Annotated in this window: 39 protein-coding genes and 1 rRNA gene; 27 read left to right on the top strand and 13 right to left on the bottom strand. The window is 69.1% G+C overall.

From position 1 onward, the window contains the following. Positions 1-116: 116 nt before the first annotated feature. The 3 genes from ACXAID_RS09715 to ACXAID_RS09725 all read left to right on the top strand — a co-directional run bounded on the left by ACXAID_RS09715 (position 117) and on the right by ACXAID_RS09725 (position 1,620). Entirely contained in the window at positions 117-470 is a 354-nt protein-coding gene (locus tag ACXAID_RS09715; protein ID WP_475021994.1) for a DMT family transporter, read from the top strand. 3 nt (positions 471-473) lie between these two features. Further along, on the top strand, positions 474-794 hold the full coding sequence (locus ACXAID_RS09720) for a DMT family transporter (protein ID WP_475021995.1): 321 nt from the start codon (positions 474-476) through the stop codon (positions 792-794). A gap of 382 nt (positions 795-1,176) precedes the next feature. Beyond that, the gene (locus tag ACXAID_RS09725; RefSeq protein WP_475021996.1) at positions 1,177-1,620 is read left to right on the top strand and encodes a universal stress protein; all 444 of its coding nucleotides are present in this window, start codon (positions 1,177-1,179) and stop codon (positions 1,618-1,620) included. Between the two features lie 48 nt (positions 1,621-1,668). Here ACXAID_RS09725 and ACXAID_RS09730 read toward each other — a convergent pair whose 3' ends face one another. After that, on the bottom strand, positions 1,669-2,553 hold the full coding sequence (locus ACXAID_RS09730; RefSeq protein ID WP_475021997.1) for a fructose bisphosphate aldolase: 885 nt from the start codon (positions 2,551-2,553) through the stop codon (positions 1,669-1,671). Positions 2,554-2,594: 41 nt separating this feature from the next. Next, positions 2,595-3,287: an MBL fold metallo-hydrolase gene (locus ACXAID_RS09735; RefSeq protein WP_475021998.1), complete on the bottom strand. Its 693-nt coding sequence runs from the start codon at positions 3,285-3,287 to the stop codon at positions 2,595-2,597. Positions 3,288-3,445: 158 nt separating this feature from the next. On the opposite strand from ACXAID_RS09735, the gene uvrA reads away from it, so the two are divergent. Continuing rightward, positions 3,446-6,352, top strand: a complete 2,907-nt coding sequence (gene uvrA, locus ACXAID_RS09740) for an excinuclease ABC subunit UvrA (RefSeq protein ID WP_475021999.1) — start codon at positions 3,446-3,448, stop codon at positions 6,350-6,352. Here uvrA and ACXAID_RS09745 read toward each other — a convergent pair. Together ACXAID_RS09745 and ACXAID_RS09750 are read right to left on the bottom strand one after the other, a co-directional pair. Further along, on the bottom strand, positions 6,342-7,217 hold the full coding sequence (locus tag ACXAID_RS09745) for an SDR family NAD(P)-dependent oxidoreductase (protein WP_475022000.1): 876 nt from the start codon (positions 7,215-7,217) through the stop codon (positions 6,342-6,344). The two genes, uvrA and ACXAID_RS09745, sit on opposite strands and share 11 nt — an antisense overlap. Before the next feature lie 48 nt (positions 7,218-7,265). Then, positions 7,266-7,535, bottom strand: a complete 270-nt coding sequence (locus tag ACXAID_RS09750) for a hypothetical protein (RefSeq protein ID WP_475022001.1) — start codon at positions 7,533-7,535, stop codon at positions 7,266-7,268. Between the two features lie 99 nt (positions 7,536-7,634). Between ACXAID_RS09750 and ACXAID_RS09755 the strand changes: the two genes are divergently transcribed. After that, entirely contained in the window at positions 7,635-8,321 is a 687-nt protein-coding gene (locus tag ACXAID_RS09755; RefSeq protein ID WP_475022002.1) for a maleylpyruvate isomerase family mycothiol-dependent enzyme, read from the top strand. Positions 8,322-8,333: 12 nt separating this feature from the next. On the opposite strand, the gene lysX is transcribed toward ACXAID_RS09755, so the two are convergent. Then, positions 8,334-11,633: a bifunctional lysylphosphatidylglycerol synthetase/lysine--tRNA ligase LysX gene (lysX, locus tag ACXAID_RS09760; protein ID WP_475022003.1), complete on the bottom strand. Its 3,300-nt coding sequence runs from the start codon at positions 11,631-11,633 to the stop codon at positions 8,334-8,336. 18 nt (positions 11,634-11,651) lie between these two features. After that, positions 11,652-12,014 carry a DUF1844 domain-containing protein gene (locus tag ACXAID_RS09765; protein ID WP_475022004.1) on the bottom strand — a complete coding sequence of 121 codons (363 nt, stop codon included), beginning with the start codon at positions 12,012-12,014 and terminating at the stop codon, positions 11,652-11,654. Between the two features lie 240 nt (positions 12,015-12,254). Between ACXAID_RS09765 and infC the strand changes: the two genes are divergently transcribed. From infC to ACXAID_RS09790, 5 genes are all read left to right on the top strand, one after another. Beyond that, positions 12,255-12,869, top strand: a complete 615-nt coding sequence (gene infC, locus ACXAID_RS09770; RefSeq protein WP_475022029.1) for a translation initiation factor IF-3 — start codon at positions 12,255-12,257, stop codon at positions 12,867-12,869. A 6-nt stretch (positions 12,870-12,875) separates the two neighbouring features. Then, positions 12,876-13,070, top strand: coding sequence for a 50S ribosomal protein L35 (gene rpmI / locus ACXAID_RS09775; RefSeq protein WP_475022005.1), 195 nt, complete (start codon positions 12,876-12,878; stop codon positions 13,068-13,070). A 97-nt stretch (positions 13,071-13,167) separates the two neighbouring features. Next, positions 13,168-13,557, top strand: coding sequence for a 50S ribosomal protein L20 (gene rplT, locus ACXAID_RS09780; protein ID WP_475022006.1), 390 nt, complete (start codon positions 13,168-13,170; stop codon positions 13,555-13,557). A 23-nt stretch (positions 13,558-13,580) separates the two neighbouring features. Beyond that, positions 13,581-14,336 (top strand): TrmH family RNA methyltransferase, encoded by a 756-nt coding sequence (locus tag ACXAID_RS09785; RefSeq protein WP_475022007.1) that lies wholly within the window; start codon positions 13,581-13,583, stop codon positions 14,334-14,336. An 82-nt stretch (positions 14,337-14,418) separates the two neighbouring features. Continuing rightward, on the top strand, positions 14,419-16,023 hold the full coding sequence (locus ACXAID_RS09790) for a GMC family oxidoreductase (RefSeq protein WP_475022008.1): 1,605 nt from the start codon (positions 14,419-14,421) through the stop codon (positions 16,021-16,023). 7 nt (positions 16,024-16,030) lie between these two features. Here the strand turns inward: ACXAID_RS09790 and ACXAID_RS09795 are convergent, their stop codons facing one another. Beyond that, a complete protein-coding gene (locus ACXAID_RS09795) occupies positions 16,031-17,275 on the bottom strand; it encodes an acyl-CoA dehydrogenase family protein (RefSeq protein WP_475022009.1) in 1,245 nt (414 codons plus the stop codon). Positions 17,276-17,279: 4 nt separating this feature from the next. Continuing rightward, positions 17,280-18,308: an oxygenase MpaB family protein gene (locus tag ACXAID_RS09800; RefSeq protein WP_475022030.1), complete on the bottom strand. Its 1,029-nt coding sequence runs from the start codon at positions 18,306-18,308 to the stop codon at positions 17,280-17,282. A gap of 159 nt (positions 18,309-18,467) precedes the next feature. On the opposite strand from ACXAID_RS09800, the gene ACXAID_RS09805 reads away from it, so the two are divergent. Beyond that, entirely contained in the window at positions 18,468-19,334 is an 867-nt protein-coding gene (locus tag ACXAID_RS09805; protein ID WP_475022010.1) for an adenylate/guanylate cyclase domain-containing protein, read from the top strand. 73 nt (positions 19,335-19,407) lie between these two features. On the opposite strand, the gene ACXAID_RS09810 is transcribed toward ACXAID_RS09805, so the two are convergent. Continuing rightward, a complete protein-coding gene (locus ACXAID_RS09810; protein ID WP_475022031.1) occupies positions 19,408-20,985 on the bottom strand; it encodes an FMN-binding glutamate synthase family protein in 1,578 nt (525 codons plus the stop codon). A gap of 72 nt (positions 20,986-21,057) precedes the next feature. Here ACXAID_RS09810 and pheS point away from each other — a divergent pair, with 72 nt between their 5' ends. From pheS to argH, 10 genes are all read left to right on the top strand, one after another. Continuing rightward, a complete protein-coding gene (pheS, locus tag ACXAID_RS09815; RefSeq protein WP_475022011.1) occupies positions 21,058-22,101 on the top strand; it encodes a phenylalanine--tRNA ligase subunit alpha in 1,044 nt (347 codons plus the stop codon). Then, the gene (gene pheT, locus ACXAID_RS09820) at positions 22,101-24,599 is read left to right on the top strand and encodes a phenylalanine--tRNA ligase subunit beta (RefSeq protein ID WP_475022012.1); all 2,499 of its coding nucleotides are present in this window, start codon (positions 22,101-22,103) and stop codon (positions 24,597-24,599) included. The genes pheS and pheT overlap by 1 nt, the downstream gene beginning before the upstream one ends. Before the next feature lie 87 nt (positions 24,600-24,686). Beyond that, a complete protein-coding gene (gene argC, locus ACXAID_RS09825) occupies positions 24,687-25,730 on the top strand; it encodes an N-acetyl-gamma-glutamyl-phosphate reductase (RefSeq protein ID WP_475022013.1) in 1,044 nt (347 codons plus the stop codon). Next, the gene (gene argJ, locus ACXAID_RS09830; protein WP_475022014.1) at positions 25,727-26,920 is read left to right on the top strand and encodes a bifunctional glutamate N-acetyltransferase/amino-acid acetyltransferase ArgJ; all 1,194 of its coding nucleotides are present in this window, start codon (positions 25,727-25,729) and stop codon (positions 26,918-26,920) included. Before argC ends, argJ begins: the two co-directional genes overlap by 4 nt. Beyond that, entirely contained in the window at positions 26,917-27,792 is an 876-nt protein-coding gene (gene argB, locus ACXAID_RS09835; protein ID WP_475022015.1) for an acetylglutamate kinase, read from the top strand. The genes argJ and argB overlap by 4 nt, the downstream gene beginning before the upstream one ends. Continuing rightward, on the top strand, positions 27,789-28,961 hold the full coding sequence (locus ACXAID_RS09840; RefSeq protein WP_475022016.1) for an acetylornithine transaminase: 1,173 nt from the start codon (positions 27,789-27,791) through the stop codon (positions 28,959-28,961). Before argB ends, ACXAID_RS09840 begins: the two co-directional genes overlap by 4 nt. Beyond that, positions 28,958-29,890: an ornithine carbamoyltransferase gene (argF, locus tag ACXAID_RS09845; RefSeq protein ID WP_475022032.1), complete on the top strand. Its 933-nt coding sequence runs from the start codon at positions 28,958-28,960 to the stop codon at positions 29,888-29,890. Before ACXAID_RS09840 ends, argF begins: the two co-directional genes overlap by 4 nt. Continuing rightward, positions 29,887-30,384, top strand: a complete 498-nt coding sequence (locus ACXAID_RS09850) for an arginine repressor (protein WP_475022017.1) — start codon at positions 29,887-29,889, stop codon at positions 30,382-30,384. The genes argF and ACXAID_RS09850 overlap by 4 nt, the downstream gene beginning before the upstream one ends. A 26-nt stretch (positions 30,385-30,410) precedes the next feature. Next, a complete protein-coding gene (locus tag ACXAID_RS09855; protein WP_475022018.1) occupies positions 30,411-31,613 on the top strand; it encodes an argininosuccinate synthase in 1,203 nt (400 codons plus the stop codon). Further along, positions 31,610-33,037, top strand: a complete 1,428-nt coding sequence (argH, locus tag ACXAID_RS09860) for an argininosuccinate lyase (protein WP_475022019.1) — start codon at positions 31,610-31,612, stop codon at positions 33,035-33,037. The genes ACXAID_RS09855 and argH overlap by 4 nt, the downstream gene beginning before the upstream one ends. A gap of 71 nt (positions 33,038-33,108) precedes the next feature. On the opposite strand, the gene ACXAID_RS09865 is transcribed toward argH, so the two are convergent. Further along, positions 33,109-34,875 carry an ABC-F family ATP-binding cassette domain-containing protein gene (locus ACXAID_RS09865; RefSeq protein WP_475022020.1) on the bottom strand — a complete coding sequence of 589 codons (1,767 nt, stop codon included), beginning with the start codon at positions 34,873-34,875 and terminating at the stop codon, positions 33,109-33,111. Between the two features lie 92 nt (positions 34,876-34,967). Between ACXAID_RS09865 and ACXAID_RS09870 the strand changes: the two genes are divergently transcribed. The 3 genes from ACXAID_RS09870 (at position 34,968) to ACXAID_RS09880 (ending at position 38,764) form a co-directional block, all read left to right on the top strand. Then, positions 34,968-37,955 (top strand): acyl-CoA synthetase, encoded by a 2,988-nt coding sequence (locus ACXAID_RS09870; protein ID WP_475022021.1) that lies wholly within the window; start codon positions 34,968-34,970, stop codon positions 37,953-37,955. 82 nt (positions 37,956-38,037) lie between these two features. Beyond that, entirely contained in the window at positions 38,038-38,556 is a 519-nt protein-coding gene (locus ACXAID_RS09875) for a hypothetical protein (protein WP_475022022.1), read from the top strand. Positions 38,557-38,560: 4 nt separating this feature from the next. After that, entirely contained in the window at positions 38,561-38,764 is a 204-nt protein-coding gene (locus ACXAID_RS09880) for a Trm112 family protein (protein WP_475022023.1), read from the top strand. Here ACXAID_RS09880 and ACXAID_RS09885 read toward each other — a convergent pair. From ACXAID_RS09885 to ACXAID_RS09895, 3 genes are read right to left on the bottom strand one after another with little or no spacing between them, the layout of a single operon-like run. Continuing rightward, positions 38,761-39,378 carry a TetR/AcrR family transcriptional regulator gene (locus ACXAID_RS09885; protein ID WP_475022024.1) on the bottom strand — a complete coding sequence of 206 codons (618 nt, stop codon included), beginning with the start codon at positions 39,376-39,378 and terminating at the stop codon, positions 38,761-38,763. The two genes, ACXAID_RS09880 and ACXAID_RS09885, sit on opposite strands and share 4 nt — an antisense overlap. A 4-nt stretch (positions 39,379-39,382) precedes the next feature. Continuing rightward, complete coding sequence (locus ACXAID_RS09890; protein ID WP_475022025.1) at positions 39,383-40,201, bottom strand: ABC transporter permease; 819 nt, start codon at positions 40,199-40,201, stop codon at positions 39,383-39,385. After that, complete coding sequence (locus tag ACXAID_RS09895; protein WP_475022026.1) at positions 40,135-40,899, bottom strand: ABC transporter ATP-binding protein; 765 nt, start codon at positions 40,897-40,899, stop codon at positions 40,135-40,137. The genes ACXAID_RS09890 and ACXAID_RS09895 overlap by 67 nt, the downstream gene beginning before the upstream one ends. 59 nt (positions 40,900-40,958) lie before the next feature. On the opposite strand from ACXAID_RS09895, the gene ACXAID_RS09900 reads away from it, so the two are divergent. From ACXAID_RS09900 to ACXAID_RS09910, 3 genes are all read left to right on the top strand, one after another. Further along, entirely contained in the window at positions 40,959-41,570 is a 612-nt protein-coding gene (locus tag ACXAID_RS09900) for a DNA-3-methyladenine glycosylase (protein ID WP_475022027.1), read from the top strand. Positions 41,571-41,588: 18 nt separating this feature from the next. Further along, positions 41,589-42,872, top strand: a complete 1,284-nt coding sequence (tyrS, locus tag ACXAID_RS09905) for a tyrosine--tRNA ligase (RefSeq protein ID WP_475022028.1) — start codon at positions 41,589-41,591, stop codon at positions 42,870-42,872. A gap of 471 nt (positions 42,873-43,343) precedes the next feature. Then, positions 43,344-43,423: ribosomal RNA gene (locus tag ACXAID_RS09910) — 16S ribosomal RNA — on the top strand; the annotation flags it as partial.

Raw genomic sequence — 43,423 nt, forward strand, 5'->3', positions numbered from 1 at the left:
GCCGTGCGCAGCGGGCGCCCGGCCGCGCGCCGGGGCGCGTAGTTGACAGACTGGGATGCCCCGGCCGCGCTGATGGCTGATGATGTCCGGGCGACGACGAGGAGGAGGACGGTCAGATGATCTGGCTCTATCTGGTGTTGGCCATTGTCACCGAGGTGGCGGCCACGCTGTCTCTGAAAGGGTCGGCGACGGTGCCGGCGCTCTACGTGGTCGTGGTCGCCGGCTACCTGGCTTCCTTCGTGTTCCTCACCCTGGTGCTCAAGCGCGGCATGGCACTCGGGGTCGCCTACGGCATCTGGGGCGCCGCCGGGGTCGCGCTCACCGCGACGCTCTCGGCGGTGCTGTTCGGAGAGGCGTTCACCGTCGCGATGGGTATCGGTCTGGTTTGCGTGATCGTCGGCGTGCTTCTGGTCGAAACAGGTTCTCCTGCGCATCAATTGCCGTCCGACACGGCGACCGGAGGTCAGTGAGCGATGCAGTACCTACTCCTGATCGGCGCCATCGCCACCGAGGTCGCCGCCACGCTGTCGCTGCGGGTCGCCGCGCGGGGCCGCACCCCGTTCTACGCCGTGGTGGCCGTCGGGTACGTGCTGGCGTTCACGATGCTGACCGGGTCGCTGCGCCTGGGCATGCCGCTCGGCGCCGCCTACGGCATCTGGGCGGCGGCCGGCGTCGCGCTCACCGCAGCGGCCTCGTGGCTGCTGTTCAACGAGGCGCTGACGCGCAGGATGCTCGGCGGGATCGGGCTGATCGTGGTGGGCGTGCTGTTGATCGAACTCGGCGCCGGGCACTGACCTGTTCGGCCGCCCGGCTCGGCTGAGACGTCGGGGAAAGATCATGTCGCGCACCGTTGATCGAATCGGCCACCGCAACGAGGCCAGTGCCGGCGATGGCGCGTCGGTGCCCGGATGGTGACCTCGGCCACAGCCGGGGCCGCGCGCCGGGGCGCCGGGCGCCGAAGACATTCCTTGCCGCAGTGCGTGATTGCGCTGATCACGGTGCACAGGGTGCCCCCCGGCGTGTCCGCCGTCACGGTGCATCAGGCATGGTGATGTTGCCATCGTCGGAGAGCGCGGATCCAGGGCGAATGCGGCGTGGGTGTGGTGATTCGCACCCATGTTCGCCTGATGCCGGGTTACTGTCTGTGGCGTTGCAGCTGACACTGGGAGGATATGGATGAGCGCCTATCAAACCGTGGTGGTTGGTACGGACGGATCGGATTCGTCGTTGCGTGCCGTGGACCGCGCGGGTCAGATCGCCGCCGGGTCGAACGCGAAGCTCGTCATCGCCACGGCCTACTTCCCGCAGAGCGAGGATCAGCGCGCCGCCGACGTCCTCAAGGACGAGGGCTACAAGATGTCGGGCAACGCACCGATCTACGCCATCCTGCGCGAGGCGCGGGATCGTGCCAAGGCGGCCGGAGCCCCGGACGTCGAGGAGAAGGCTGTGGTGGGAGCGCCCGTCGACGCGCTGGTCGACCTGGCCCAGGAAGTTGGGGCCGACCTGTTGGTGGTCGGCAACGTGGGCCTGAGCACCATCGCCGGGCGGCTGCTCGGATCGGTGCCCGCCAACGTCGCTCGCCGGTCCCAGACCGACGTGCTTATCGTCCACACGTCCTGAACCGCCAGGCCCTGAGCCGACCTGATGGCCGGCTCAGGGCGCCGGGGCTCAGGTATTGGACGCCTTGGCGATGCTCATGATCGCGGCATCGAGTGTGGCGTTGAACTCCTCGTCGCTCTGCTGGGCGGTGAGCCCCTCGGTCAGCGCGCGCGAGAAGCTGGCGATGACGCCGTGGTTGGCGGCCAGCTTGTCGCAGGCCTCGTCGCGGTTGTAGCCACCGGACAACGCCACCACCCGCAGCACCTTGGGGTGCTCGATGAGCTCGCGGTACAGGTCGTCCACGTCGGGCAGGGTGAGCTTCAGCATCACCGTCTGGCCCTCGTCGAGACCGTCGAGGCCACGCAGCAGCGAGGCCTTGAGCTGCTCCTCGGCCGCACCCTTCTCGGGGCTGTGGATGTCGACCTCGGGTTCGATGATCGGGACCAGGCCGGCGGCCAGGATCTGGCGGGCCACCTCGAACTGCTGGTCGACGACGGCGTCGAGGCCGGCGCCGGGCAGCTTGATGACCGAGCGCATCTTCGTCCCGAACACGCCGTGCTCGCGGGCGCGGGCCAGCAGTCCGTCGAGGTTGGGGATCGGCTTCATCACCTGGGCGCCGTCGTTCTCCTCGGCCAGCCCCTTGTCGACCTTGAGGAACGGCACGACCTGCTTGACGTTCCAGAGGTAGTCGGCGCTCGGGCGGCCCTCGATCTGGCGGTCCATGGTGTCCTCGAACAGGATCGCGCCCACGATGCGGTCGCCGCCGAAGGCCGGGCTGGTGATGATGCGGGTCCGCATCTGGTGTACGAGGTCGAACATCTCGGCGTCGCTCGAGTAGGCGTCCTCGCCGATGCCGTAGAGCTTCAGCGCCTTGGGTGTGCTGCCGCCGCTCTGGTCCAGTGCTGCGATGAACCCGGCGCCGCGCTGCGCCTTGTTGAACTGATCGGTGTTCATGTTCCCTTCCTGGTTTTCCTGATTTCCGCCGCCGGCCGCTCTCACCAGCCGCGTTCGCGCCATTCGGTCAGATGGGGCCGTTCCGCCCCGAGGGTCGTGTCGTCGCCGTGGCCCGGGTAGACGACGGTGTCGTCCGGATAGACCTCGAACACCCGCGTGGTCACGTCGTCCAGCAGTTGTTCGAAATCCCCGTCCTTCCAGGTCTTGCCGACACCGCCGGGGAACAGGCAGTCGCCGGTGAACAGGTGGACCCTGCCGTCGGTGGTCGGCCCGCGCTGGTGTTCGGGATCGAGTGCCAGGGCCACCGAACCGGGGGTGTGGCCGCGCAGGTGGATGACGTCGAAGATCAGGTCGCCCACCTCGACGGTGTCTCCGGCGGACAGCACCGTGTCCGGGGTGACCGGGAGCGGCTCGGCGTCCAGCGAGTGGGCGGCGGTCGGGGCGGCGGTCGAGTCGACGATGTCCTTGAGCGCCAACCAGTGGTCCTGGTGCTGGTGGCTGGTGACGATCAGCGACAGCGTGGGGGCGTATCGGTCGATCAGGTCGAGCAGGGTCGCGGCGTCGTTGGCCGCGTCGATGAGTAGTGTCTGGCCGGTGCGGGAACAGGTGACCAGGTAAGCGTTGTTGTCCATCGGGCCCACCGACACCTTGACGATCGAGGCGCCGGGAAGGGTGCGTCGTGCTGCCGTCTGGGGCTCCACATGCCCGGTGTAGTTGTCGTTGACCACTGTCATGATGGTCACGTTACTTCCCGGGGCCCGGCGGTCTGACGGCCTCGTCGCCGTGTCCTGGTTCCGGAGTCGGGTCGATCGCCGGATCGGACTTGTCGGTGGGCACACTTAGCATGGGTCTGTACTGCGTCTGCGACCCGTAACGCGTGGAAGGGACATCGTTGGCTGACCGCCTCATTGTCAAGGGTGCCCGGGAGCACAACCTGCGTAGCGTCGATCTGGACCTGCCGCGCGACGCGATGATCGTGTTCACCGGGTTGTCGGGATCCGGGAAGTCGTCGCTGGCATTCGACACGATCTTCGCCGAAGGGCAGCGTCGCTACGTCGAATCGCTGAGCGCCTATGCCCGGCAGTTCCTCGGCCAGATGGACAAGCCGGACGTCGACTTCATCGAGGGGCTGTCCCCGGCGGTGTCGATCGATCAGAAATCCACCAACCGCAACCCGCGGTCGACGGTGGGCACCATCACCGAGGTCTACGACTACCTGCGCCTGCTCTACGCCAGGGCCGGTACTCCGCACTGCCCGGTCTGTGGGGAGCGCATCGCACGCCAGACCCCGCAGCAGATCGTCGACCAGGTGCTGGCGATGGACGAAGGCCTGCGTTTCCAGGTGCTCGCGCCGGTTGTGCGGACCCGAAAAGGTGAATTCGTCGACCTGTTCGACAAGCTGAACTCCCAGGGCTACAGCCGGGTGCGGGTCGACGGGGTGGTGCACCCGCTGACCGATCCGCCGAAGCTCAAGAAGCAGGAAAAGCACGACATCGAAGTGGTCGTGGACCGTCTCACGGTGAAGGCCAGCGCCAAGCAGCGGCTGACCGATTCGGTGGAGACCGCGCTGAACCTGGCCGACGGCATCGTCGTGCTGGAGTTCGTCGACCGGGAGGACGACCATCCGCATCGGGAGCAGCGCTTCTCCGAGAAGCTGGCCTGCCCCAACGGCCACCCGCTGGCCGTCGACGATCTCGAGCCCCGCTCGTTCTCCTTCAACTCGCCCTACGGCGCCTGCCCCGAATGCGTCGGGCTGGGTATCAAGAAGGAGGTCGATCCCGACCTCGTGGTGCCCGACCCGGACATGACGCTGGCCGAGGGGGCCATCGCGCCGTGGTCGATGGGCCACACCGCCGAGTACTTCACCCGGATGCTGTCCGGGCTGGGGGACCAGCTGGGCTTCGACGTCGACACCCCGTGGCGGAAGCTGCCCGCCAAGGCGCGCAGAGCCATTCTCGAAGGGTGCGACGAGCAGGTCCACGTGCGGTACAAGAACCGCTACGGCCGTACCAGGTCCTACTACGCCGACTTCGAAGGCGTGATGGCGTTCCTGCACCGGCGGATGGAGCAGACCGACTCCGAGCAGACCAAGGAGCGGCTCGAGGGCTTCATGCGGGACGTGCCCTGCCCGGAATGCCAGGGCACCCGGCTCAAGCCCGAGATCCTGGCCGTCACGATGGCCGCCGGCGACTTCGGGGACAAGTCGATCGCCGAGGTCGCCGAACTGTCGATCGCCGACTGTGCCCGCTTCCTCAACGCGCTGACGCTGGGAAGCCGGGAGCAGGCGATCGCCGGCCAGGTGCTCAAGGAGATCCAGTCCCGGCTGGGGTTCCTGCTCGACGTCGGTCTCGACTATCTGTCGTTGTCGCGGGCGGCCGGGACGCTGTCCGGCGGTGAGGCCCAGCGCATCCGGCTGGCCACCCAGATCGGATCGGGCCTGGTCGGCGTTCTCTACGTGCTCGACGAGCCGTCGATCGGGCTGCACCAGCGCGACAACCGCCGGCTGATCGACACCCTGGTTCGGCTGCGCGACCTGGGCAACACGCTGATCGTCGTCGAACACGACCTGGACACCATCGCCCACGCCGACTGGGTCGTCGACATCGGCCCGGCCGCCGGTGAGCACGGCGGGCGGATCGTGCACAGCGGCCCGTACCAGGATCTGCTCACCAACACCGACTCGCTGACCGGGGCCTACCTGGCCGGCAAAGAGGAGATCGAGGTCCCGGGTCTGCGCCGGCCGGTGGACAAGAAGCGTCAGCTCACCGTGGTCGGCGCCCGCGAACACAACCTGCGCGAAATCGACGTCACGTTCCCGCTCGGGGTGCTGACCTCGGTGACGGGGGTGTCGGGCTCGGGCAAGTCCACCCTGGTCAACGACATCCTGGCCAGTGTGCTGGCCAACAAGCTCAACGGAGCACGACTGGTGCCCGGCCGCCACACCCGGGTGACCGGGCTGGACAAGGTCGACAAGCTCGTCCGGGTGGACCAGTCACCGATCGGGCGCACGCCGCGCTCCAATCCGGCGACCTACACCGGTGTGTTCGACAAGATCCGCACGCTGTTCGCCGCGACCACCGAAGCCAAGGTGCGCGGATACCAGCCGGGACGGTTCTCGTTCAACGTCAAGGGCGGGCGCTGCGAAGCCTGTTCCGGCGACGGCACCATCAAGATCGAGATGAACTTCCTGCCCGATGTCTACGTGCCGTGCGAAGTGTGCCAGGGCGCCCGGTACAACCGGGAGACCCTGGAGGTGCACTACAAGGGCAAGACCATCGCCGAGGTGCTCGACATGTCGATCGAGGAGGCGGCGGAGTTCTTCGCCCCGATCACCTCGATCCACCGCTATCTCAAGACGCTGGTGGATGTGGGGCTGGGCTACGTGCGTCTCGGCCAGCCCGCCCCGACCCTGTCCGGCGGTGAGGCCCAGCGCGTCAAACTGGCTTCCGAGCTGCAGAAACGCTCCACCGGGCGCACCGTCTACATTCTCGACGAGCCGACCACCGGCCTGCATTTCGAAGACATCCGCAAGCTGCTCGCAGTGATCAACGGGCTTGTCGACAAAGGCAATTCGGTGGTCGTCATCGAACACAACCTGGACGTGATCAAGACCTCGGACTGGATCATCGACATGGGCCCCGAAGGAGGGGCGGGCGGCGGGACCGTCGTCGCCACCGGCACCCCGGAAGACGTCGCAACCAACCCGGACAGCTACACCGGGCACTTCCTGGCCGAGACGCTGGGAGTGGCCCGGCCGGCCCGCAAGACACGCAACGGCAGGCGCAAGGTCAGCGCCTAGCGGTCTGCCGACGCGCCGTGGGAGGCGGCGGCAGCTTCTGCAGGATCTTCCCTGCCGCAGTGAGCACGTCGAAATAGTGTGTGGGCGCCAACCGGGCCAGGGCGTCGAAGAAATAGGCGTCCGGTCCGACCAGGATACGGGCTTGGCCGCGCTCGACACCGCGCTGAATTGTCTGGGCCGCCTTGTCGGGCTGCGTCATCGCCATCTTCGCAAATTGCTCCGCCATCTGGGTCTTGGTAAGCCCGTTGCCGGTGGGGTCGGTGTGAAGGCGCGAGTTGACAACGATATTGGTGTTGACGCCCCCCGGATGGACGTTGATCGCCCGTACCCCGGTGCCCCGTAGCTCTTGGCGCAGCGAATCAGTGAAACCGCGTACCGCGAACTTCGACGAGCAGTACGCGCTGGCATGGGGCATGCCGACAAGACCGAAGACACTCGAAGTGTTGACGATGGCGCCCGAATCCTGTTCTACGAGCGCGGGTAGAAACGCGCGTGTGCCGTTGACCACCCCGTGGAAGTTGATGTCCCACAACCACTGGTCATCTTCGGGCACGGTGTCGAGCACACTGCAGGACACGGATACTCCGGCATTGTTGAACACCGCACCGATGGGTGCGGGCGCCCACGATGTGACTTCGGCAGCGAATGCGCGATGGAGTTCGGGGTCCTTGACGTCCAGTACCCGGGCCAGGGCAGCCCCGGACAGCGCGGCTTCGGTCTCTCGTAGTCCGGCTTCGTCGATGTCGGTGAGGGCGACGGGACACCCCCGCGCGGACAACCGCAGGGCCAAGGCGCGCCCGATACCGGAGCCGGCTCCGCTGACGACGACCGTGCGACCGTCGAGAGATTGTCTGTGCTGAGACACCTTGGGTCCTTTCTTTCCGGCTGGTGTGCGAAAGCGGGCACTGTCGCTTCAGGATTCGTCGGAGGACTTCATCGATTCCCGGATCTGGGCCAGCCGCTCGGCGGCGGCCTTCTGGCGGGCGTCGTACTGCTCTTCGGCCGCGCGGCCCTCCGGGGTCTCCGAGGCGAGCTCGGTGGCCCCGATGGCGGTGCCGTAGCGGGTCTCGATCTTCTCGCGCACCGACTCGAAGGTGGGGACCCCGTCCGGGGTGTAGCCGGGTTCGGCCGGGTCGGGGGTGGCGCCGGCGGGGCCCGGGGGAGTCGACGGTTCGTCCGACATAACGCCACGCTACCGCGACACCGGGCACCCACAATGGTCTTAGACTTCTCTTATTTTTCTGGTAGCGTCCGATCCACCTGCAAACCAAGGGGATCGTCGATGCTCGACACGGCCTATCGCAACGCCCACGGACGTCTCACCGAACTGGTCGCCGGTCTCGCTGACCAGCAGCTCCGGACGCCGGTGCCGGCCACGCCGGGCTGGTCCGTCCACGATCTGCTGGCCCACCTGGTCGGAGGTGCCGCCGACGTGGCCAGTGGGCGGTTGGACGGCGCACCCGGTGAGCAATGGACGGCCCGTCATGTGGCCGAACGCCGGGAGCACCCGATCGCCGATCTGCTCGCCGAATGGAATCACGTTGCGCCACAGGCTGAGTCCAGCCTGGCTGGGCAGAAGTTCTCCGGACCCAACCTGGCCATCGACGTGATCTGTCACGAAGCCGACCTGCGCGAGGCGCTGGGGCTGGCCCCGGTCGGCCGCGAACACTGGCAGCAGCCCTTCCTGGAGGTGCTCATGCGCGTGCTGGACCGTCGGCTCCGGGACACCGCTACCCTGCTGATCCACGACGAGCGCGGACAACAGTGGCGGTGCGGATCGTCGGCGTCGGCCACATCCACCTGGGCGCTGCACACCGAGGCCTATGAGGTGTTGCGCGCCATGATGAGCCGTCGATCGCGGCATCAGATCGCGGCGTGGGCCTGGGACCCGGCGCCCTCGGCGCACATCGTCGAGCAGTTCGGCGTCTTCGGTCCGCGCGACGATGATCAACCCGTCCCCACGGCATAGGCGGGCGCGGCCTCAGCGCGGCTTGGCCAGCGGGAAAGGCAGTGTCTCGCGAATGCTGCGCCCGGTGATCAGCATGACGACCCGGTCCACGCCCATGCCCAGACCCCCGGTCGGTGGCATGGCGTACTCCATCGCCTGCAGGAAGTCCTCGTCGAGCTCCATCGCCTCCGGGTCGCCGCCGGCGGCCAGCAGCGACTGCTCCTGCAGGCGGCGGCGCTGCTCGACCGGATCGGTCAGCTCGCTGTAGGCGGTGCCCAGTTCGACGCCCCACGCGACCAGGTCCCACCGCTCGGCGACTCCGGGGATGCTGCGGTGCGGACGGGTCAGCGGTGATACCGAAGTCGGGAAATCGGTGTAGAACGTCGGCGCCTCGGTGTGTTCCTCGACGAGGCGTTCGTAGAGTTCGAGGACCACCGCACCGGCGTCCCAATGCGTCAGGTACGGGATCCGGGCTGCGTCGCACAGCCGGCGCAACGTGGCCAGCTCGGTATCGGGATCGACCTGCTCGCCGAGCGCCTCGGACACCGCGCCGTGCACGGTCTTCACCGCCCACTGCCCGGAGATGTCGACCGGTTCGAGGGTGCCGTCCGCGGCGGGGCGCAGGAACACGTGTGCGCCGTTGGCCGCCAGGGCGGCGTTCTGGATCAGCTCCCGGCAGCCGTCGATCCACACGCGGTAGTCGGCGTGTGCCTGATAGGCCTCCAGCAGCGTGAACTCCGGATTGTGGCTGAAGTCCACGCCCTCGTTGCGGAACGCGCGACCCAGCTCGAAGACCCGCTCCACCCCGCCGACGCACAACCGCTTCAGGTACAGCTCGGGAGCGATCCGCAGGTACAGGTCCAGGTCGTAGGCGTTGATGTGGGTCAGGAACGGCCGGGCGTTCGCCCCGCCGTGGATCTGCTGCAGAATCGGCGTCTCGACCTCCAGGAAGCCCTTTGCGACCAGGGTTTCGCGGATCGCATGCAGCACGGCGCTGCGCGACCTGATCAGCTCGCGCGCCTCGGTGTTGATCGCCAGGTCGACGTATCGGGCCCGGACCCGTGCCTCCTGGTCGGTCAGGCCCTTCCACTTGTCCGGCAGGGGCCGCAGACACTTGCCGATCAGACGCCACCGTGTCACCAGCACCGACCAGGCGCCGGTGCGGCTGTGCCCCATGGTGCCCGACACCTCGATCAGGTCGCCCAGGTCGATGGCTCGGGTGAACTCCGCTGCCGTTCCCTGTTGCAGCTGCGAATTGTCCAGCAGCACTTGGGCGTCGCCGGACCAGTCGCGCAGCTGCGCGAACGCCACCCCGCCGTAGTCGCGCAGTCGCAGTACCCGGCCTGCGACGCTGACCCGGGTTCCGGGGTCGGCGCCCAGCGCCTCGGCGACGGTGTGGCTGGGCGGGCTGCCGACCGGGTAGGCCTCGACACCGTCGTCCTGCAGGGCTTGGAGCTTGGCCATCCGGACCCGAACCTGTTCGGGTAGCCGGGGCCCACCCTCGCCGGGCTCGTCGCTCGGCAGGCTCACATCCGGCGCGGTGCCGTCGCTGTGCAACAGCCCGGTGGCGACGAGCTCGCCGGGTGCGGCGATGTGGTGTCCGGTGTGCGGCTGCTCGTGGCGGCGCGAGAACGGAAGGACCAGAAAGCCTTCGGCGATCACCGACGCGACGCCCACCCGGGGCACCAGCCGGGCGTCGTCGTAGCAGGCGTACCGCGGAACCCACTCGGGCTGATACTTCATGTTCGACCGGTACAGCGTCTCGAGCTGCCACCACCGGGAGAAGAACACCAGGGTCCAGCGCCACAGCCGGGCGATCGGACCCGCCCCGAGCTGTGAGCCCTGCTCGAACGCGGACCGGAACATCGCGAAGTTCAACGAGATACGGGTCACCCCGATGTCCTCGGCCTGCAGACACAGCTCGCTGACCATCAATTCGATGGTGCCGTTCGGGGATTGGGGCGAGCGGCGCATCAAGTCCAGTGATACGCCGTTGGTCCCCCACGGCACCAACGAGAGCATCGCGACCACCCGCTGGTCCTGCACCGCCTCGACCAGCATGCAGTCCCCGTCGGCGGCGTCGCCGAGGCGGCCCAGCGCCATCGAGAAGCCTCGTTCGTCGTCGGTGTCGCGCCACGCGTCGGCACGCTCGATGACCTCCGCCATCTCCGCGGCGGTCAGGTCGCGGTGCCGACGGATGCGCACCTGGGCACCGGCGCGGCGGGCGCGGGTCACCGCCTGGCGCACGGCACGCATCTCCGAGCCGGACAACCGGAAATCGTTGGCGTGCAGGATCGCCTCGTCACCCAACTGCAGCGCGTTGAGCCCGCACTCGCTGAAGGCCTGCGCCCCAGCGGAGCTGGCACCCATCACCCCCGGGGCCCAGCCGTAGCTCAGGCACAACTCGAGCCAGGCGTCGATGGCCTGCGGCCAGGACCTCGGGTCGCCGACGGGGTCACCGCTGGCCAGGCAGACGCCCACTTCGACGCGATAGGTGATCGCGGCACGTCCGTTGGGCGCGAACACCACCGCCTTGTCCCGCCGGGTGGCGAAGTATCCCAGCGAGTCGTTCTTGCCGTAGGTCTCGAGCAGACCGCGGATGGCCGACTCGTCCTCGCCGGTCAGCGCATTGTCGGCGCGTTGGGACTGGAACAGCACCACCGCGGCGGCCATCAGAGCCAGCGCACCGAACAGGCCGAGCATCGCGCTGACGATCACATGCGGATTACCGGTGAAAGCATCGGGGTCCGCACCGGCGAAGGCGCCGACGCGGTTCAGGGCGTACCAGAACCGATCCGGTGGTGCCAGCGTGCCGGGGAACAGCTCGAGCAGACCCCACCCGAACAGCGTGCCGATCGCCAGGCCGGCCACCAGCACTCCGGCCGCCTTGGCCAGCGCACCGCGCCGCGCCTTGGCCCAGAACTGCTTGCGGGCCAGCAGCAGAAAGGCGATCGCGGCGAGATGGAAGGCCAGCCCGATGATCTCGCCGACTTCCTCGACCCACGTCTCCTCCCCGGAGAGCAGGTCGCCGATGTTCCAGCCGACCGCGGCGATCATGTAGCCGACAAGTGCCCACCAGGCGATGCGCTTGCGGGCCGCGAGCGCCCCGGCCAGCAGGGCGAGCACGAACGCCCACGCGAAACTGGTGTCGGGGAAGTTGAAGATGTACTCGTCGACGAATTCGCGGGGAACCCGGATCAGCGACCTGACCAGCGGTGAGATGCTGGCCAGCAGCGACAGCGTCGCGATGACGCCCACAGTCCAGCCCGCCGCCGTCGGCACCCACCGGTAGCGCGACGTCAGGCGTGCCCGGGTGGGGCTCGTTACGGTCATAGGCCGGGAGGATATTCGCTACCAGACGGGACCGGTGTACTTCTCGCCCGGGCCTTTCCCCGGCTCCTCGGGCGCGGCACTGGCCTCGCGAAACGCCAGTTGCAGCGACTTGAGCCCGTCGCGAACCGGCCCGGCGTGCGGCCCCAGGTACTCGGCGGAGGCCGTCACCAGGCCGGCCAGCCCGGTGATCAGCCGGCGGGCCTCGTCGAGGTCGCGGTGCGGGCTCTCGTCCGGGTCGTCGGCGGACAGCCCGAGCTTCTCGGCCGCCGCGCTCATCAACATCAGCGCGGCCCGGGTGATGACTTCCACCGCGGGCACCTCGGCAAGCTCGCGGGTGGTGGGCTGCGGCTCGGGTCGAGGCGGTTCGGGAGAATCGGTCATGCCTGCTAGACTGGCATGCGCGACCGTCCCGGCAACGTCCGGGACAGCAAGTGGAGTCCCGCTCCCACCGCTCACCGACGACACCGTCGAAGGTACAGCGGTCCGGTCACAGACGTCGGCGACGTCTGTCCTGGTCGGTGTCGGGCCCTGCTGTGAGCAGGGCTTTTCTGCTCTCCGGGGCAGGCGCCGGACGTGTGTGAGGGCTCCTGAAGGACAGCAGTACTTATCCAGGGAGGCCCCATCAGCACTGAGACCCGCGTCAACGAGCGCATCCGCGTACCTGAGGTTCGCCTGATCGGACCGGGCGGTGAACAGGTAGGCATTGTGCGCATCGAAGATGCTCTCCGCGTCGCCGCGGATGCCGATCTCGATCTCGTCGAAGTAGCCCCCAATGCCAGGCCTCCGGTCTGCAAGATCATGGACTACGGCAAGTACAAGTACGAGACGGCCCAGAAGGCACGCGAGTCTCGCAAGAATCAGCAGCAGACCGTCGTCAAGGAACAGAAGCTGCGTCCCAAGATCGACGACCACGACTACGAGACCAAGAAGGGTCACGTCGTCCGGTTCCTGGAAGCCGGGTCGAAGGTCAAGGTGACCATCATGTTCCGCGGCCGCGAGCAGTCGCGGCCCGAGCTGGGTTTCCGGCTCCTGCAGCGCCTGGGCGCCGACGTCGCCGACTACGGCTTCGTCGAGACGTCCGCCAAGCAGGACGGACGAAACATGACGATGGTGCTGGCTCCGCACCGCGGCGCGAAGACTCGCGCCAAGGCGGCTCACGATGCAGACGCTCCGACGGCTCAGCGTGGCAACGCGCAGGCCGCCCAGGAAGCACCCACCGACACACCACAGAACTGAGGAAACATGCCCAAGGCGAAGACCCACAGCGGCGCTTCGAAGCGGTTCCGGCGCACCGGAACCGGAAAGATCGTGCGCCAGAAGGCCAACCACCGCCACCTGCTCGAGCACAAGCCGTCCACCCGCACCCGCCGGCTCGACGGCCGCACCGAGGTGGCAGGCAACGACACCAAGCGTGTCAAGAAGATGCTCAACGGCTGACCCAGCCTGGCAGCGTCGACGCTCCACCGACCACCTCGGCGGCTCGGCCGGCCCGGCCGAGCGCTACCCATGAACTGAACGACGATAGGAAACACCCATGGCACGCGTGAAGCGCGCGGTCAACGCGCAGAAGAAGCGGCGTACCGTCCTGAAGGCATCGAAGGGCTACCGGGGCCAGCGGTCCCGGCTGTACCGCAAGGCCAAGGAACAGCAGCTGCATTCGTTGACCTACGCCTACCGGGACCGGCGCGCCCGCAAGGGCGAGTTCCGCAAGTTGTGGATCTCGCGCATCAATGCGGCCGCCCGTTCCAACGACATCACCTACAACCGGCTGATGCAGGGCCTCAAGGCCGCCGGCGTCGAGGTCGATCGGAAGAACCTCGCCGAGTTGGCGGTCAGCGACCCGGCTGCCTTCACCGCGCTGGTCGAGGTCGCCAAGGGTGCGCTGCCCGCCGATGTGAACGCCCCGTCGGGCGAGGCTGCCTGACCCTCACCGAGCGTTCTGCCCGGGTGGTGGCGGCAGTCAAACTGCACCGCCACACCGGGCGCCGCCGCGCCGCACGCTTCCTCGCCGAGGGACCCAACCTCGTCGAGGCGGCGCTGCGGCGCGGACTCGTTTCCGAGGTCTTCGCCACCGAGTCGGCCGCTGAACGATTCGCCGCAATGTTGTCCGGCGCACCGGTGCAACTGGTCACCGAGCGGGCGGCGAAAGCGTTGTCCGACACCGTGACCCCGGTGGGGCTGGTGGCTGTGTGCACGATTCCCGACACCGGTCTCGATGACGTGCTGGCCGGTGCGCCCAGGCTGCTGGCGGTGCCGGTGGGTGTCTCCGAACCAGGCAACGCGGGCACCATCGTCCGGGTGGCCGACGCGATGGGCGCCGACGCGGTCGTGCTCGCCGGCGACAGCGTCGACCCGTACAACGGAAAGTGCCTGCGCGCCTCGGCCGGCAGCATCTTCTCGATCCCGGTGCTCGCCGGCGGTGAGGTCGCCGATGCGCCGGGAGTGGTCCACCGCATGCGGGAGTCGGGGCTGACGGTGTTCGCCACCGTCCTCGACGGCTCGATCAGCCTCGACGATGCCGAACTCGACCGGCGGACCGCCTGGCTGTTCGGTCCGGAGGCGCACGGCTTGGCGCCCGAGGTCGCCGACCTGGCGAGCGTGCGGGTGCGGATCCCGATGCCCGGGGCCGCCGAGAGCCTCAACGTCGCCGCCGCCGCATCGATCTGTCTCTACCAGAGTGCGAGGGCGGCTCGGCGCGGCTGAGGACCGGCCGGGGTGTATTGTTCGGCGATACAGATCGGGCACACTTTGTAATGCTCGCGGTTCGACCGAGATCGGGGACGAGATGGCTCGCTACGACTACATCGTCGCCGGGGCGGGCTCAGCGGGATGCGTGCTGGCCAACCGGCTCTCCGCCGATCCGGGTGTCTCGGTCCTGCTGATCGAGGCCGGGGGCCCCGACCGCCATCCGATGTTCCACGTGCCCAAGGGCTCCGGGACTCTGATGGAGAACGAGAAGTACGCCTGGCGCTACGCCACCACCCCGTTCGGGCCGAAACAGCGGCCCGAGTTTTGGGCGCGGGGCAAGGTGATCGGCGGTTCGAGCTCCATCAACGGCATGGTCTACAACCGCGGCAACCAGGCCGACTACGACGAGCTGGAGCGGCTGGGTAACAAGGGCTGGGGCTGGTCGGACATCCTGCCCATCTTCAAGGCGTTCGAGGACAACGAGTTCGGACCCTCGCCGACCCGCGGCGCGGGCGGGCCGCTGCACGTGTCGGTCGCCGCTGAACAGGATGTGCTCTGCCAGGAGATCGTGGCCGCCGGCGCCGGCGCCGGCCTGCGGGAGATGCTCGACATCAACGAATCCGACGAACCCCGGATCGGCTACACCCCGGCGACCATCCGCAACGGGCGCCGGGTCAGTGCCGCCGACGCATTCCTCAAGCCGGTGCGTAACCGCCCCAACCTGGAAGTCCGCACCAACACCACCGTGACCCGGGTGCTGATCGAACACGACCGTGCGGTCGGAGTCGAGGTGGTTTCTCCCGGCGGTGCTTCCGCGACGCTGCGTGCTGACCGCGAAGTGATCCTCGCGCTCGGCAGCATGGGCAGCCCCAAGGCACTGCAGCTGTCCGGTATCGGTCCGCGTGAGCTGCTGGAGCGCGCCGGAGTGCCGGTGGTCCTCGACCGCCGGTACGTCGGGCGCCGGATGCGCGAGCACCGGTGCTTCGCGATGAAGTTCCGGCTCAACGAGGACCTCGGCTACAACCGCCAGCTGTCGACCCGGCTGGGGCAGGGGTTGACCGCGTTGCGCTACCTCGCCAGCCGAAAGGGATCACTGGCCACCCCGACATTCGACGTGCTGGCCTTCCTCAAGACCGCCGACGACGCCGAACGGGTGGACGGCCAGCTGTTGTTGGGGCCGTTCACGATTCCGGCGTACCAGGAGGGGGAGTCGGTCTCCATCGAACGAGCTCCGGGAATGTCCTGCCTCGGTTTCACGCTGCGTCCCACCTCCGAAGGCGAAGTGGCGATCACCGGCAGTGATCCCGACGCCCCGCTGCGCCTGGAGCCCAACTACCTCGCCACCGCCTACGACAGGACCACCACGGCCAACCTGATGCGGCGGACCCGCGAACTGTTCGCGCAATCGCCGATCGGTGAGCGGATCGACCACGAGACCTTCCCCGGCCCCGGGGCCGACACCGACGACGAGCTGATCGACTCCGCACTCGACGGCGGCTATACCGGCTACCACGCGATCGGCAGCTGCGCGATGGGGCCGAGCGACGACGATGTCGTCGACAGCAGGCTGCGGGTCAGAGGCATCGATGCGCTACGCGTGGTCGACTGCTCGGCGATGCCGATCATGTTGGCGGGCAACCTGAACGGACCGGTGATGGCGATGGCCGCCCGGGCCGCGCAGTTCATCGTCGACGAGCAGTGACCGCCGCTCAGCCCGACAGCAGACCCCGGGCCACATGGGTGATCTGCACCTCGTTGCTGCCCGCATAGATCATCAACGACTTGGCGTCGCGGGCGAGCTGCTCGACCCGGTACTCGGTCATGTACCCGTTGCCGCCGAAGAGCTGAACCGCCTCCATCGCGACGTCGGTGGCGGCCTGCGAGCAGTACCACTTGATCGCCGACGCCTCGGCCAGCGATATCGAGGTCCCGGTCTGGGTCGCCTCGACGACGCGGAACAACATGTTGCGCACGTTCATCCGGGCCACTTCCATCGTCGCCAGCTTGAGCTGGATGAGCTGGAACTGGCCGATCTCCTGCCCCCAGAGCGTGCGGGACCTGGCGTAGTCGACGCTCAGCCGCAGGCATTCCTCGATCACGCCCAGCGCCATCGCGGCCACGCCGATGCGTTCGGCGGAGAAATTGGAGCGTGCGCTGTCGCGCCCGTCGCCGGCGTCGTTGTCTTCGGTCTCGCCCAGCAGGCGGTCACGCCCCAGCCGGACGTCGTTGAAGAACAGCTCGCCGGTCCGGGAGGAGTGGATTCCCATCTTGCGCAGCGGCCTGGACTGGACGAAGCCGTCCATGCCGCGGTCCAGCACGAAGGTCAGGACCTTGCGGTTGCGCTTGTCGACCGTGGGGTCGTGCTCCTCGAGTTTGGCGTAGACCACGACCACGTCAGCATCCGGTCCGTTGGTGATGAAGGTCTTCTGACCGTTGAGGATGTAGTCGTCACCGTCGCGCACCACATAGGACTTCATTCCGCCGAACGCGTCGGAGCCAGAGTCCGGTTCGGTGATGGCCCACGCGCCGACCTTGTCGTAGGTCACCAGGCCCGGCAGCCAGCGCTCCTGCTGGGCCAGGGTGCCGCGGCTCATGATCGTCGGCACCGTCAGCCCCAGGCTGACGCCCATGCCGGTGACCACTCCCATGGCGACTCGGCACAGTTCGCTGACCACCACGAAGCCCATGCCGGCCGAACCCGCGCCACCGCCGAACATGCCCCCGGATGCGGGCTTGGCGCTCGATGGGCCACCCTCACGCAGTGCGGCCAGGCGCTTGTTCAGCCCGTCGCGCGCCATGTCGGCGATCCCGAACGTGGTGAACAACTTGCGGATGATGGGGTAGGGCTCCATCTCGCCGCTTTCGAGCGCATCGAGGTGGGGGCGGATCTCCTTGTCGACGAACTCGCGCACCGCGTCGCGCACCGCGAGGTCGACGTCTGACCATTCGAGCATGGGTTCAGGCTGCCTCAGCCCGGCCGCGTCCGCGCGCCGGACGGACACCGGCCAGCGAGAACGTCGAATGCACCAGCGACCCCACCCGATCGAGCAGCGATTTGTGGGTGGGCACGTAGTGCATCGGCAGGCCGCGGCGATCCCGCGGCGGGGCCATGAACGCGGGTGCCTCGACCAACGGTGCGTCGGGCGGTGTCTTTCCCTCTGCGCGGCGGTAGGCGGCCACCGCGCGCGGATGCAGCCGGACCTCGTCGGGCACCGCGACGAACGCCAGCTCGACGAGCTTGCCGAACAGGCGCAGCAGGACCTCGTCCCCGGCGGTCCATCGCATGCCCGCCCGCTCACGGACCACGGGGTCGAAAACCCCTGCGGCGATCCAGCGTTGGGCGCCCACCATCGGCTTGAACATCTGATCCCACAGCCCGGTGGGCATCATCACGAACCACGGCTTGGGGATGCGCAGCGAGAATATGTCCAGGGTCGCCTGGTTGATCTCGAGTTCTTCGCCGCATTTTCGCTCCCAGTACTGTCCGAACGCCTCCCAGGATTCGGGCACCGGGCGCATGCTCATGCCGTACATGCGGTACCACTGGACGTGCTCGTCGAACAGCTGACGTTTCTCGGCCTCGGTCAGCCCGCCGCAGAAGTATTCGGCGGTCTTGATGATGAGCATGAAGAAGGTGGCGTGCGCCCAGTAGAACGTCTCCGGGTCCAGCGCGTGGTAGCGCCGCCCGGTGGTGTCGACACCCTTGATCGTGGTGTGGAAGCCGCGGATCTGCGCGCCGGTCTGCGCGGCACGGTCTCCGTCGTAGACGACCCCCATGATGGGGTACACCGAGCGGGCGACCCGCTGCAGGGGTTCGCGCAGCAGAACGGAATGGTCCTCGACGCCGGCGCCGAGTTGGGGGTACATGTTCTGGATCGCACCGATCCAGACGCCGAGCATTCCGGTGCGGACATCGCCGAAGTACTTCCAGGTCAGTGAGTCCGGGCCCAGCGGGCATTCCGTCGGGGTCGCGCTGTGGTCTGAGATCGCCGTTGATCGCACCGTCTCACGATAGGCGCTGACAACAATCGTTGTCTATCAATTCGGGGTGCGCCGGCGCTGCTGTTACGCACCCTCCACAGCCCATCCATATGGCCGTGACCTGCGAATTCAGCGGGTCGATCAGCCTGGATTAGGCTGGCAGACGTGGACGAGGCGGTGTCGAGTGAACCGGGAGACGATCACTCGTCGGGGCCGATCGGCTGGCTGCGGGGCGTCAATCAGCACGATCAGGTCATCTCGATCATCCGCCGGGCCCGCCGCGCGCTGCCCGGGGATCCCGAATTCGGTGACCCGCTGTCGGTGTCCGGTGTCGGTTATCCGCGGGTGGCGGCCAAGGCCGCCGACCGGCTGCTGGAACGCCAGGCGGCGTCGCGTGAAATCAGCCTGGGAGCCCTGCAGGTCTGGCAGGCGCTGACCGAACGGGTATCCGGCCGGCCGGCGAACGCCGAGGTGACCCTGGTCTTCACCGACCTGGTGGGCTTCTCGAACTGGTCGCTGGACGCCGGTGACGAGGCCACGGTGCGACTGCTGCGCCGCGTCGCCCAGGTCGTCGAGCCGCCACTGCTCGAGGCCGGCGGCCACATCGTCAAACGGATGGGCGACGGGATCATGGCGGTTTTCGCGTATCCGGTCACCGCCGTGCGCGCGGCGATCACCGCCCGCGAGGCCATAAAGACCGTTGAGGTCGAGGGCTATACGCCGCGCATGCGAGTGGGTGTCCATACCGGCCGGCCACAGCGGATCGGTTCGGACTGGCTCGGCGTCGATGTCAACCTCGCCGCCCGCGTGATGGAGCGTGCCACCCGGGGCGAGCTGATCGTCTCCGCGTCGACCCTCGAGCGGATCCCGCCCGACGAGTTCGAGACCCTGGGGGTGACGGCGCACAAGGTGCGCCGACAGGTGTTCGCTCCGAAGCAGGACGGGGTGCCCGCCGACTTCGTGATGTACCGCCTGCGGGTGCGCCGGTCGCAGTCCGCCGACGCAGACGACGGCGACGAAGCCGAGGCCTGACCCCCGCCGCCGAAACGGCATTCCGGCAGCGAAAGTGCGAGAACGGGCCTGCCGGAATGCCAGTTCGGGAGGGTCAGGCGAACTCGTCGGCGGACGCCTCGATCCAGTCGGAGCGCCACGATTCGGGCGGATCCTCGAGCAGCTCACCCGGCATCAGCCATTCGTAGATCTCGGCGTAGGTCCGGCTGAGCTGGCCGCCGACGCGGCGGTTGAGCATGGCGGGGGAGAGCTCGTCGAACCCGGCCAGCCCCATCGACGCCACGATCTGGGCCGCGCTGGCCACGGTGGCCTGCTGGAAGTTGGCCACCCGCGCGGTCTTGTCCGCGACGTCGAGGGCCCTGGCCCTCCCGGGATCCTGGGTCGCCACCCCGGTGGGACACCGGTTGGTGTGGCACTTGAGCGCCTGAATGCAGCCGACGGCGAACATCATCGCCCGGGCCGACAGGGTGAAGTCGGCGCCCTGACAGATTCGGCTGACGATGTCGACGCCGCTGGCCACCTTCCCCGACGCGCCGAGCTTGACCCGGTCCCGCAACCCGGTGCCGACCAGGCAGTTGTGCACCATCATCAGGCCCTCGGTCAGCGGCATCCCGATGTGGTCCTCGAACTCCACCGGCGCGGCCCCGGTCCCGCCCTCGGCGCCGTCGACGATCACGAAGTCCGGCGCGATCCCGGTGGCGATGATCGCCTTGCAGATCGACAGGAACTCGGTGCGCGCCCCGACACAGAGTTTGAAGCCCACCGGTTTTCCCCCGGACAGCCGGCGCAGGGTCGTAAGGAACTCGGTGAACTCCACCGGGGTTCGAAACGCGCTGTGCGCGGGCGGGGACACCACGGTCTGTCCCACCGGCACCCCGCGGGTCGCGGCGATCTCGTCGCTGACCTTGGCGCCGGGCAATACGCCGCCGAGCCCGGGCTTGGCGCCCTGGGACAACTTCACCGAGACCGCCTTGACCTCGGCCAGCCTGGACTTCTCGGCGAATGCGACCGGATCGAAACTGCCGTCGGTGTCGCGGCAGCCGAAATAGCCCGAGCCGATCTCCCAGATCAGGTCGCCGCCGCGCAGGTGGTACGGGCTGATGCCGCCCTCCCCGGTGTCGTGGGCGAAGCCCCCGCGCGCGGCTCCCGCATTGAGGGCCTCGATGGCGTTGGCCGACAACGCACCGAAGCTCATCGCCGAGACGTTCAGCAGGGCGATGTCGTAGGGCTGTTCGCAGTCCGGACCGCCGAGCCGCACCCGCGGGGCGAGGTCGTCGGCGAAGTGGGCGCGCAACGAGTGCCGCAGGAACTCGTAGCCGCGCGCGTTCACGTCGCGCTGGGTGCCGAAGGGCTCGTCGCCCTTGGTGCCCTGGGCGCGGTCGTAGACCAGTTCGCGGGTCTCCCGGTCGAACGGTGCCGCCTCGGTGTTCGACTCGATGAAGTACTGCCGGATCTGCGGGCGGATCGACTCCATCAACGGGCGCATGTGCCCGAGAACCGGATACGTCCGCAGGATGGTTCGCCGTGTCTGGGTCAGATCCCAGGTGCCCAGCGCGGCCAGGGCCGCCAGTATCGCCGCCGGTAGCGCCCATCCGGCATGGACGAGAGCCGCCAGCGCCGCGGCTGCGGCTGCCAGAATCCACACTGTGGCGACGATCACGGGCCGGATCAACACGGCGTGAGGGTATCGCGCCGAGGGGAAACGCCCGCGAGACGCCGCGAGCCGATCGCCTATGATCGCCGGGTGGCTGAGCAGCCGGTGGACCTATCAGATGCCGCACTGACCGGTGCGGTGCGCGCTGCCGTGCACGCATTCGACGAGGCGTCCAGCCTCGACGAGCTGGCCCGCGCAAAGACCGAACACCTCGGGGACCGTTCGACGATCGCCCTGGCCCGGCAAGCTCTCGGGGCGATACCGAAGGCCGAGCGCGCCGACGCGGGCAAACGGGTCAATGTCGCGCGCACCGAGGCGCAGCGCGCCTATGACGACCGGTTGGCCGTGCTGCGCGCCGAGCGGGACGCCGCCGTGCTCGTCGCCGAGCGCATCGACGTCACGCTCCCGTCCACCCGCCAGCCCATCGGTGCCCGGCACCCCATCACGATCCTCGCCGAACACATCGCCGACACCTTCGTCGCGATGGGCTGGGAGCTGGCCGAGGGACCCGAGGTCGAGACCGAGCAGTTCAACTTCGACGCGCTGAACTTCCCGCCGGACCATCCGGCGCGCAGTGAGCAGGACACCTTCCACGTCGCGCCCGAGGGCTCGCGGCAGCTGCTGCGCACCCACACCTCGCCGGTGCAGATCCGCGCGCTGCTGGAACGCGACCTGCCGGTCTACATCATCTCGATCGGCCGCACGTTCCGGACCGACGAACTCGACGCCACCCACACGCCGGTCTTCCACCAGGTGGAGGGGCTGGCCGTGGACAAGAACCTCACGATGGCCAACCTGCGCGGCACGCTGGACGCGTTCGCCCGCTCGGAGTTCGGGCCGGAGGGCCGCACCCGGTTCCGGCCGCACTTCTTCCCGTTCACCGAACCGTCGGCCGAGGTCGACATCTGGTTCCCGAACAAGAAGGGCGGACCCGGCTGGGTGGAATGGGGCGGCTGCGGAATGGTCAACCCGAATGTGTTGCGGGCCTGCGGTATCGACCCGGAGGTCTACTCGGGCTTCGCATTCGGCATGGGATTGGAGCGCACCCTGCAGTTCCGCAACGGCATCCCCGACATGCGCGACATGGTCGAGGGCGACGTCCGCTTCTCGCTGCCGTTCGGAGTGGGTGCCTGATGCGCCTTCCCTACAGCTGGCTGCGCGACGTCGTGGCGGCCGGCGCACCGGGCTGGGACGTGCCCGCCGAAGATCTCGAAGAGGCGCTCATCCGCATCGGCCACGAGGTCGAGGAGATCATCCCGGTCGGGCCGGTCAGCGGACCGTTGACCATCGGCCGGGTCGCCGAGATCGAGGAGCTCACCGAGTTCAAGAGGCCGATCCGGGCCTGCAAGGTCGACGTGGGGGCGCAGAACCTCGACGGTGAGTACCGCGACATCGTCTGCGGTGCAACCAACTTCGCCGTCGGGGACCTTGTGGTGGTGGCCTTGCCGGGAACGGTGCTGCCGGGTGACTTCACCATCTCCGCACGCAAGACCTACGGTCGCACCTCCGACGGGATGATCTGTTCGACAGCCGAACTCAACCTCGGCACCGACCATTCCGGCATCCTGGTGCTGCCGCCCGGCACCGCCGAGCCGGGCGATCCGGCGGCCGGTGTGGTGGGCCTCGACGACGTGGTGTTCCATCTGGCGATCACCCCGGACCGCGGCTACTGCCTGTCGGTGCGCGGCATGGCACGCGAGATCGCCAACGCCTACGACCTGGACTACGCCGACCCGGCCGAGGTGGCGCCGTTGCCCGCCGACGGGGAAGCGCTGCCGGTGACCATCGATGCGGGCACCGGGGTGCAGCGTTTCGGCCTGCGCCCGGTCACCGGTATCGATCCGGCGGCCGTGTCGCCGTGGTGGATGCAGCGCCGGCTGCTGTTGTCGGGCATCCGCGCCATCTCGCCGGCGGTCGACGTCACCAACTACGTGATGCTCGAACTCGGCCATCCGATGCACGCGCACGATCGCAGCCTGATCGCCGGCGGGTTCCGGGTCCGCTTCGCCGAGCCGGGGGAGACGGTCGTCACCCTCGACGACGTCGAGCGCCGGCTCGACCCGGCCGACGTCCTGATCGTCGATGACGCCGCCACCGCGGCCATCGGCGGGGTGATGGGTGCCGGTACCACCGAGGTCCGTGAAACCACCACCGATGTGCTGCTCGAGGCGGCGGTGTGGGACCCCGCCGCGGTGTCGCGCACGCAGCGCCGGCTGCATCTGCACAGTGAGGCCGGCCGCCGCTACGAGCGCACCGTCGATCCCGCGGTGTCGGTCGCCGCGCTGGACCGGTGCGCGTCGCTGCTGGCCGACATCGCAGGCGGTGCAGTGCAACCCCGGCTCACCGACTGGCGGGGCGATCCGCCGGCCGAAGACTGGGCGCATCCGCCGGTGAGCATGCCGGTGGATCTGCCCGACCGCACCGCGGGTGTCGACTATCCCCCCGGTGCCGCTCAGAAACGGCTGACCCAGATCGGCGCGACGGTGGTCACCGACGGCGACCGGCTCACCGCGACGCCACCGAGCTGGCGCCCCGACATCCGCCAGCCGGCGGACCTGGTCGAAGAGGTGATGCGCCTCGAGGGCCTCGACGTGATTCCGTCGGTGCTGCCCACCGCGCCGGCCGGGCGCGGTCTGACGCCGGGGCAGAAGCGCCGTCGCGCGATCGGAAAGTCGCTGGCCCTCAACGGTTTCGTCGAGATCCTTCCGACACCGTTCCTGTCTGCGGAGATCTTCGACAAGTGGGGGCTGCCCGCCGGGGATCCGCGGCGAAGCACCACCGCGGTGGTCAACCCGCTGGAGTCCGACCGGCCGCATCTGGCCACCACGTTGCTGCCCGGGTTGCTCGATGCGTTGACCCGCAACGTCTCCCGCGGCGCGGTCGACGCGGCGCTGTTCGCGATCGCCCAGGTGGTCGAACCGACCAGTGAAACCCGTCCGGTGCAGCGCATTCCGAACGACCGGCGGCCCACCGACGACGAGATCGCGGTGCTGGATGCCTCGCTTCCGCGTCAGCCCCAGCATGTGGCCGCGGTGCTGGCCGGGCTACGCGAGCCCGCCGGTCCGTGGGGGCCGGGCCGCCCGGCGGAGGCCGCCGACGCGTTCGAGGCGGTGCGGGTCATCGGCCGTGCCGCCGGCGTCGAGTTCACCCTGCGCTCTGCCGCCCAGCTGCCCTGGCATCCCGGCCGGTGCGCCGAGGTCCTGATCGGTGACACGGTGGTCGGGCACGCCGGACAGTTGCACCCGGCCGTCATCGAACGTTCCGGGTTGCCGAAGGGCGCCTGCGCGCTCGAGCTGGACCTCGACTCCGTGCCCATCACCGACTCGATGCCGGTGCCCTCGGTATCGCCGTTCCCGGCGGTGTTCCAGGACATCGCGCTGGTGGTCGCCGACGACGTCGCCGCCCAGAGCGTGATCGACGCGGTGCGCGCGGGAGCCGGCGAGCTGCTCGAGGATGTGCGACTGTTCGACGTCTACACCGGTCCCCAGATCGGGAAGGGGCGCAAGTCGCTGGCGCTGGCGCTGCGGTTCCGCGCCCCGGACCGCACGCTGACCGAGGACGAGGCCAGCGCGGCGCGCGACGCCGCCGTGGCCGCCGCCGCGGAGCGCCTCGGTGCGGTGCTGAGGTCCTGAGGCCGATGCGCACCCGTATCGGGGTCGACGCCGCCGGGGCGCGGCCCAGTCGGAATTGATTTGCAATTTCATGCATAACCATCCACGATGGGTGGCATGACATCCGTCGCGGTTGCCGGTGCCAGCGGTTATGCAGGTGGCGAGATCTTGCGCCTGCTCCTCGGGCACCCCGCCTACGCCGATGGTCGACTCACCATCGGGGCGCTGACCGCCGCCGCCAGCGCGGGCAGCGCCCTGGGTGAGCATCATCGCAACCTGCTGCCGCTGGCCGGGCGGACGCTGGAGCCCACCGAGATCGACGTTCTGCACGGCCACGACGTCGTCTTCCTGGCCCTGCCGCACGGGCATTCGGCGGCACTGGCCGACCAGCTCGGTCCTGACACGCTGATCGTCGACTGCGGTGCCGACTTCCGGCTCACCGACGCGAACGCCTGGCAGCGGTTCTACGGCTCCGATCACGCCGGCAGCTGGCCCTACGGCCTGCCCGAGCTGCCCGACGCCCGCGAACAGCTGCGCGGCGCCACCCGCATCGCGGTCCCGGGGTGCTATCCGACCGCCGCACTGCTGGCGCTGTGGCCCGCGCTGGCCGCGGGCCTGGTCGAACCCGCCGTGAACGTGGTGGCGGTGAGCGGCACCTCCGGTGCCGGTCGCGCCGCCAAGGTCGATCTGCTCGGCTCGGAGGTGATCGGCTCGGCGCGCGCCTACAACGTGGGCGGAAAGCACCGCCACACCCCGGAGATCGCCCAGGGGCTGCGTGCCGTCAGCGGCCACGACGTCTCGGTGTCGTTCACCCCGGTGCTCATCCCGACCTCACGCGGAATCCTGGCCACCTGCACCGCGCGCACCGACGCGCCGCTGTCGGAGTTGCGCAGCGCCTACGAAAAAGCCTACGCCGAAGAACATTTCGTGCACCTACTGCCCGAGGGGCAGCTACCCACCACCGGGTCGGTGATCGGCAGCAACGCGGCCCAACTGGCGGTGGACCTCGACGCCGACGCCCAGACCTTCGTCGCGATCGCCGCGATCGACAACCTGGTCAAGGGAACCGGGGGAGCGGCGGTGCAGTCGATGAACCTCGCCCTGGGCTGGCCGGAGACCGAAGGCCTCTCGATCGTCGGGGTGGCACCGTGACCCGCCTGCTGCGCACGCAGGGGGTGACCGCACCGGCCGGCTTCCGGGCCACCGGCATCCCGGCGGGCATCAAGGCCTCCGGTGCGCTGGATCTGGCGCTGGTGTTCAACGAAGGACCCGATCACACCGCGGCGGCGGTATTCACCCGCAACAAGATCAAGGCGGCGCCGGTGCTGTGGACCCAGCAGGTCCTCACCACCGGCCGGCTGCGTGCGGTCATCCTCAACTCCGGCGGCGCCAACGCCTGCACCGGGCCCCAGGGTTTCCAGGACACCCACGCCACCGCCGAAGCCCTCGCCGCGGCGCTCTCGGAGTGGGGCACCGAGACCGGCGCCATCGAGGTCGCGGTGTGCTCCACCGGCCTGATCGGTGACCGGCTGCCGATGGACAAGGTCCTGGCCGGCGTGCAGGAGGTCGTCCACGAGATGGCCGGCGGTCTGACCGGCGGCGAAGAAGCCGCGCGGGCCATCATGACCACCGACACGGTCCCCAAACAGGTCGCCCTGCACCAGGACGACTGGACGGTCGGGGGAATGGCCAAGGGTGCGGGCATGCTCGCACCGTCGCTGGCCACGATGCTGTGTGTGATCACCACCGACGCGGCCGCCAGTCCCGCCGCACTGCACGCCGCGCTCGCCGCCGCGACCGCCACCACGTTCGACCGGCTCGACGTCGACGGCAGCTGCTCGACCAACGACACCGTGCTGCTGCTGGCCTCGGGCGCCAGCGAGATCACCCCGAGCCAGGACGAGCTCAACGCGGCGGTACTGCAGGTCTGCGACGACCTGTGCGCGCAGCTGCAGGCCGACGCCGAGGGGGTCACCAAGCGCATCGCGATCACCGTCACCGGCGCCGAGACCGAGGACGACGCGGTCACCGCCGCCCGGGTGATCGCCCGCGACAGCCTGGTCAAGACCGCGCTGTTCGGTTCCGATCCGAACTGGGGCCGGGTGCTCGCCGCCGTCGGGATGGCCCCGGTGCGCCTGGACGCCGAGCGGATCACGGTGTCGTTCAACGGGTCCCCGGTGTGCATCGACAGCGTCGGGGCGCCCGGGGCGCGGGAGGTCGACCTGTCGGCCGAGGACATCGAGGTGCGCGTCGACCTCGGCGCCGGCACCGCCACGGCGACGGTGCGCACCACCGACCTGTCCCACGCCTACGTCGAAGAGAATTCCGCCTACAGCTCATGACACTGCAGACAACCCAGAAGGCCGACGTGCTGGCCGCCGCGCTGCCGTGGCTCAAGGCGCTCAACGACAAGATCGTGGTCGTCAAGTACGGCGGCAACGCGATGACCGACGACACGCTCAAGGCGGCGTTCGCGGCCGACATGGTGTTCCTGCGCAACTGCGGTATCCACCCGGTGGTGGTGCACGGCGGCGGCCCGCAGATCAGCGCGATGCTCCGGAAGCTCGGCATCGCAGGCGATTTCAAGGGCGGCTTCCGGGTCACCACGCCCGAGGTGCTCGAGGTGGCCCGGATGGTGCTGTTCGGCCAGGTGGGCCGGGAGCTGGTGAACCTGATCAACGCGCACGGCCCCTACGCGGTGGGGATCACCGGCGAGGACGCCGGACTGTTCACCGCGGTGCGGCGCACCGTGATGGTCGAGGGTGTCCCCACCGACATCGGTCTGGTCGGTGACGTGTCCCAGGTCAACACCGACGCCGTGCTCGACCTCATCGACGCCGGTCGTATTCCGGTGGTCTCGACGATCGCCCCCGACGGCGACGGGCTGGTCTACAACATCAACGCCGACACCGCCGCCGCCGCGCTGGCCGACGCGCTCGGCGCCGAGAAACTGCTGATGCTCACCGACGTCGAAGGCCTCTACACGCGGTGGCCGGACCGGGGCTCGCTGGTCAGCCAGATCGACGTCGCCGCGCTGACCCAACTGCTTCCCACCCTGGAGGAGGGCATGGTGCCCAAGATCGAAGCCTGTCTGCGCGCCATCGGAGGCGGGGTGCCCAGCGCGCACGTCATCGACGGCCGGGTGGCCCACTGCGTGCTGGTCGAGCTGTTCACCGACGAGGGCGCCGGCACCAAGGTGGTGGCCAACCCATGACCGGACTGCTGGACCGCTGGTCGGCGGTGATGATGAACAACTACGGCACCCCGCCGCTGGCACTGACCAGCGGTGACGGCGCCGTCGTCACCGACACCGACGGAAAGTCCTACGTGGACCTGCTCGGCGGCATCGCCGTCAACGTGCTCGGCCACCGTCACCCCGCCGTCATCGAGGCGGTCACCCGGCAGATGAACACACTGGGCCACACCTCCAACCTCTACGCCACCGAGCCGGGCGTCGCGCTGGCCGAAGCGTTGGTCGACCTGCTCGGCGCCCCGGCCCGGGCCTTCTTCTGCAACTCCGGTACCGAGGCCAACGAAGTGGCCTTCAAGATCACCCGGCTGACCGGGCGCACGAAACTCGTTGCGGCAGAAGGCGCTTTCCACGGCCGCACGATGGGCTCACTGGCATTGACCGGGCAGCCGTCCAAGCAGGCGCCGTTCGCCCCGCTGCCCGGCGACGTCACCCACGTGCCCTACGGCGACATCGACCGGCTGCGCGGCGCCGTCGACTCCGGAACCGCCGCGGTCTTCCTCGAACCGATCATGGGGGAGGGCGGCGTGGTCGTCCCACCCGCCGGCTACCTGGCGGCGGCCCGCGAGATCACCGCCGAGCACGGCGCCCTGCTCGTCCTCGACGAGGTGCAGACCGGGGTGGGCCGCACCGGAGCCTTCTTCGCCCATCAGCACGACGGGATCACCCCCGACATCGTCACGCTGGCCAAGGGGCTCGGCGGGGGACTGCCGATCGGGGCCTGCCTGGCCATCGGCGAGACCGCCGACCTGCTCACCCCCGGCCTGCACGGCAGCACCTTCGGCGGCAACCCGGTGTGCACGGCCGCAGCGCTGGCGGTGCTGCGGGTGCTGGCCGAGGAACGGCTGATCGAGCGCGCCGACGTGCTCGGCAAGACGCTGTCGCACGGCATCGAATCGCTGGGCCATCCGCTGGTCGGCCATGTCCGCGGACGCGGGCTGCTGCGCGGTGTGGTGCTGACCGCCGAGGCGGCCAAACCGGTCGAGACCGCCGCCCGCGACGCCGGATTCCTGGTGAACGCGGCCGCGCCCGACGTGGTCCGGCTGGCGCCGCCGCTGGTCGTCACCGAAGCCCAGATCGACGCGTTCCTGGCGGCGCTGCCCGCCGTGCTGGATAAGGCGGTGCAATCCTGATGCGGCATTTCCTTCGCGACGACGACCTGACCCCCGACGAGCAGGCCGAGGTGCTGGCGCTGGCCGCCGAGGTCAAGAAGGATCCGTTCGCCCGCCGGCCCCTGGAGGGTCCGCGCGGGGTGGCGGTGATCTTCGAGAAGAACTCCACCCGCACCCGGTTCTCGTTCGAGATGGGCATCGCCCAGCTCGGCGGCCACGCGGTGGTGGTGGACGGGCGCAGCACCCAGCTCGGCCGGGAGGAGACCCTCGAAGACACCGGACGGGTCCTCTCGCGCTATGTCGACGCCGTCGTCTGGCGCACCTTCGCCCAGGAACGGCTGGCGGCGATGGCCTCGGGTTCGGGGGTGCCGATCGTCAATGCGCTGTCCGACGAGTTCCATCCGTGCCAGGTGCTCGCCGACCTGCAGACCCTGGTCGAATGGAAGGGTGCGCTGAAAGGCCTGCGGCTGAGCTATTTCGGTGACGGGGCCAACAACATGGCGCATTCGTTGATGCTCGGCGGGGTGACCGCCGGCATCGATGTCACGATCGCGGCGCCACGCGGATTCGAACCGCACCCGATGTTCGTCGCCGCCGCCGTCGAGCGGGGCCGCCAGACCGGTGCCGCGGTCACGGTGACCGACGACCCAGTGGCCGCGGCCAGCGGCGCCGATGTTCTGGTCACCGACACCTGGACCTCGATGGGGCAGGAGAACGACGGCCTGGACCGGGTGCGCCCGTTCCGGCCGTTCCAGCTGAACTCGGCCCTGCTCGACCGGGCCGACTCCGATGTCGCGGTGCTGCACTGCCTGCCCGCGCACCGCGGTCACGAGATCACCGACGAGGTGATCGACGGACCGCGCAGCGCGGTGTGGGACGAGGCCGAGAACCGGCTGCACGCCCAGAAGGCGCTGTTGGTGTGGTTGTTGGACAAGAAGACCTCGACGTGACCGCAACACCGTCCCCCGCGACCACCCGGGCCGCCCGGCAGGCGCGCATCATCGCGCTGCTGTCGGCGCAGTCGGTGCACAGCCAGAGTGAGTTGGCCGCGCTGCTGGCCGCCGACGGCATCGAGGTCACCCAGGCCACGCTCTCGCGGGACCTGGAAGAGCTCGGGGCGGTCAAGCTGCGCGGCGCCGACGGCGGCATGGGTGTCTACGTCGTGCCCGAGGACGGCAGCCCGGTCCGCGGGGTGACCGGCGGAACCGAACGGGTGTCGCGGCTGCTCTCCGATCTGCTGGTGTCCACCGACGCCAGCGGCAACCTGGCGGTGTTGCGGACCCCGCCCGGCGCCGCGCACTATCTGGCCAGCGCGATCGACCGGGCCGCGCTGCCCTTCGTGGTCGGCACCATCGCCGGTGACGACACCATCCTGGTGGTGGCCCGCGAACCGATGACCGGTGCGCAACTGGCCGCCACCGTCGAAGACCTCTCTCGAGCCTGAAGCAACACACGAAAAGGAGCTTTGCTATGTCCGAGCGCGTCATCCTGGCGTATTCCGGCGGCCTGGACACCTCGGTGGCCATCAGCTGGATCGGCAAGGAGACCGGCCGCGAGGTGGTGGCCGTGGCCATCGACCTCGGTCAGGGGGGCGAGGACATGGACGTCGTCCGGCAGCGCGCCCTGGACTGCGGGGCGGTCGAAGCGGTTGTCGTGGACGCCCGCGACGAGTTCGCCGAGCAGTACTGCCTGCCGGCGATCAAGTCCAACGCGCTCTACATGGACCGCTACCCGCTGGTCTCGGCGCTGAGCCGGCCGCTGATCGTCCGCCATCTCGTCGACGCCGCCCGCGAACACGGCGGCGGCATCGTCGCGCACGGCTGCACCGGCAAGGGCAACGACCAGGTCCGCTTCGAGGTCGGGTTCGCCTCGCTGGCACCCGATCTGAAGGTGCTGGCTCCGGTGCGTGACTACGCCTGGACCCGGGAGAAGGCCATCGCCTTCGCCGAGGAGAACGCCATCCCGATCAACGTCACCAAGCGTTCGCCGTTCTCGATCGACCAGAACGTGTGGGGCCGCGCCGTGGAGACCGGCTTCCTGGAGCACCTGTGGAACGCCCCGACCAAGGACGTCTACGACTACACCGAGGATCCGACGGTCAACTGGAGCAGCCCGGACGAGGTCGTCGTCGGATTCGACAAGGGCGTACCGGTGAGCATCGACGGGCAGCCGGTGACGGTGCTGCAGGCCATCGAGCAGCTCAACGCCCGCGCCGGGGCGCAGGGGGTCGGCCGCCTCGACGTCGTCGAGGACCGGCTGGTCGGCATCAAGAGCCGGGAGATCTACGAGGCACCCGGTGCGATGGTGCTGATCACCGCGCACACCGAACTCGAACACGTGACGCTGGAGCGCGAACTCGGCCGGTTCAAGCGCAACACCGATCAGCGCTGGGGTGAGCTGGTCTATGACGGCCTGTGGTACTCGCCGCTGAAGACCGCGCTGGAGGCGTTCGTGGCCAACACCCAGGAGCACGTGACCGGCGAGATCCGGATGGTGCTGCACGGTGGGCACATCGCCGTCAACGGCCGCCGCAGCGCCGAATCCCTCTATGACTTCAACCTCGCCACCTACGACGAGGGCGACACCTTCGACCAGTCCGCGGCCAAGGGATTCGTGCACGTGCACGGCCTGTCGTCGAGCCTGTCGGCGCGCCGGGACCTGGCGGGCTCATGAGTGAGCGCCGGCGCAGCACCAACGAGGGGTCGCTGTGGGGCGGCCGGTTCGCCGACGGCCCGTCGGATGCCCTGGCCGCGCTGAGCAAGTCCACGCATTTCGACTGGGCGCTGGCGCCCTACGACATCGCGGCCTCCAAAGCCCATGCCGCGGTGCTGTTCCGGGCGGGTCTGCTGACCGTCGAGCAGCGTGACGGTCTGCTGGCCGGGCTGGACGCCCTGGCCGCCGACGTCGCCGACGGCAGCTTCGGGCCGCTGGTCAGCGACGAGGACGTGCACGGCGCGCTTGAGCGCGGTCTGATCGACCGGGTGGGCGCCGAACTCGGTGGCCGGCTGCGCGCGGGCCGCTCGCGCAACGACCAGGTGGCCACGCAGTTCCGGATGTGGCTGCGCGACGCGATCCGGCGGGTCGCCGACGGGGTGCTCGACGTGGTGGCGGCGCTGGCGACCCAGGCCGCCGCGCATCCGACGGCGATCATGCCCGGGAAAACGCATCTGCAGTCCGCGCAGCCGATCCTGCTGGCCCACCACCTGCTCGCGCACGCCCACCCGCTGCTGCGCGATGTCGACCGGCTGGCCGATTTCGATGCCCGCGCGGCGGTGTCGCCGTACGGCTCGGGTGCGCTGGCCGGCTCGTCGCTGGGGCTGGACCCCGACGCGATCGCCCAAGAGCTGGGCTTCGCAGCGGCGGCGGACAACTCGGTCGACGCCACCGCGTCGAGGGACTTCGCCGCCGAGGCGGCGTTCGTGCTGTCGATGATCGCGGTGGATCTGTCCCGGCTGGCCGAGGACATCATCTTGTGGAGCACCACCGAGTTCGGCTACGTCACCCTGCATGACGCGTGGTCGACGGGCAGCTCGATCATGCCGCAGAAGAAGAACCCCGACATCGCCGAACTGGCGCGCGGCAAGTCCGGCCGGCTGATCGGGAACCTGACCGGATTGCTGGCCACGCTGAAGGCGCAGCCGCTGGCCTACAACCGTGATCTGCAGGAGGACAAGGAGCCGGTCTTCGACTCGGTCGCCCAACTGGAGATGCTGCTGCCGGCGATGGCCGGGCTGGTGGCCACGTTGCGCTTCGACGTCGACCGGATGGCCGAGCTGGCTCCGCTGGGCTACACGCTGGCCACCGATGTCGCCGAGTGGCTGGTTCGGCGCGGGGTTCCGTTCCGGGTGGCGCACGAGGCGGCCGGCGCGGCGGTGCGCGCCGCCGAAGCCCGCGGCATCGGGCTCGAGGACCTCGAGGACGCGGAGTTGACCGGCATCCACCCCGAGCTGACCCCGCAGGTGCGCGAGGTGCTCACCGTGGAGGGCTCGGTCGGTTCCCGCGACGCCCGCGGCGGCACGGCGCCGGTCCAGGTGGCCAAACAGCTCAGCACGGTCCGCGATGTCGCCGACCGGTTACGGATCCGGCTGCAACGCTGAGCCGGTCCGGCGCGACTGTGCGGATCGCAACGCCCGCCGCGGCGAGTCGCGGGCGACACCGCACACTCGAATCACGCGTCGTCGGCCAACTCCAGCCAGGACTCCTCGAGTGACTCCTTGCGGCTGAGCAACTCGCCCAACTCGGCGTTGAGCTCGGCCGCCCGGACATGGTCGGCGGCCGCCTCGGCCATCGATTCGTGCAGGGCAGCGATGCGGTCGTCGAGCTTGGTCAGCTGGTTCTCGATCCGCGACATCTCCTTGCCGGTGCGCCGTTCCTTGGCCGCGCTGGTCTCACCCTTGCCGGAGCGGGACTCGGTGCGCGGTTCGGAGCGCGACGCGTCGGCCGCCCGCCCGCTGAGGTACTGCTCGATGCCGCCCGGCAGCAGCTCGCACCGGCCGCCGCCGGTCAGCGCGTAGGTGACGTCGCTGACCCGCTCCAGGAAGTAGCGGTCGTGCGTGACCACGATCAACGTCCCCGGCCAGCCGTCCAGGTAGTCCTCGATGACGGTGAGCGTGTCGATGTCGAGATCGTTGGTCGGCTCGTCGAGCAGCAGGACGTTGGGTTCGTCGAGCAGCATCCGCAGGAACTGCAGGCGGCGCCGCTCACCGCCGGACAGTTCGTCGATGCGGGCGGTCAGCTTGTCACCGACGAAGCCGAAGTCCTTGAGCAGGGTGTCGGCACTGATCTCCTGGCCGCCGGCCAGCTCGGTGATACGGCGGCGGTTCTCCACCGCGTCGATCACCCGCGCCGAGCCCTCCAGCTCCTTGAGCGCCTGGCTCAGGTAGCCGATTCGCAGCGTCAGGCCCCGCTTGACGGTGCCCGCCGACGGCGACAGTTCACCGGAGAGCAGCCGCAGCACCGAGGTCTTGCCGCTGCCGTTGACCCCGACCAGCCCGATCCGGGCTCCCGGGCCGATCGACCAGTCCACCTTGTCGAGCAGCACCCGTGGCGGCTCACCGACCTCCAGGTGCACCCGGTGCAGATCGAAGACGTCCTTGCCGAGCCGGGTGGTGGCGAACTTCTGCAGCGTCAGCGAGTCGCGTGGCGGCGGCTCGTTGGCGATCAACTCGTTGGCCGCCTGGATCCGGAACTTGGGTTTCGACGTGCGCGCCGGGGGCCCGCGCCGCAGCCACGCCAGCTCCTTGCGCATCAGGTTCTGCCGACGCGCCTCGGCTCCGGCCGCCAGCCGCATCCGCTCGGCGCGGGCCAGCACGTACGCGGCGTAGCCGCCTTCGTAGGCGTCGACGACCCCGTCGTGCACCTCCCAGGTGCTGGTGCAGACCGCGTCGAGGAACCAGCGGTCGTGGCTGACCACCACCAGCGCGCGGGCCGGGCGCGCCGACAGGTGCCCGGCCAGCCAGCCGATCACCTCGACGTCGAGATGGTTGGTGGGCTCGTCGAGGATGAGCAGATCGTGGCCGGCCACCAGCACCTCCGCCAGCGCCACCCGCCGCCGCTCACCGCCGGAGAGGTCGGCCACCTCGGCGTCGAGGTGCACCCCGGCCAGCAGGTTCTCCACGACGGCCCGGGTAGCGGGATCAGCCGCCCAGGTGTGGTCGGGGCGGCCGCCGGCGATGACGCCGCGCACCGTCGTCCCGGGCAGGAAGTCGTCGGACTGCCGCAGATAGCCGACCGAGATGCCGGAGGTGTGGGTGACGCGGCCGGAGTCCGGCGCCAGTGCTCCGGTCAGCACCCGCAGCAGCGTGGTCTTGCCGTCGCCGTTGCGCCCGACGACACCGATGGCGTCGCCTTCTTCGATGCCCAGACTGACCGCGTCGAGCAACGTGCGGGTGCCGTAGCCGATCGTGGCCCGTTCGAGGTTGACCAGGTTTGCCATCAGGCGCCGATGATAGGTGGACGCTGTGCCATGATGACCACTGCAGTGTCGGGGGACACAACTAGGCGAGCCGGCTGGATAGGGGAGTGCGCGTGGTGGACCTCTCGGCGATAACCAGACCGGTGGGCCGGTTGTTCGCCACCGCCCAGAACGGTCTGGAGGTGCTGAGGTACGGCGGGCTGGAAACCGGCGCGGTGCCCTCCCCGTTCCAGATCATCGAAAGCGTCCCGATGTACCGGCTGCGCCGGTACTTCCCGCCCGACGCCCGCCCCGGAGCCAGACCGGCGGGCCCGCCGGTGCTGATGGTGCACCCGATGATGATGTCGGCCGACATGTGGGACGTCACCCGCGAGGACGGCGCCGCGGGCATCCTGCACCGGGCGGGCATCGACCCGTGGGTGATCGACTTCGGCTCGCCGGACAAGATCGAGGGCGGCATGCAGCGCACCCTGGCCGACCACGTGGTGGCGCTGAGCGAGGCCATCGACACGGTCAAGACGGTGACCGGCCGCGACATCCACCTCGCCGGCTACTCACAGGGCGGCATGTTCGCCTACCAGACCGCGGCCTACCGCCGGTCCAAGGACCTGGCCAGCATCATCGGCTTCGGCGCACCGGTCGACACGCTGGCCGCGATGCCGATGAACCTGCCCGCCAGCCTGGCGCCGGCGGCCGCCGACTTCATGGCCGACCACGTCTTCAGCCGGATCGACATCCCGGGCTGGCTGGCCCGTACCGGGTTCCAGATGCTCGACCCGATCAAGACCGCCCAGTCCCGGCTGGACTTCCTGTTTCAGCTGCACGACCGCGAGGCGCTGCTGCCCCGTGAGCAGCAGCGCCGCTTCCTGGCCTCGGAGGGCTGGATCGCGTGGTCCGGTCCGGCGATCTCGGAGCTGCTCAAGCAGTTCATCGCGCACAACCGGATGATGACCGGCGGCTTCTCGATCCACGGTGACCTGGTGACGCTGTCGGATATCAGCTGCCCGGTGCTGGCGGTCATCGGCGAGGTCGACGACATCGGTCAGCCGGCGGCGGTGCGGGGCATCAAACGGGCCGCCGAGAAGGCGGACTGCTACGAGTACCTGATCCGCGCGGGACACTTCGGTCTGGTGGTGGGTTCCAAGGCGGCCACCCAGACCTGGCCGACCGTCGCGGCCTGGGTGCGCTGGCTCGACGAGGGCGACCCGATGCCCGAGGGGGTCACCCCGATGCCGCTGCAGCCCGCCGAGACCAGCGAGAGCGGTGTGACGCTGGCCACCCGGTTGGCCCACAGCGGCGCGGCGGCCACCGAGATGGCGTTCAGCCTGGCCCGTTCGGCGGCCGACGCGCTGGTCGCCGCCAACAAGTCGGCGCGCACGCTGGCCGTCGAGACGGCCCGAACGCTGCCCCGGCTGGCCCGGTTGGGTCAGGTCAATGACCACACCAGGATCTCGCTGGGCCGCATCATGAGCGAGCAGGCGCAGGAGGCCCCCGGCGGCGAGGCGCTGCTCTTCGACGGGCGGGTGCACACCTACGAGGCGGTGGATCGTCGCATCAACAACGTGGTGCGCGGCCTGATCGAGGTGGGGGTACGGCAGGGCGCCCGGGTGGGCGTGCTGATGGAGACCCGGCCCAGTGCGCTGGTCGCCATCGCCGCGCTGTCCCGCCTCGGTGCCGTCGCGGTGCTGATGCCCCCGGACGCCGACCTGGCGGCCGCGGCGCGCCTCGGCGCGGTGACCGAGATCATCACCGACCCCAGCAACCTCGACCGGGCCCGCACGCTGGAGTCGCGGGTGCTGGTGCTCGGTGGCGGCGAATCCCGGGATCTGCACCTCGGTGCCTCCGACGACGCCGCGCACGTCGCCGAGGTGATCGACATGGAGCGCATCGATCCCGATCTGGTGGAGCTGCCGGGCTGGTACCGGCCCAACCCGGGCCTGGCGCGGGACCTGGCGTTCATCGGGTTCAGCACCATCAGCGGCGAACTGGTGGCCCGCCAGATCACCAACTACCGGTGGGCGCTGTCGGCGTTCGGCACCGCCTCGGCGGCCAACCTGTCCCGCAGCGACACGGTGTACTGCCTCACCCCGCTGCACCACCAGTCCGGTCTGCTGGTCAGTCTGGGCGGCGCCGTGGTCGGCGGCGCCCGCATCGCGCTGTCGCGCGAACTGCGGCCCGATCGGTTCCTGCAGGAGATCCGCCAGTACGGGGTGACCGTGGTGTCCTACACCTGGGCGATGCTGCGGGAGGTCATCGATGACCCCGCCTTCTCGCTGACCGGCAGCCACCCGGTGCGGTTGTTCATCGGCGCGGGCATGCCGGCGGGGCTGTGGCGTCGCGTGGTCGACGTGTTCCAGCCGGCCAACGTCGTCGAGTTCTTCGCCACCACCGACGGGCAGGCCGTGCTGGCCAACGTCTCCGGCGCCAAGGTCGGCAGCAAGGGCAGACCGCTGCCGGGCGGCGGCGACATCGCGCTGGCCGCCTACGACCCGGAGGACAACCTCATCCTCGAGGACGAGCACGGCTTCGTGCGCCGGGCCGAGGCCAACGAGGTGGGTGTGCTGCTGGCCCGCCCGCGTGGCCCGGTCGATCCGCTGGCCTCGGTCAAACGGGGAGTGTTCGCCCCCGCCGACACCTGGGTGTCCACCGAGTACCTGTTCCGCCGCGACGAGGACGGTGACTACTGGCTGGTGGACAACCGTGCCGGCGTCATCCACACCGCACGTGGCCCGGTGTTCGCGGCGACGGTCAACGACGCGGTCGGCCGATTGGGGGCGGTGGACATGGCCGTCACCTATGGCGTGGTCAACGGGGACGAGACCGTCGCGGTCACCGCGCTGGCGTTGCGGCCGGGCGGCACCATTCCGTCGGCCGATCTGTCCGAATCGCTGGCGGATCTGGCGGTGGGTGCCGCACCCGACATCGTGCACGTCGTCGCCGACATGACGCTGACCGCGACCTACCGGCCGCTGGCCGGCCCGCTGCGGGAGCAGGGCATCCCGAAGCCCGCCCGTAACGCTTGGTATCTGGACCCCGATACCCATCGGTACAAGCGATTGACCGTGGCTGTGCGAAGCGAGATCGCCGGGAGCGCACTGTGATGCCCGCTCGGAAGGGCCCTGTTAGGGTCGCTCTGGCGACTTCGCGTCGGGTAGTCGGACGCGCCGTCCACTAGGAGGAATGATGTCACCACACACCTGGCGCCGCGCAGCAGTGGCCACCCTGGCCTCATCGGCGCTGGTCGGCGGCCTCGCCATGGGTGTGGCAGCGCCGACGGCGCTGGCCCAGCCCTCTGATTCGTCCTCGTCCTCGTCGACCGAGGAGAGGCAACGTCCGATCTCGCCGGACGCGGTCCTGATGATGATCTCGCAGGAGTACGAGACCGGCCGCGGCGGCGGTCAGGTGTCCAAGCTGATCGAGCAGGTCATCACGCTGCGCAAGCGGGGCGTGCGGATATCGCGGGGCAACGCGCAGGCGCTGGTCGACGCGCTGGACAAGCGTCCGAACCAGACCCCGTTGATCGAGGCGCTGCAGGAGACGCTGACCTATCAGCGCAGGGAGTTCAATCGGGCGGGCATCCAGCAGCCGTCCGGCGGGGCCCCGCCGGTCGCCACCCCCGGCAGCCCGGGAGGCCCCGGCTGGCAGCCGGGTAACCCGATGCAGCAGGACAGCGACACGATCTTCCCGATGCCCGGCCGCTGAGTCGATGCCGCTCGATCCGACCCTGCTGGAGATCCTGGTCTGCCCCGACGATCGGGGGCCGTTGCTCTACGTCGAGGACTCGCTGTACAACCCGCGGCTGCACCGCAGGTACCGCATTGATGACGACATCCCGGTGCTGTTGATCGACGAGGCGGTCAGCGTCGACGACGACGAGCATCAGCGGTTGCTGGCCGCCGCGGCGTCCTAGAACAGCTCGGTCAGGTCGCCGGTCAGATAGCGCTGCAGATTCGGCGCGATGGTGTCGACGATCTTGTCGACCGGCAGCGACCGGAACGGCTCCAGTTCCAGGATGTAGCGCGCCATCACGACGCCGATCAGCTGTGAGGCCACGAACTGCACCCGCAGGCGCCCGGAGCCCGGGGGTTCGTCGACGCGGCTGCCCACCTCGGCGGTGATGACGTCCTGCAGAAACGACCGGAACATCGACAGTTCGTCGACGTTGCTTCCGCTCAGCACCGACCGCAGCGTCGCGATGAATCCGACGTCGGAATCCCACAGCGGCAACAGCAGCGACGGCAGTACCCGGCCGATCTGGTCGACCGGCACCTCGCGTAGCGGCCCGATGATCGTCATCGGGTCGACCGGGATCTTGATCGCCGCGGCGAACAGCTGGGTCTTGGTGCCGAAGTAGTGGTGGACCAGGGCCGGATCGACCGCGGCGTCGGCAGCGATCGCACGGATCGAGGTCTTGTCGATGCCGTTGCGGGCAAAGAGTTCCCGTGCGCTGGAAAGGATGCGGTCACGCGTCTCCGACGCCCCCGGCGGTCGGCCGGGCTTGCGTCGGTTCTGGTCGCCGGCCAACGGCTCAGGGCGTCCGTCGACGCAGCGTGGCGGCCGCGAGGCCCAGCGCCAGCAGGGCGAACCCGAGGACGACGACGATGTCGCGGATGGCGGTGGAGGTCAGTTCGGGGTGTGCTGCGACTTCCTGCAGTGCCTCGAGCGCGTAGCTGGCGGGCATGACGTTGCTGATCCACTCCAGCCAGCCGGGCATCTGGGCGCGGGGCACGATGATGCCGGCCAGCAGCAGTTGGGGGACGATGAAGACCGGCATGAACTGCACGGCCTGGAACTCGGTGCGGGCGAATGCGCTGGCCAGCAGCCCCAATCCGACGCCGAGCACGGCGTTGATGACGGCGATGACGAACACCCAGACCCAGCTGCCCTGGGTTTCGAATCCGAGAACCAGGAACGACACGCTGCACGCGACGATGGCCTGTGCGGCCGCGGCGATGGAGAACGCGGTGCCGTAGGCGGCGAGCAGATCCAGCCGGCGCAGCGGCGTGGTCAGGATGCGCTCGAGGGTGCCCGACGCCCGCTCGCGCTGCATCGTGATCGAGGTGATCAGGAACATCACGAACAGCGGGAACAGGCCCAGCAGAATCAGGCAGGCGGTGTTGAACGGCGACGGCGCGCCCGGACGGGTAGGCACGTTCTGGAACATGAAATACATCAGCGTGATGACCAGCACCGGCACCAGCAGGATCATCGCGACGCTGCGATGGTCTGCGGCGAGCTGGCGCAGTATCCGGGTCGTCGACGCGGTGTAGGCCTGCGGCGTTATCCGGCGGCGGGCGTGGTGGTGTGCCGGATGACGGACAGGAACGCTTCCTCCAGGGACTTGCATCCGGTGTCCTCTCGTAGTTTCGCGGGGGTGGTGTGGGCCAGCAGGTGGCCGTCTCTGATCAGCAGCAGGTCGCCGCAGTGGTCCGCTTCGTCCATGACGTGGCTGGACACCAGCAGCGTGGTTCCGCTGCGGGCCAGGTGGTGGAACGTCTCCCACAGCTCGACCCGCAGCAGCGGGTCCAGCCCGACCGTCGGTTCGTCGAGGACCAGCAGGTCCGGTCGGGTGACCAGGGCACACGCCAGCGATACGCGGGTGCGCTGGCCGCCGGACAGGTCGGCGCAGAACGCGGTGCGGTGATCGTCGAGACCGACGCCGTCGATGGCCGCGTCGACATCGGTGTCGTCGGCGCCGTAGAGCGCCGCGAAGTAGCGGACGTTGTCGACGATGCGCAGGTCGTTGTAGATGGTCGGGTCCTGCGGCATGTACCCGACCCGGCGACGCAACCCGGAGCTGCCGGCTGGCTTCCCCAGCACCGAGACGGTGCCCGAGGCGATGATCTGGGTGCCGACGATGCTGCGGATGAGGGTGGTCTTGCCGCAGCCGGAGGGGCCGAGCAGGCCGGTGATGGTGCCCCGCGCGATCCGCACCGAGAAGTCGTGCAGTGCCTCGTGTTTTCCGCGGATCACCCGCAGCTGGTCGATGACGACCGCCGGCTCGGCTCCGTCGTGAAGCAATTCATCGCTCGATGAACTCATCATGTGATGAATACTGCGTTTCTTGGTGGGCGTTGTCAACGGTCCCGGGCAGAATCGCTGCAATGGGTGCCGAATCGCTGTCCGGAGAGCCGCTGGGCGCGGCCCGACGGTTGATCGGATCGGTGGTCAGCGGTCGCGGGGTGAGCGCCCTGATCGTCGAGGTGGAGGCATACGGCGGTCCCGCGGACGGGCCGTGGCCCGACCCGGCGTCGCATTCGTTCCGGGGGCCGGGCGTGCGCAACGCGGTGATGTTCGGCCCGGCGGGACGGCTCTACACCTATCGCAGCCACGGCATCCATGTGTGCGCCAACGTGGTGTGCGGCACCGACGGCGTCGCCGGTGCGGTACTGCTGCGGGCGGCGGTGATCCGGGACGGTGTCGATGTGGCCCGCGCCCGCAGGGGCTCGCAGGTCCGGCCGGCCGCACTGGCCCGCGGGCCGGGCAACCTGTGCGCCGCGCTGGGAATCACGATGGACGACAACGGCGTCGACCTGTTCGATCCACGCTCGCCGGTTCAGCTCGCCGCGCCGTCGCCGCGTCCGGGTGTCGCCGGCCCCCGGGTCGGTGTCAGCAAAGCGGCGGATCGGCCGTGGCGGCTGTGGCTGGACGGATGTCCGGAGGTGTCGGCGTATCGGCGCAGTCCGCGGGCACCGGCTCCCGGCGACAGTGACTGATACGGAAAGATCGACCGCGTGGGTAGCGACATCCTCGACGAACTGGAATGGCGTGGGCTCATCGCTCAGTCCACCGACCGCGCCGCGCTGGCCGAAGCGATGGCCGCCGGGCCGATCACGGTGTACTCCGGGTTCGACCCGACCGCGCCGAGCCTGCACGCCGGACATCTGATCCCGCTGCTGACCCTGCGCCGGTTCCAGCAGGCCGGCCACCGGCCGATCGTGTTGGCCGGGGGAGCGACCGGGATGATCGGCGACCCGCGGGATGTGGGCGAACGCACCCTGCAGACCGCCGACATCGTCGCCGACTGGGCTGACCGCATCCGCGGCCAGTTGGAGCGCTTCGTCGAGTTCGACGAGTCGCCCACCGGCGCGTTGGTCGCCAACAACCTGTCGTGGACCGGGGAACTGTCGGCCATCGAATTCCTCAGAGACGTCGGCAAGCACTTCTCGGTCAACGTCATGCTCGACCGCGACACCGTGCGGCGCAGGCTCGAGGGGGAGGGCATCTCCTACACCGAGTTCAGCTACATGCTGCTGCAGGCCAACGATTTCGTGGAACTCCACCAGCGCTACGGGTGCAGCTTGCAGATCGGCGGGTCCGACCAGTGGGGCAACATCATCGCCGGCGTCCGGCTGGTCCGGCAGAAGGCCGGCGCGACGGTCCACGCACTCACCACGCCGCTGGTGACCGACTCCGAGGGCAAGAAGTTCGGCAAGTCCACCGGGGGCGGAAGCCTGTGGCTGGACCCGGCGATGACCAGCCCCTATGCCTGGTACCAGTACTTCATCAACACCGCGGACGCCGACGTGATCCCGTATCTGCGGTGGTTCACCTTCCTGTCGGCAGCCGAGCTCGCCGAGATGGAGCAGGCCACCGCCGAGCGCCCGCACGAGCGGGCGGCCCAGCGATGCCTGGCGCGTGAACTGACCGACCTCATCCACGGCGAGGCGGCCACCGCCGCGGTCGAACTCGCCAGCCGGGCGCTGTTCGGGCGCGGGGAGCTGACCGACCTCGACGAGGCCACGCTGGCGGCGGCGCTGCGCGAGGCCGGCAACGACGAGGTCGCCGAACTGGCGCCGGGAGGGCCGGACACGATCACCGATCTTCTGGTGGCCAGCGGGCTGTCGGCGAGCAAGGGGGCGGCCCGGCGAACCGTCGCCGAAGGTGGCGTGTCGGTGAACAACGTGAGGATCACCACAGACGAATGGGTGCCGCAGCCGTCGGACTTCCTGTTCGGCAAGTGGCTGGTGCTGCGGCGGGGCAAGCGGAACATCGCCGGGGTGCAGCGTGTTGGTTGATTGCGCAAGCATTTGTGCAGTTCAGGGCGATTTTTCCGGGCCGGGAACAAACCGTCGGTGGTCGGCGTTGAACATCTTCGGAGTCGACGCACCTTGGGTGCGCACGCTGGATCCGGGTTGAAAAACACGCTCTAGCAGCCCATTTGACTCAGAGTTATCCCTGACGTAACTTATCGGAGTCGCTGCGACACGGGCCCAGCCCGGAGAGCGCGGCCGACTCCCAGAGGTCAACCACTTCGGTGGAAGATCTCAGCTGCCCGCACGAGAGATCGCGGCTTTTCGCCGCGGCCTTCTTGCGCGGTCGGACGGGATATGTTGTTTGAGAACTCAATAGTGTGTTTGGTGGTTTTTGTTTGTTGGTTTTTTGCCATGCTCTGACTTCCCGTGTTGGGGTGTGGTTTTTTTTGTGATGCCAGTTTTTGGTGTTTTTGTTTGTTAGGTCAGATTTTTCTGAACTGCCTTTTTGGTTTTTGTTTGGAGAGTTTGATCCTGGCTCAGGACGAACGCTGGCGGCGTGCTTAACACATGCAAGTCGAACGGAAAGGCTCCTT

The sequence above is a fragment of the Mycobacterium sp. ABE4_509 genome, assembly GCF_056160785.1.

Bases quoted from the DNA above. Each gene is read 5' to 3' on its own strand.
- ACXAID_RS09715 (WP_475021994.1), top strand. From the start codon at position 117: ATGATCTGGCTCTATCTGGTGTTGGCCATTGTCACCGAGGTGGCGGCC.
- ACXAID_RS09720 (WP_475021995.1), top strand. From the start codon at position 474: ATGCAGTACCTACTCCTGATCGGCGCCATCGCCACCGAGGTCGCCGCC.
- ACXAID_RS09725 (WP_475021996.1), top strand. From the start codon at position 1,177: ATGAGCGCCTATCAAACCGTGGTGGTTGGTACGGACGGATCGGATTCG.
- ACXAID_RS09730 (WP_475021997.1), bottom strand. From the start codon at position 2,553: ATGAACACCGATCAGTTCAACAAGGCGCAGCGCGGCGCCGGGTTCATC.
- ACXAID_RS09735 (WP_475021998.1), bottom strand. From the start codon at position 3,287: ATGACAGTGGTCAACGACAACTACACCGGGCATGTGGAGCCCCAGACG.
- ACXAID_RS09750 (WP_475022001.1), bottom strand. From the start codon at position 7,535: ATGTCGGACGAACCGTCGACTCCCCCGGGCCCCGCCGGCGCCACCCCC.
- ACXAID_RS09755 (WP_475022002.1), top strand. From the start codon at position 7,635: ATGCTCGACACGGCCTATCGCAACGCCCACGGACGTCTCACCGAACTG.
- lysX (WP_475022003.1), bottom strand. From the start codon at position 11,633: ATGACCGTAACGAGCCCCACCCGGGCACGCCTGACGTCGCGCTACCGG.
- ACXAID_RS09765 (WP_475022004.1), bottom strand. From the start codon at position 12,014: ATGACCGATTCTCCCGAACCGCCTCGACCCGAGCCGCAGCCCACCACC.
- rpmI (WP_475022005.1), top strand. From the start codon at position 12,876: ATGCCCAAGGCGAAGACCCACAGCGGCGCTTCGAAGCGGTTCCGGCGC.
- rplT (WP_475022006.1), top strand. From the start codon at position 13,168: ATGGCACGCGTGAAGCGCGCGGTCAACGCGCAGAAGAAGCGGCGTACC.
- ACXAID_RS09790 (WP_475022008.1), top strand. From the start codon at position 14,419: ATGGCTCGCTACGACTACATCGTCGCCGGGGCGGGCTCAGCGGGATGC.
- ACXAID_RS09795 (WP_475022009.1), bottom strand. From the start codon at position 17,275: ATGCTCGAATGGTCAGACGTCGACCTCGCGGTGCGCGACGCGGTGCGC.
- pheT (WP_475022012.1), top strand. From the start codon at position 22,101: ATGCGCCTTCCCTACAGCTGGCTGCGCGACGTCGTGGCGGCCGGCGCA.
- argC (WP_475022013.1), top strand. From the start codon at position 24,687: ATGGGTGGCATGACATCCGTCGCGGTTGCCGGTGCCAGCGGTTATGCA.
- argB (WP_475022015.1), top strand. From the start codon at position 26,917: ATGACACTGCAGACAACCCAGAAGGCCGACGTGCTGGCCGCCGCGCTG.
- ACXAID_RS09840 (WP_475022016.1), top strand. From the start codon at position 27,789: ATGACCGGACTGCTGGACCGCTGGTCGGCGGTGATGATGAACAACTAC.
- ACXAID_RS09855 (WP_475022018.1), top strand. From the start codon at position 30,411: ATGTCCGAGCGCGTCATCCTGGCGTATTCCGGCGGCCTGGACACCTCG.
- argH (WP_475022019.1), top strand. From the start codon at position 31,610: ATGAGTGAGCGCCGGCGCAGCACCAACGAGGGGTCGCTGTGGGGCGGC.
- ACXAID_RS09865 (WP_475022020.1), bottom strand. From the start codon at position 34,875: ATGGCAAACCTGGTCAACCTCGAACGGGCCACGATCGGCTACGGCACC.
- ACXAID_RS09875 (WP_475022022.1), top strand. From the start codon at position 38,038: ATGTCACCACACACCTGGCGCCGCGCAGCAGTGGCCACCCTGGCCTCA.
- ACXAID_RS09880 (WP_475022023.1), top strand. From the start codon at position 38,561: ATGCCGCTCGATCCGACCCTGCTGGAGATCCTGGTCTGCCCCGACGAT.
- ACXAID_RS09890 (WP_475022025.1), bottom strand. From the start codon at position 40,201: ATGCAAGTCCCTGGAGGAAGCGTTCCTGTCCGTCATCCGGCACACCAC.
- ACXAID_RS09895 (WP_475022026.1), bottom strand. From the start codon at position 40,899: ATGATGAGTTCATCGAGCGATGAATTGCTTCACGACGGAGCCGAGCCG.
- ACXAID_RS09900 (WP_475022027.1), top strand. From the start codon at position 40,959: ATGGGTGCCGAATCGCTGTCCGGAGAGCCGCTGGGCGCGGCCCGACGG.